This is a genomic window from Collimonas sp. PA-H2 (assembly GCF_002564105.1).
GTDB lineage: Bacteria > Pseudomonadota > Gammaproteobacteria > Burkholderiales > Burkholderiaceae_D > Collimonas.
Genome location: NZ_PDBX01000001.1, coordinates 3,440,483 through 3,498,153, shown reverse-complemented (window position 1 = coordinate 3,498,153; position 57,671 = coordinate 3,440,483). Strand labels below are relative to the sequence as shown.

Genomic DNA, 57,671 nt, shown 5'->3' with positions numbered 1-57,671 from the left:
CCACATATGTCATCTTGCGCCCGATGTAATCCGAGCAGCTAGCCCAGACGAAGCGGCCGCCGATATTGAACAGGCTGATCAGGCCGGTAAAGCCCGCGGCAATCGCGGCAATCGCCTTCACCTGGTCGCCCGACAACTCGGAAAACTTCGTGGTGACGCCGAGCAGATGGCCACCGAACATCTCCTGCAGCATCGGCGACGCCATGCCGATCACGCCGATACCTGCCGACACATTCAGGCACAGCACCAGCCATACCAGCCAGAACTGCGGAATGCCCCAGACTTTGCTGGCATGCACGTGATGCTGCGTGATCATGGCGTTGCTGCTGGCCACCGGCGGGGTCCAGCCGGCCGGCTTCCAGCCGCTGGGCGGGATCCGGTAGCCGAAAGCGCCAGCCATCATGAACACCAGGTAAATCAGTGCCATCACTACAAATGTCTGCCACACGCCGACCGAGGCATCCGTCGCGAAATGCTTCATCAGCTTGTCCGCCAGCGGGCTGCCGATCAGCGCACCGCCGCCGAAACCCATGATCGCCATGCCGGTCGCCATGCCGCGGCGGTCCGGAAACCATTTGATCAAGGTCGACACCGGCGAGATATATCCCAGGCCGAGACCAACGCCGCCAATCAGGCCGGAACCCAGCCAGATCAGCCAGATCTGATGCTCATAAACGCCTAGCGCCGAAATCAGCAGGCCGCCGCACCAGCACAGCGCGGCCACGAACCCAGCCTTGCGCGGACCAACGTGTTCCAGCCAGCCGCCCCAGATTGCCGCCGAGGTTCCCAGCAAGACGAAGAACATGGTGAAAATCCAGCCCAGCATCGAAATCTTCCAGTCGCAATTGCTAGCAAATATTTCAGCAAAGAAACTCATATCCTTAGAACAGGCCACCGATTCCTTGATCCCGATTGCCTTCGACAGCGGCAGCCAGAACACCGAAAAACCATAAGCCATGCCAATACACAGATGTATCGCCAACGCCGCCGGCGGCACAAGCCAGCGGTTGAAACCAGGACCTGCAATGGTCCGTTGTTTATCTAGAAACCCCATCTAATTCCCCCCGGAAATGAAAAAGTATTATATGTACCATAGGTAATTACTTACATATAGTTTTATGTGTGAAATATTTTCATTTCCCTTACACGATTGGAAAATATCACTAGCAGCGCGCATACTCAATAGGCTATATTTTGCATAATGTTTAAAGTCAAAATCAAACCGCACTGGGAAATCTCGCGCGACGCCGAGCAGCCGCTGGATACTGCCGTGCTGCTGGCATTGCTGACAGCGATCCAAGAAACCGGCTCGATCGCCAACGCCGCCAAGCAGATCGGCAGTTCCTACCGGCACGTCTGGGGCTTGCTGCGGGAAGCGGAAAAAATGTTCGGCCACCCATTAATACAAACCGGGCGCGGCCGCGGCAGCGAATTGCTGCCACTGGCGGAAAAACTGATCTGGGCCGATCGCCGCATTGCGGCGCGGCTATCGCCGACGCTGGAAAGCCTGGCGTCGGAACTGGAAGGCGAATTGAGCAAGGCGGTCAGCGTCCAGCCGCAGGTGATCCGGCTCAACGCCAGCCATGGCTTTGCCGTGGCGGCGCTGCTTAACCAGCTGAACGAACGGCATTTGCCGGTGGAGCTGCGCTATCGCAACAGCGCCGATGCGGTGGCGGCGCTGGCGCGCGAGGAATGCGACCTGGCAGGCTTTCACGTACCGCTGGGGGAGTTTGAAGAAGCTGCCGTGGCTAGCTACAGTCATTGGCTGGACAAGCACAAGCATTGTTTAATCCATCTAGCGGTACGCAACCAAGGCTTAATGGTCGCCCCCGGCAATCCGAAACATATAGTCAGCCTGGCCGACCTCAGTCGCGACGGCGTGCTGTTTGTCAATCGCCAGCCGGGTTCGGGCACCCGCATGCTGCTGGAACTGATGCTGTCGCGGCAAGGCTTATCGCCGACCGCCATCGATGGTTTCGAGACGGCGGAATTCACGCACTCGGCAATTGCCGCCTTCATCGCCAGCGGCATGGCCGATGTCGGCTTCGGGGTCCAGACCGCCGCCGAACGCTTCGGCCTGGACTTCATCCCCCTGATCCGCGAACGCTACTTCTTTGCGGTGCCGGTCAGCGCCATGAAAGATCCCTTGATGCAGCAGGTCATCGACATCCTGCAGTCAGCCTCGTTCCGCGCCATCGTCAACCAGCTGCACGGCTACGACGGCAATGCCACCGGCGAGATCCTGTCGCTTGCCAAGGCCTTCAAGAGCCTGCACTAAGTACGCCAAGGGGTTGCAACCGCCCAGGCCATGACCACGGCAGTCGACTGGCAGATAAGTCCAGCAATTCCTGGCTGACTCAGATGCCGGCCGACAGGCTGGGTTCCGGCGTCAGGGTCAAGCTGCGATACATGAATTTATTTCCGTGTGGCATGAACCGCCAGGGGCCTTTATGCGCAATGATCTATATAAATCATTGTGAAATACAAAGATGAATCTAAAATAGCGAATTATTTCCGACAATATTATCAAAACAATAATCTTATCCTGCGATAACATGGCCGGCAACGGCAGCCATTCCCGGGAAACCATTTCGTTGTTGATATGAATCGAACGAATCGAACACTTTACCGATATTTACAGGAGATATTCAATGAAACGAATTTTCAATCTGAGTCTGTGCGTACTGTCCGCGGCGCTGTTGCTGGCTGCCTGCGGCAAGCAAGAGCCGAAAACCACGGCAGCGGCCGAGCCTAAGGAATATCTGGTCGGCGCCGAAGCGACTTTTGCGCCGTTTGAGTACCAGAATGAACAAAAGGAAATCGTCGGCTTCGATGTCGACGTCATGAACGCCATCGCCGACAAGGGCGGTTTCAAGATCAAGTTCGTCAACACGCCGTTTGAAGGCATCTTCAACTTCCTGGCGCAGGGCGACCGCGATCTGCTGGCGTCGGCCATCACCATCACCGACGAACGCAAGCAGACGGTCGACTTTTCCGAGCCCTACTTCGAAGCGAATCAGCTGATCGTGGTGCCGAAGGATTCCAAGGTCACCAAATTCACCGACCTCAAGAGCATGAAGGTAGGCGTGCAAAGCGCCACCACCGGCGATGAAATCGTGCAAAAGGAACTGGGCAAGAGCAACCCGAACATCAAGCGTCTGGAATCGGCGACGCTGGTGATGAAGGAACTCGAAGGCGGCGGCGTCGAGGCTGTGGTTTCCGACAATGGCGTGATCAAGAACTACATCAAGAACAACCCGTCCGAAGGTTTCCGCTTTATCGCGGACCCGGCCTTTCCTAAAGAGTATTACGGCATCGCCGTCAAGAAAGGCAATGCGGAACTGTTAGCCAAGGTCAACAAGGGACTGGCGGCGATCAAGGCCGACGGTACCTACGACAAGATCTACGCCAAGTATTTCGCCGACACAGCCAAATAAGCCGGGAGCTAAAATGAAACAACGATATCTTCCCGCGCTGGCGCTGCTGTGTTCGCTGGCGGTGCTGACTGCCTGCGGCAAAAAAGAAGCTTCCTCAACAACAGCTGCGGCCACCACCGAATACGTGGTCGGCGCAGACGGCGCTTATGCCCCCTTCGCATCCGAGAATGAACAGAAGGAACTAGTCGGCTTCGATGTCGAGATCATGAAAGCCGTGGCTGACAAGGCCGGCATCAAGGTCAAGATCGTCAATACGCCGTTCGACGGCCTGTTCAATGCGCTGGCCCAGGGCGACCGCGACATCCTGATTTCCACCATCACGATCAACGACCAGCGCAAGCAAAGCATGGATTTCTCCGAGCCCTACTTCGTCGCCAAGCAGTTGATCGTGCTGCCAGCCAGTTCCAAGGTCGCCAAGTTCGAAGACCTGAAAGCCCAGAAAATCGGCGTCCAGAGCGGCACTACCGCGGATGAAGCGGCGCAGAACCTGGTCGGCAAGAACAGCCCGAGCGTCAAGCGCTTCGAATCGATGCCGCTGGCGTTCCAGGAACTGGAAGGCGGCGGCGTCGATGCCGTGGTCGGCGACAACGGCGTGGTCACTAATTTCGTGAAGAACAATCCGGGCAAGAACTTCCGCATCGTCAACGATCCGGCCTTCCCCAAGGAGTACTACGGCATCGCGGTCAAGAAGGGCAACAGCGAACTGCTTGCCAAGCTCAACCACGGCCTGGAACTGATCAAGGCAGACGGCACGGAAGACCGCATATACAAGAAGTATTTCGCAGAAGAGAAGCTATAAATCCGACGTCGATGCCGATGATGAAGCCGACCACCATCCGACTTATTTTTGCGAGAACACCATGAAAAAATTGTTAAGCCGCTATCTGCCGCTGTGCGCCCTGAGCATGAGCCTGCTCGCGCTCGGCGCCTGCAGTAAAAAAGAAGAAGCGCCGGCCGCGGCAGCCAAGCAGACCCTGTATGTAGTCGGGGTGGAATCGGCCTACGCACCGTTTTCCGCGGAAAACGAAAAGAAGGAAGTGGTCGGTTTCGATATCGATCTGATGAAGGCGATCGCGGCCAAAATCGGCATCGAGGTGAAATTCATTCCGACGCCGTTTGAAGGGATTTTTAATTTCCTGGCGCAAGGCGACCGCGACCTGCTGATTTCCGCCATCACCATTACCGATGAACGCAAGCAGACGGTGGACTTTTCAACACCTTATTTCGAAGCCAGCCAGCTGATCGCCGTCCCGCAAGGCAATACCTCGGTCAAGCAGTTCAGCGACCTGAAGAGCTTGAAGATCGGCGTGCAAAGCGCAACCACCGGCGACGAAGTGGTGCAGAACCTGGTCGGCAAGAACAACCCCAGCATCAAGCGTTTCGATTCCACCACGCTGGCCTTGAAGGAACTCGAAAGCGGCGGCGTCGACGCCGTGGTGGCCGACGATCCGGTGGTGCGGAATTACATTACCAACAATCCATCCGCCAGCTTCCGCGTGGTGACCGACGCCGGTTTCCCGAAAGAGTACTACGGCATTGCGGTACGCAAAGGCAATGCCGAACTGCTGGAGAAAATCAACAAAGGGCTGGCCGACGTCAAGGCGGATGGCAGTTTCGACAAGATCAACCAGAAGTATTTTGGCAACGCCAAGTAATTGTGCTACGAGTCCGCAGACTGCCGTTTTTTGGCGGTCTGCGGCAACTACGGTATAATTTTCCGCTAATTTTTTAATATCCTTATGCGCAGCATGGTGAATCCCTCATGCCGGCTTGCGTGTCCGTCTTCATCCTCGCATCATTTCTTCTCAATAATTTATGGATTTCCGCTGGAGCATCATACAAGGCTACGCGCCGCTATTCGTCAAAGGCTTCTTCATGACGCTGCAGGTCGCCGTGATCAGTATCATCATCGGCACCATCCTCGGATTATTTCTAGGCATGCTGCGCCTGGCTGAAGTCAAGCAGGGTCCCTGGAAATGGCCCTTCCGCGTAGTCAAGGGACTGGCTAGCTTCTATGTGGCCTTCTTCCGCGGCACGCCGCTGTTCGTGCAGATCCTGCTGATCCACTTCGCCGTCATGCCGGTGCTGATCCACCAGGACAACGGCTTGCTGATTTCCGGCGAACTGGCGCGCACCATCAAGCAAGACTACGGCGCTTTCATCTCCGGCGTGGTGGCCCTGTCGCTGAATGCCGGCGCCTATATTTCCGAGATTTTCCGTGCCGGCATCCAGTCCATCGACCGCGGCCAGAGTTATGCCGCCTCCAGCCTTGGCATGGGCTACAAGCTGACCATGCGCTACGTGGTGCTGCCGCAAGCCTTCCGCCGCATGCTGCCGCCGCTCGGCAATGAAGCCATTACCCTGCTCAAGGACTCTTCGCTGGTGTCCGCCATCGGCCTGGCCGAACTGGCTTACGCGGCTAGGACTGTGGCCGGTGCTTATTCGCGTTACTGGGAGCCGTACATCACCATTTCGGTGGTGTATTTCGCCATGACGATGATACTGGCGACGCTGGTGGGCCGGCTGGAAAAGAAATACGCGGCGCCGCATCATCGCTGATCGCCGCCTGTCCTGAATTGAAAAAGCCCTTATTTTCTGTCACGAAATAAGGGCTTTTTTGTCGCTAGTCGATTTCCGACAAGCGCCCGTCTACTGTCAGCAGCGCCGTGCGCAGGCGCTTATCGGCAAACACAGGCTGGGCCGCCTGCCGGTAACTGCGCAGCTGGGCGGTATAGGCCGCCCGTTCATTGTCGAGCAAATTGCGCTTGTAATCCAGGATCCAGACCTCGTTCTCGAACACCACCACGCGGTCGAAACGCAGCACTGCGTTATCGGCGATGATTTCCATTTCATTGCGCGCATGCAGATGCAGGGCCGGATTGAAAAAATGCTCCAGCTCGCTTTGCCCGAGAATGGTCTGCGCCTGCAGCCGGACCTGTTTTGCCATTGCCAGCGGACATGGCAGCCAGCGCGCGATCGTCTCGGCGGCCGGCAGCACGACCGGCCATTGCCCGTGCTGGGTGACTCTTTCCAGCAAGCCGTGCAAGGCGATGCCTTCGGCGATTGCCTGGCTGTCGAAAGTCGCGGCAACCACGCTTAGCGGCGGTGGCAACTGCGGCGGATCAAAGATCTCCTGCTGGAAGCGCTGCGCGTCGCTGGCAGCAGCTTCATGCTCTGCAATTGCATCGATGGCGGTTTCCGGCACTTGTTCAAGCCGCGCATACCAGCTGTCGTCGGTGACGCCGCCGCTTCTGCCGGCAACGCCGCTGACAATCAGCAGTTGCTTGGCGCGGGTGGTGGCGACGTACAGCAAATTCCAGTCTTCCTGCATCTTGAAGCCTTCCTCGGCCGCGAACAGAGGGTCGCGCGCGGCCCCACGCTCGGCGCTGTTGCCGAACGCCGAAAAGTGCTGTGGCGCTTCCGCATCCTGCGGCCAGTCGCACAGGATGCCGTAGTCGTCGCGCGCGGGCTTGCTGTGATTAGCGTCCAGCAGCGCCACCACCGGCGCTTCCAGACCCTTGGCGCTGTGCACGGTGAGGATGCGTACGGCGTCAGTGGCGGCGTCTATGCTGGCTTCATCGGGCGCATCGCCGCCGGCGGCATTTTGCAGGCCGCGCAAGGCGTCGATGAACTTTGGCAGGCTGGGATAGCGGCCGGCATCCATGTTCAGGGCCAGCTCGACAAAGGTTTCGATGTTGCCGATGGCCTGGCTGCGCGACAACGGCGCTGCCGCCTGGGCGTAGCGCGCCAGCAGCTGGCCCTGGTGCAGGATCTGGTCGAGCAGGTCATGCACCGGCAAACGCGGCGCCGCCAGCAGCCATTGCTCCAGCAAGGCGGCAGCGCGTTGCAGCGCCGGCGCCGCCGCTTCAGCCGCTACCGCGGCGCGCAGGCGCGCCCACCAGCCGCGCTCGCCGCGTTGCGCCAGGGCGATCAGGTCGTCGTCGCTGGCGCCGAAGATCGGCGATTTCAGCACATGGCCGAGTGCGCGTGCATCGTCCGGCGTGATCAGGAAAGTCAGCAAGGCGATCAGGTCGGAGATTTCCAGCGACTCCAGCAAGCCGCCGCGCTTGTCGGACATGAACGGGATGCCGGCTGCGCGCAAGGCGCTTTCGTAGGCGCCCAGATGGCTGCGCTTCTTCACCAGCAGCATCACATCCGACCAGCGCAAGCCGCGGCTGCCGTTTTCCTGGCGCACGCTCAGTGCTTGCCGGGCATGCCACAGGGCTTGCGCCAGCTGCGCTCCTTCGTCGCGGCGGCGCGCATCTTCCGACTCTTCGCGTGCAGTGGTCAGGGGATTGCGCAAGCCTGGCACGGCTTCATCGTCTGCCGCGTCGTCAGCGACTTGCCGGATCAGCGGCAAACGCCACACCGCGCCGCCGACTTCTCCCAGCGTGGTTTGCGCTGAAAACAAGGGATTGGCGCGGAAGCTGGCGTTCAGCACCTCGACGATGGCGCTGGCATTGCGGCGGGTCTGGTTGGCCTGCAATACCGTGGCGCCCTGCTGCTGCAACAGGGTGCGGGCAGCTTCAAACACGCGCGGCTCGGCGCGGCGGAAGCGGTAGATCGATTGCTTGGGGTCGCCCACCACAAACACGCTGGGCTGACCGGCGTCTTCGCCATAGGCGCTGAGCCAGGCGCGCACGATGCTCCATTGCAGCGGATTGGTGTCCTGGAATTCATCCAGCAGAATATGCTTGTAGCGTGTGTCAAGCCGGCTCTGCAGATACGCTGCGCTTTCCGGATTGGTCAGCAGGCGGTAGGCTTGCCATTCCAGGTCGGCGAAATCGAACACGCGCTGCTCGGCCTTGAGCGCCTGATAGCATTCCAGATAGGCATTGCCGACGCTGAACAAATGCTGGTTCATGCTCAGCACGGTGCGTTCGTGGCTGCGCTTGCGCAATAATTGGAGCGCCGCGCCGGTGGCGCCAAACTGCTCGTCGAAAGCATCCAGGGCATCGCCGCCCAGGCTGCTTTCCAGCGCCTTGAGGAAATCCTTGGCCTTGCCGTTGCTGCGGGGCTTGCCGTTATCGTCGAAAAACTGATGACACAAGGCGTCGAAATTCTCCACCGCGGCGCCGGCCGTCAGCGCCATCTCGATAGCAGTGGCGCGTTTCTGATTGGTGGCCGAGCCCTGCCCCAGCAGCCAGGCAATCTGCTTCACCTGCGACGACAACTTGTCGTCTGCCCACAATGACAAGCGGGCGTCGATTTCGGCATCGGCGCCGCACAGTTCGCGCAACCATTCCAGCGGCACATCGGCGCCCTGCCGGACCACCGCCCACCACTCTGCCCGCTTGTCGACGAAGGCATTGAGCAGCTTCCTGGTGCTAAAGTCGCCCGTCAGCTGGTACATGGCCAGCAAATCATCCTTGATTGCGCTGTTCTCTTCATCGTTCAGCGATTGCATGAAACGCAGATAGGCATCCGCCAGCAGCTCGCCGGTCTTTTCGGTCAGGGAATAACCGTGCGGCACGCCGGAGGCCAGCGGCGCGATCTGCAGCAGCCGCGCGAACCAGCTGTGGAAGGTATCGATCGACAGGCTTTGCGGACTGGCCAGCACGCGCTCATACAGATTACGCGCAGCGGGCATTACCTGCGTCAGCTCCTGCGGCGCAATGCCGCGTTCCAGCAGCAGGCTACGTACTTTGGCTTCCGGTTGCAGCGCCAGGTCCTGCAGCAGCTCCAGCAGGCGTTCGCGCATTTCCTGCGCCGCCTTGCGAGTAAAGGTAATCGCCAGCAATTCAGACGGCGCGGCGCCGGCCAGCAGCAGGCGCAGCATGCGCGCCACCAGCAGCCAGGTCTTGCCGCTGCCGGCGCAGGCTTCCACCACCACTGAATGCTGGGGATCGCAGGCGGCATTGGTGAAGTCCTGGGCTGCGACCACATTGCCATTCCGTCGATAAGCGCTCGGCAAAGTAATTGGCTCGCTCATCACCACGCTCCCTTGCGGCACAAGCCGCGCACATCGCAATACTGGCAGACCGAAGCGACGCCGTTGGCGGGCAGGCCGACGCCGCCGGCAATCGCCTCGACGTTGATTTTTATCTGCGCCGCCAGCGCGCCTTGCGCCTGCTCATAGTCTGGCGCGCTGACGTCGCCGACCTTGTCCTTGGTGGTCTCCAGCGCGACGTAATGCGCCGAGGCCACCGGCCGGTCGGACAGCAAGCCGTAGAACGCCAGTTGATGGTCTTCGTGGTCTTTCAGTTTCTTGTTCAGCACCAGCAGGTTGTTGGTCTTGTAGTCGAGCACGGCGCGTTCGCCGCCATCGTTTTCGTCGATGCGGTCGATGCGGCCGTGCAAGGTCAGGTCGCGATCCGCCAGCGGCAACAGCTTTTCATAAGCCTGTTCGCCAAACACAAAGCGCCATCCTGCGGCCTCGTGTTCATTGGCCCAAGCCACATACGGCGCGATCACCTTTTGCCAGCGCGCGTAATAGCCCAGCGCGGCTGCATTCTTGCTGATGACGGCATCGAACAGCTTTTTCGATATGGCCGTCAGCAAGGCTTCGCGCTGCTGCTGCGGCAGCGGCTGGTCCCTTAGGGCTTCGTGGTAGGTCTCCAAGATCTCATGCAGCCAGCCGCCGTAATCGCGCTTCTCCGGCAGGTCGGATAACTCATCGAGCGAGGCCAGGCCCAGCATGCGGCGTGCGAAGAACTGGTAAGGACAGGCGATGAAACTGTTGTAGGCGCTGGCGGTCAGCCGGCCTGGCGTCAGCTGCGCGGCGGCCGGCGCCGGCATGCGCGATGGCGCCGGCTGCAAACACTGCACGGCAATCGCCGCCCGCAGCTCTGGCAATGCGGGCGCAGCAGCGCGCGCCAGCGCCAACTGCAGGCGCTGGATCCAGGGACTGACCGGGTTCGGTTCGCCATCCTTGTGCGCCTGCCAGGACAGCACCACTTGCGGATTCATGGCCAGCAGTTCGACCACGTCGCGCAATTGCTGGCGCTGCCGGCTTTCACGTGTCGCCAGGCCCAGTTCGCGCCGTACGGTGTTGGCGAAGAACAGGGTTTCCTGCGGCTGCGACGGCAGGTGATCGGCATCCGCGCCGACCATCAGCACGGCATCGAAACTGCGCAAGCGGGCGCCGTTCAGCGGCAGCATCACTACCCGACGGTCGTTGATGGCGCTGATGAAGCTAGTGTCGTCCAGTTGCAGGTTGACCAGTGCGCGCCATTCGGGAAACGAAAACAGGGCAGAAAAATCATTGCCCGGCGGCGCGATATTCTGCAGCAGCTGCAGGATCTGCTGGCCGGCCGAATCGGCATTCAGCGCTGCGCTGATGCCCAGCGTGTCGAGCGCCGCGGTAGTGGTGGCGATCCAGTCGCGCAGATTCTTGCGGCCACTGAACAAGCCGGCCTGCTGCGCCAGCAAGGCCACCGCCTTCTGCTCGGCCGGCGCCGCGCTGAGCGCGCTGGTTACCGCGCGCCATTCACCGAGCACGTTGGCACGCCGCAGCAGCAGTTCTATCTTCATCACCAGCGCCGATTTGTTGGCAATGCTGTCCTGTGCATCGTGCAGCAGATCGCTGGACGCTTGGTTCAGGACGAACGGCGACTTCAACAAATCGAGCAAGGCAGTGGTTTCGCCACGCGCGGCAATCACATCGAACCAGGCCGAGATGGCTGAGGCGGCGCGGGTGGTCGACAGCTTCCAGCCGGTTTCATCCGCCACATGGATCTGTGCCCGCTCCAGCAAGGCGCGGATGCGCCGCGCCACTACCCGGTCCTGCGCCACGATCGCCAGATTGCTCTTGCCGGCCTGCAGCCAGTCGATCACCATTTGCGCGCCCTGCACTGCTTCATCTTCGACGCTCTGCGCTGCGCACAATGCCAGTTCAGTGGAGAGCGCATAATCATGCGCCGCATGTTCCGCCGGCCCGGCGGCGCTGGCGGCTTCCACCATCTCCGGCCAAGCCAGCGCATAAACCGGCAATAAGGCCGGAGCGCGCCAGTCGAGCGTGATCGTCAATACTTGCTGTTGCCGCGCATAGGCATCGAGGAAGGCTTGCTCCAATGGTTCCGGCGCCACCGAACTGATCCAGACCATGGGCTGGCTGGCGCTCCCGGCCAGCTGCAACATTTGACCAAAGCGGGCGGCGATCGCATCGTCGGCATCCAGCTGGCTTTTCCAGATCGACCACACCAGCTGGGTTTCATCCGACAGCAGCTTGCGTGCGTCTGGCGACAATTGTTCCAGCGCGTGCTGCCAGCGTTGCGCGATCTCGTCGCCATCGCTGCCATCGTCTCCATCGCCGCTCGTGTGCAGCGACGGCAGCATAGCTTGCGTCAATTCATCTGATAGCGCTAACAAGGTTTGAGCCAAGGGCAGCAGATCGGCATTGCGGCGCGCGGTGAACAATTTTTTCAGCCAGCCATGCTGGCGCAGTTCGGCATACAGCCGCATCAGCCGCTCGCTGGCCGGCAATACATTCGGCAACGGCGGCATGGTCATCAGCAAACCGGACAGCGTAAAGAATTGCGGCGGCAGGAAGGTCCCGCCCAGTTGCGCGCTGAGCGCCGCTTTCAGCTGCTGTGCATGAGCAAAGGTCGGCAGGATCACTCGCCAGTGCGAGAAATCGCGCATATCGTCATTGTCCCCACGGCAGGCCGCCAGCAAGGCGCTCGCGGCGGCAGGCCAGAAGTTGACAGAAGGCGCAATGTGTATGGACTTTAAGGACATGAGACTCACTGAGGTGTTGCGGATATGCGTACCGCCTCGCAAACAGATGCTTTGGCGAGGGGCTTTTTTTGCAACAATTACCTGTCATTTTATGCGAGCCCCTCAAAAAAACGCTGCAAAATAAGATCATGCACCACACTTTTTATCAAAATCGGTTATTATTTAGTGAATATCCCGCCGCAACACCTCTTACCACACCCACAGAAACTTGAATTCGCGCACGGCATCCCCACTTATTCACTAGAATAGGGAACGCCGCAGGCAGCCACCAAGCAGGAATGGTAAGTCGTCTTGGCACACATTGATTATTTTCCCCTCACACTGAGGAAACCATGAGCGAACATATTAAACACACATCCGACGCAGCTTTTGAAGCAGACGTACTCAAATCCGACAAACCGGTCCTGGTCGATTTCTGGGCTGAGTGGTGCGGCCCATGCAAGATGATCGCCCCTATCCTGGAAGAAGTCGCCAAGGAATACGGCGACAAGCTGCAGATCGTCAAGCTGGATGTGGATTCCAACCAGGCAGTACCGGCCAAGCACGGCATCCGCGGCATCCCGACACTGATCCTGTTCAAGAACGGCGTTCCTGCCGCTCAAAAAGTCGGCGCATTGGCCAAGGGCCAGCTGACTGCATTCATCGATCAAAACCTATAATAACAACCGCGGCGGTGCGCCCGCATCGCCGCTTGTGTTTTACTGACTACACCACGCAGTTCCCTCCCCCACCCAATATTTCCCATCCCGGGACACTCATACCTATGCATTTATCTGAATTGAAGGCGTTACACGTCTCCGCCCTGCTAGAAATGGCAATCGGCCTGGACATCGATAACGCGGCGCGTTTGCGCAAACAAGAGCTGATGTTCGCGATCCTGAAAAAGCGCGCGAAATCAGGAGAACAGATTTTTGGCGACGGCGCCCTCGAAGTCCTGCCTGACGGCTTTGGCTTCCTGCGCTCGCCCGACGCCAGCTACATGGCGTCCACCGACGACATTTATATTTCGCCTTCGCAGATCCGCCGCTTCAACCTGCACACCGGCGATTCGATCGAAGGTGAAGTGCGTACGCCGAAAGACGGCGAGCGCTATTTCGCACTGGTCAAGGTCGACAAGGTCAACGGCGAATCGCCGGAAGCGTCGAAGCACCGCATCCTGTTTGAAAACCTGACGCCGCTGCACCCGAACAAGCCGCTGCCGCTGGAACGCGACATGCGCGGCGAAGAAAACATCACCGGCCGCATCATCGACATGATCGCGCCTATCGGCAAGGGCCAGCGCGGCCTGCTGGTGGCGTCGCCGAAGTCCGGTAAATCGGTCATGCTGCAGCACATTGCGCATGCCATCACCACCAACCATCCCGACACCGTGATGATCGTCCTGCTGATCGACGAACGTCCGGAAGAAGTGACAGAAATGCAGCGCTCGGTGCGCGGCGAAGTGGTTGCATCCACTTTCGACGAACCGGCCACACGTCACGTACAAGTCGCCGAAATGGTGCTGGAAAAAGCCAAGCGCCTGGTTGAAATGAAAAAAGACGTGGTGATCCTGCTGGACTCGATCACCCGCCTGGCACGCGCCTACAACACCGTGATCCCGGCTTCCGGCAAGGTGCTGACCGGTGGTGTCGACGCCAACGCGCTGCAACGTCCGAAGCGTTTCTTCGGCGCCGCCCGCAACATCGAAGAAGGCGGTTCGCTGACCATCATCGCTACCGCCCTGATCGAAACCGGCAGCCGCATGGATGACGTGATCTACGAAGAATTCAAGGGTACCGGCAACATGGAAGTCCACCTGGAACGCCGCCTCGCCGAGAAGCGCGTGTACCCGTCTATCAACCTCAACAAGTCCGGCACCCGCCGCGAAGAATTGCTGATCAAGCCTGACCAGCTGCAAAAGATCTGGGTGCTGCGCAAGCTGCTGTACAGCATGGATGAAATCGAAGCGATGGAGTTCATCCTCGACAAGATGAAGTCAACCAAGAACAATGCCGAATTTTTCGACATGATGCGACGGGGCGGCTGATCAACGTTGGACGTTCCGGTTGCAGCCAGCTGTAACCGGAAGCCAAAAAAATCTGATCTGCGCAAGCACGTCGGATTTTTTTTCGCGTTGCGAAATGAGGGCAGCGCACTTCTCCCCTGAAGCGGCAGTCAAACGATGCAATTAATGATTTTAAGCAACGGATACGTACAGAATCATCCTACATAGTCAAAACAAGCCTTCCGGTTAAATGCTATCCTTGCGAACCTCCTTTTTCGCAAGCACATAATGGCGACTACACAATCCAGCCAATCGAAATTCGGCACAGTTCTGCGGGTTACCAGCGGTAACTTCATGGAGATGTTCGATTTCTTCCTGTTCGGTTTTTACGCGACCTACATCTCCAAGACATTTTTCCCGGTCGGCGACGAATTTGCCTCGCTGATGCTGACCTTCATGACCTTCGGCGCCGGCTTCCTGATGCGTCCGCTGGGCGCCATCATCCTCGGCGCCTATATCGACCGGGTGGGCCGCCGCAAAGGCTTGATCACGACGCTGGCGCTGATGGCGCTCGGCACCATGCTGATTGCTTTCGTGCCGGGCTACGCCACCATCGGCTATGCGGCGCCGTTCCTGGTCTTGATCGGGCGTCTGCTGCAAGGCTTTTCGGCTGGAGTGGAACTGGGCGGCGTCTCGGTCTATCTGTCGGAAATGGCGACGCCGGGCAACAAGGGTTTCTATGTCAGCTGGCAGTCCGCCAGCCAGCAAGTGGCGATCATCGTCGCCGCGGCGCTCGGCTTCGGCCTGCAAGTATGGCTGCAGCCGGCACAGATCGCCGACTGGGGCTGGCGCGTGCCGTTCTTCATCGGCTGCATGATCGTGCCGGTGCTGTTCGTGATTCGCCGCTCGCTGCAGGAGACCGAGGAATTCATGGCGCGCAAGCACAAGCCGCCGGTACGCGAAATCCTGCGCTCGATGGTGGATAACTGGGGCCTGGTGATTGCCGGCATGATGCTGGTCTCGATGACCACCGTATCGTTCTACCTGATCACGGTCTACACGCCGACCTTCGGCAAGAGCGTGCTGCACCTGAGCACCACCGATGCCCTGCTGGTGACCTTCTGCATCGGCATTTCAAACTTCATCTGGCTGCCGGTGATGGGCGCGCTGTCCGACCGCATCGGCCGCAAGCCGCTGCTGATAGCGTTTACCGTCCTCACCATCCTGACCGCCTATCCGGCCATGTCGTGGCTGGTGGCCGATCCGACTTTCCAGAAGATGCTGATGGTCGAGCTGTGGCTGTCCTTCCTGTACGCCAGCTATAACGGCGCAATGGTGGTGGCCCTGACCGAAATCATGCCGGTCGAAGTGCGCACCGTAGGCTTTTCACTGGCCTATAGCCTGGCGACGGCGATTTTCGGCGGTTTCACCCCGGCCATCGCTACCGGCCTGATCGAATACACCGGCGACAAGGGCGCGCCGGGCATGTGGATGACTGCCGCGGCAATATGTGGCTTGATTGCAACATTGTATTTATACCGTAAAAGCGGCAATCAAACCGCTGTAGTGTAACGCTCAAAAACCTAGGAATGCTGGGGGAGCGGCGCCGCTCGCCCGGCATTCCCGGCACGAAAGAAAACAGGGAAACACTGCCCTTTTACCCATCCAAGGCACTGATTTCATTGATTTTTCCCAATCCGAGCCGGGATTTATTGTATAATTTGCGGTTTTCCACCCCCGGCAAGTGATCGACAATCGGGTCAAGAAGCAAGACGACCGACGAAGTGATTGATTGGCTACCACTCAATTGAGGCAATTATGAAAGACGGCATTCACCCAAATTACCGCGAAGTTCTGTTCCACGACGTGTCGAACGATTTCAAGTTCATCACACGTTCGACCATCCAGACTCGCGAAAACATCACCCACGAAGGTAAAGAATACCCTCTGGTGAAGATTGAAGTTTCGTCGGAATCGCATCCGTTCTACACCGGTCAGCACAAGATCGTCGACACCGCCGGCCGCGTTGACAAGTTCCGCAAGAAATTCGGTACTGTCGGTTCCAAAACAGCGATCGCGAATCAATAATTCGACCGTTTGTTCAAAAAGGCAGCTGCGGCTGCCTTTTTTTATTTATCAGGATTCGCGACGGCAGCTCTCTGCATAGCTAACTCTTTGATAAATAGTAAATAATTGTATGTACGCTTGAGAACATCAAGAACAAAAATTACTCTCAGCAATAGCGTAGTACCCTGCTATCCGGCACAATACCCAGCAATTCAACATTGATCAAATACCATTGTGATGAAGCCCGTCCGTCTCCCTGCTTCCGCCACCAGCGCACTGCCACGCTGGGGGCTGTGGGCACTGGGATTGTTGTATATCCTGCCGGGCCTGATCGGGCGCGATCCCTGGAAAAATGAAGATGCCTCCAGTTTCGGCATTGCCTGGACCATGGCTCACGGCGGCCTGGCCGACTGGCTGGCGCCGAACATCGTCGGCTTGCCGATGCCGGCTGAAAGCCCGCTGACCTACTGGATAGGCGCGCTGTTCATCAAACTGTTCGGCTGGCTGCTCAGCGATCCGCTGGCGGCCCGCCTCTCTACCGTGACGTTTTTCCTGGTCGGCTCGCTCTCGGTCTGGTACGCCACCTATCTGCTGGGCCGGCGCACCGAAGCGCAACCGCTACGGCTGGCCTTTGGCGGCCAGCCTGAACCGCTAGACTTCGGCCGCACCCTGGCCGACGGCGCTTTCCTGATCTACCTGGGCTGCCTGGGCTTGCTGTCGCACAGCCACGAAGCCACTGCCAAGAGCCTGCAGATTTCGCTGGTAGCGTTTTCCATCTATGTCGCGGTGCGCCTGTTTGAAGCGCGCAATATCCGCAGCGCCGCCCTGCTCGGCCTGACCTTCGGCTTGCTGATCCTGACCCGCGGCTGGGTGCTGCCGCTTGCCCTGCTGTGCGGGCTGCTGACGCTGGCCCTGATGCGGGAAAAAGCGATCGTCAAAGACTTGCTGTTGGTGACCTTGCCGGTGACGCTGCTCGTCGGCGGCGTCTGGCTGGCGGCAAGCTGCGCCCTGCTGCCGCACGGCGTCGACCGCAGCGTCGCCTGGGAAACATTCAATCTGCAGCAACTGAGCTGGCCAACCTGGACCGCCCTATCGTATTACTTTAAATATGGCATCTGGTTTGCTTGGCCGGCCTGGCCGTTCGCCGGCTGGGCCGTATACGCCTGGCGTGAACAGCGCTCGACGCTGCATATCGCCTTGCCGCTGGCATTTTTCATCAGCCTGACGCTAGTACTGCTACTGAATCCGCATCCGGAAGAAGGCATCTTGCTGCCCTTGCTGCCGGCACTGGTGATCCTGGCCGCATTCGGCCTGCCAACCATGAAGCGCGGCGCCATCAATGCCGTCGACTGGTTCTCGGTGATGACCCTGACCGCCTGCGCCGCCTTCATCTGGCTGGCCTGGATCGCCAAGGAAAGCGGCTGGCCGGCGCAGCTCGCCAAGAACGTCTACAAGCTGGCGCCCGGCTTCAAGCCTGAGTTCAACCTGATGGCGCTGGCGATCGCCATCCTCGGTTCGGTATTCTGGATTTTACTGGTGAACTGGCGCCTGTCGCGCCGGCCCTCGGTACTGTGGCGCGCCGTGGTGCTGTCGTCCGGCGGCGTGATCCTGTGCTGGCTGCTGCTCACTACATTGTGGCTGCCGTGGATCAATTACAGCAAGAGCTATGCCGGCGTCGCCGCGCAGATCGACCAACATCTGCCGACCGTCAAGCAATGCGTGGACACCAACGTCGGCCCGGCGCAGCGCGCATCGTTCGCCTATTTCGGCGACATCCCGTTCGGCGAATACGGTCAACAGCATTGCGATTTCCTGCTCTACCAGGACAATATCTCGGTCAAGTCCGACGATGCGATCTGGCGCGAGTTCAAAGGTAACTGGAAGCTGCTGTGGACCGGCCGCCGGCCCTCCGACAGGGATGAACGCTTCCGCCTGTACCAGCGCGCGGCCAATTAAGGCCTGTTGCCAAGGAAATATCGGCGCTAGGCGGGATATTCCGGGCAACAGGTTCATATACAAAGGCTATTGATCGCACCGCAGAATTAAGTCATAATAGCGGACGCGTTGCCGAGATGGCGGAATAGGTAGACGCACGGGACTCAAAATCCCGCGCTGGAGACAGCGTGCCGGTTCGATTCCGGCTCTCGGCACCAATGAATATAAGGCTCTCAGACTTGAGGGCCTTTTTTCATTGTTCCGGCAATCTGGTATTTTTCCCGCAAAAAATTAATTTCCCAATTCCCTGATAGCTCAGTTGGTAGAGCGACGGACTGTTAATCCGCAGGTCCCTGGTTCGAGTCCAGGTCGGGGAGCCAGAATACATAAGGGTCAGCTACATGCTGGCCCTTTTCTATTTACGCCCTTGTCCCGTTTTTGTCCCATTGGATCTGCTCAAAATCGGGCTCGACGGCCGTACTTGCATCGTCATGATTTTGTCACGTGTTTAGGCTACTATCGCTTGATAGCCGCTCCCTACCATCTTGAAGGACGATACATGTACACTCGCCTAGCTCCGCCCCTTGCCACAAAATCCCTTACCCGTTTTATCATTCTCGGAGGCGGCTTGCTAGTGAGCGCTTGCAACAGCATGAACGGGAATTTGCCTGGCGCTGGGTCAACCGCATCTGCTTCGTTCAAAACCCTTGACGGTGCGCGCCCCTTGGTTATCGGGCATCGCGGCCTGCCGGGACTGTATCCGGAAGAAACCCGGTCTTCTTACGAAAATGCAGCCGATGCCGGCGCAGATTCGCTCGAACTGGATCTGCACATGACCAAAGACTGTGTATTGGTGGCACGCCACAATCCCTGGTTGAGCGACAACACCAACATCAGCGAAGTCGCAAAGACGAATGCCAGCGTTGCAAGCCGTAAGCGCACTGTTCCAGGCGTAATGATCAATGTCAGATATCCCGCCACAACAGAAAATGGTCCAACACAGTACCTGAGCGACTTGACCGACCCCAACGATCCAAAATCAGTATTGAAATCATTAATCGTTGATGGCGAAGACCATACCAACGACTGGTCCATCAGTGATTTCACGATGGCCGAACTGAGGCAATGGATAGGCGGCACCACTTACGATGCCCGCGACCAGCGCCCAACCGACCTGAACGGCAAGTTGCCGATTTTGAGTTTTCAGGAAGTGATCGACATTGCAAAAGCGAAAAGCGCAGCTACGGGCCGCGTCATTACAACCTATCCAGAAAGCAAAAATCCAATCTGGAACAATGCCCAGGCCATTGCCAATGGTTGCGGCGCACCGGGCAGCCATCCGTTTGAGAACGCATTCCTCAAAGCCCTCAAAGACAACGATCTCAATCGCAAAGACGCCCCGGTCTTTGTGCAAAGCTTTGACCCGGCCAGCTTGAAATACCTGCGCTCTATCGGCCTGAAATCCAAAGCGGTTCAGTTAGTCGATGGAAACGGCATGAACTTCAAGACCGGCGAAACCATTTTCATCACTGACAAACCCAATACTTTCGTCAGCGGCCGCCCATATAGCTGGACCGTCGCGGGCGACCCACGCTCCTTCGGTGCGATGCTTACGCCGGCAGGATTGGCGGAGGTCAAAACCTACGCCGACGGCATCGGTCCGTGGAAGCCGCAGGCAATGTCGCTCACCGTCGCTCCAGCCCAAGATTCGTCGTCCAAAGCTGGCTTGGCCGAGGTCGACGCCATCAAGCCAACCAGCCTGATTAGCGACGCGCATAAGGCTGGTTTGTTCGTTCATATATTCACCTTCCGCAACGAAGCGAAATACCTGGCAGGTGCTTACAAGGGGGATCCAACGGCAGAATACCTGGCATTTTACCGAGCCGGTGTTGACGGTGTATTTACAGATTTCACGCCTACCGCATTTGCTGCCCGCAATACCTATCTTAAGGAAGTCGCGCGCTAAGCGACTGAATCTATACGCATTTACTTCGTTGTTTAGCGCAAGGGTTTTCGTTGCCGGGTAGGGGCGGCGCCTGATACTGTATCCGTCGTGGGATGTTATATGCCAGCGCCGAAGGTACTGAAGTACCAGAATGCAGAAGTAAGCCACAAGCCCAGGAGAATCGAGAACAGCACGCTCCCCGCGAGTGGCAGCGCCCAGCCTCGAAAGCCGTTTGAGCGGACGATGAGAACCTTGGCGAGAACGGTCCCATAGAGAAGTGACCCCAGCATTGAGTGAATGTAGGCGCGGGTATCGTATGTCCCGAAGCCTAGCAGGAAGACGCAATGATAGGCCACTGGCAGCGTCAGCAGGATGGCTGTGCGCCCAGACCAGCGATGCACCACATGGTAGAAGCGTCCCTTCGGTGGGAAGCGCAGCACTTCGTAGATGCGCGACGCTGTCAGCAACTGGCCCAATGCCAGCAGCAACGCAGCGGTTATCAGCCATGCCTTCATATGCACGGTGTCGCTGAAGAATAGGTGAAAAAACGGAGTTTCGTAGGGCTGCCTGACGGTTTTGCTTGCCACAAAACCGACGGTGATTGCGACGAATGCTACGAGCACCAGTGGAAGCACAATGAGCACTCGACTGAGAACGGTCTGCCTGGCGGGAGAGGTATTGTCGCCCAGTGATCTATTAAACATGATGTCGACTCAGTTCTTGTCGCTGAACCCGATCGACGCATGCGTGCCGTCGCAGAAGGGCTTGTTCTGCGACGCACCGCAGCGGCATAAGGTCACGCGATTGCGCACTTCGTATTCGAAACCATCGCCCCCGATCAGCTGCACTCCACCGCGCAACCATAGCGGCCCGGAGCACCCCTTGGCGGGATCTTCGATCAGGCATATGGATGGCTCATACATCGGCTCGACCGGTTTGCCAGTGTTGTTGTCCCAAGCCACCAGCCGCCCCGAAGGGCAATCGCAGACCTGGCTGACGAACTGCTTGCTCGCTGCAGGCTTGTCCGTTGCGCTGACGAGATTCCACACCCCTCCATGCGGATCGCAAAAGCGCGCGAACGCGCACAAGCTCTCGACGTCTGTCAATGACATCGCAGGGCCTTGTATTACTTTGGCCTGATCGAGATACGGCTGGCGGCTCGCGGTTTCGGTGCCGTCAAATCCGGCCTTCGTATGCGAGCCATCGCAAAATGGCTTGTTCGCGCTGCGGCCGCAGCGGCACAAGGCGTATTGCCCTTGAGACGGATATTCCTGTTTCTGCTCCCACTTTACCGACTCGCCATCTTCGTTTGCGCCAATGATCTCCTTACTGAGAGGTACATCGCCCGAGACGATATACGGGCCGTTCGTCGAAATTTCGACTTTCGCGCCTACGAGTTTCTGCTGGTTCATCTGAGGCCTCCGATCAAGACAGAAAATGTATCAGCCTGTTACGGTTATTTTGCCACTCATTTCCTCATGGCCGCTGCCACAGAAATTGTCGCATAAAAAATCGTATTCACCGGCCTTGTCAGGTGTCAGCCTGACTTGAGTGACCCTGCCTGGCGGCAGGTCGGCACGGATATTCATGTCAGGTATCTTGAATCCATGCACGAAATCCACGGAGGTGAACTCCAGCACGACTGGCTCGCCCTTTTTCAGGACAATTTGGTTCGGTGTATAGACGAATTTTTTGGCTTGGATTTTTATCACCCTTTCTTTTGCAACAGCCTTTGCCTGCCCCTGGGCGCTGATGACCGCCCCCGATAGAAGCGCCCCGATGCCGTAGGCGGCGCCTAGACATATCTGTCTTCTTGAATGATCCATGGCTTATGTCCTTGTCACAGGAAATTCTGTGAACTTGTATTCGCTATCCTTGCGTTCTGCTTCCACCTCGCGAAAACCGAGTCCTTTATTCGGTGCAGCAGCATCCCATGGTAAGGGGGTGCGCTTATCTTGCGAGCCTGGCGCCGGCAATGGGAAAATGAGTGACTTGGCTGCGTGGTGCGCGATCTGCCCCGTCATGTGGTGATGTTCCTGGTGAATGTGGCCATAGAACACCGTTACATTGCTGTATGGCGTTAACAACGCAATCACTTTGTCGCCATCGCGGGTGGACCAATCCCACTTGGGCACCAGATCGAACAGGGGCCGATGTGTGAAGACAACAATCCGTGCATCTTTCGCTTGTTTGCCAAGATCGTTTTTAAGCCAATCCAGTTGGGCATCACCAATACTCGCACCGGGATCGGAGACGTTGTCCAAAGCAATGAAATGCACTCCCTTATGATCAAACACGTAATTCGTTGGGCCAAAGTTTTCCTTGAATGCCGCGCCGTTATCGAGCGAAGCGTCGTGCTCTCCCGGGATAAAACGTACCGTTTTAACTTTTAATCCGGCAGCAATCTCTTTGAACCCGGCCATACGTTGCCGACGTTCCTTCGGATCATCCGTCGTGTGGGTCAGATCGCCGGTAAAGATAATAAAGTCCGGTTGCACTTCAAGTGCATTAACAGTTGCAACCGTCTTCTTGAATGTATTGAGTGCATCCGGATTGGCCGCACCGCTATACCCCCAATGAACGTCGGACAACTGAACGAAATAGAAGTCGTCGTAAGCGGATGCCGCCGCCGTCTTGTCGGTCGTTGCAGCTTGCGTCTGGCCATATAGCCCGGAAATGAATACCGCGCCGCCGCCGACAGCGGTCAGTTTCATAAAACTTCTACGATCAATCATGATTTTTCTCCTTTAAATGGTTGCAGTGGCTGTAGGGCAGACTGTTACAGAACAAATGTTTAAGAGGTCGATCGAGTGGGCCGAGTAGTTAGGGCTTCTCTTCTCGTCCCGCCTCCTTCTTCAAATAGGCAATCAAGTCAGCGCGATCTTTTTCGGCAGGCACCATGAAACCCATTTTTTGCCCCGGAATCAGTTTCTCGGGATTCGACAACCATTTATCCAGCGTTTTGTCGGTCCAGACAATGCTGGATGACTTCACAGCTGGTGAATAAAGGTAGTCAGCGTGACTGCCAGCCTTCCGGCCAAACAGACCCTTGTGCGCCGGCCCAACGCCGTTGTAGTCAATCGAGTGACAGGACATGCACATGGTGTGGTAGAGCTCCTGGCCGCGTATCGTATCGCCGGCGGCGGTTGCGGCGCCGCTGAAGCCCGTCAGCATGGCCAAGCCCAGGCCAAGGAATAAGCGATTTTGTTTCACGTTGAAGTCCTTTCGATTTGCAAGTTTGCTGGCATCCGATCGATGCAATCCATTCTTGTAAACGGTATAACTCGGAACGAGAGGGAAATATTCCCGTCAATCTCGATTTATTCTTTTGGGTGACGATGCGCCAGTTTTTCGCCACCGTTTAAAACCAGAACCCTGGCCGCCTTATTCCCGCAACGGATTTTCTTCATGATCTTCCTCTGCCCGTGCCGCTTGCTCGAACGCATGCAGGTGGATAGATTGGGCATCGGTGATGGCCCAGTAAGTCATGCCGTTGCGCTGCCAGTGAGCCATCGCATAGCCATCCGAGGCGCGTGCGATGGAAACCGGCGTACCGCTGGCATCGGGAAATACATACAGGTCGATGGGATGCTTTTGGTAGCGATAGATCAGTACCGCGACGGTGCGGTGACCCACGTAGTCGATGCGTCCGCCGACCAGCGGAAAACCTTGCGCGGCGAGATCGACGACTGGCGGCGTATAGTCGAGTTTGCCGTTAAACCACGGCTTGACAGTGTGCTGATCGGTCGAGACGACGTCGATCGGGTGCTGCGACAACAACGCGCGCACGTGGCTAGACACAATCTCCTGGTCGATTGAGCCGGTTGGCGTCGGCCGCTGGATCAAGGTGGCCGCGCTCAATGCCAGCGCACAGACCGCGATCCCCGTAACACCTCCGTTAAGCCATGTCCGTACGCCATCCGTGGTGAAACCGCTCCATGCGAAGACGGTCCGGCGGGGCGACTCGCGCGGCAACTCGGCGAGCACGCGCGCGCGCAGATGTGGTGGCGCGTGATGATATAGTGATCCATCACGCAGCACACTGCCCAGCGAGCTTAAGGTTTCTTTCTTGTCCATTATTTAACTCCTTTTTGTGAACCCGGCGCAGGCATCCTGACCAAGTTGCCTTCTGCCTTACCGTGCACCGGCGCAAGCTCCGAAGGCATCCCCCCCTGCGCCTTGCGCACCGCCGCACAAAGCAGGCGGCGGCCACGCGCCAGCCGCGACATCACGGTGCCGATCGGAACGCCGGCAACGGTCGCAATGTCGCGGTAGCTCATGTCTTCCAACTCGCGCAGGACCAGCACCTCGCGATATTCGACCGGCAAAAGGCCGAGTGCGCGATGAATCAAGTCCACATCGTCGCGCCGCACAGCGAGCGTTTCGGGATCGCTGCCGATGTCGTCGACCCATCCTGGGAGCCGCTCGTCGTCGTGCAGCGCCTCGTCATAGGGGGTGTCGTCAGCGGCGTCGCTCCGCCTGCGCCATTCGGTAAACCAGGTGTTCCGAACGATCGCGAGTAGCCATGCGCGCGCGTTGTCGCCATGGAAGCCGTCGAAGAACCGGAAGGCGCGCATATACGCATCCTGCACCACATCGTCGGCATCGCTCGCGCTGCCGGTCAGCCAGCGTGCCAGGTTGTAGGCAGCGTCCAGATGCGGCAACGCCAGCTCTCCGAACCGGCGTGACTTGTCGGCCGCGGTCACGATGATCTCCCGCTTTCCCTGTTTTGTGCCTTGTCTGTTTGGCGACTACTTCGCCAACCATATGGGGGTGTCTTGTGATCGTTTCTCATGAGTTCCTCCATTGCCTGTTCGGTCGGGAGATGCTCGCGGCATCCGAGCGCTGCAAATGCCGACGCTCATATCCCCATAACCGTCAGCGGCCGGGATTTATTCCTGCGATATTTTTTGATTGCCGTGACAAATCCGGGAATAAAACGAAGAGCGCGGCGGTATACGCGGGGATCCTCACGCCACTTGGCTTGCGGCAACGCAGCAAGACCGCAGCGGCGCCGCCTTACCCCGCTGGCTCGGTCTGGGCGGGACAGTCCGGTTCACGATCATTTTCAATTCTGCCCATCTTCCGGATCCGGGCCAGCTTGGGTGAGGCGCAATACGCCATCCGGATCGAAATAAAAATGCATCATCGAGTACCACACGCCGTCTTGCAGGAAGCGATAACTCCAGACATGGCGCCGCATGAGCGGGAAATAGGCGGTTTCGACCGGTCGGCCAAAATGCACCTGCACATCCTGCGTGGTCCACTGGCCGATCCTGGCCCGACCGAATTCCTCGATGGTCAATACTTGTTTGACGCTGATAACTCGCCCATGCGCGTCGATATCGGCTGCCCACGTGTACTCGCCGACAGGTTGCGTGGGATAAAGCCAGCGTGTGGCGCCATCCGGCAGGTGATAGACCTCGCGCGGAGCGCCGAACCGAGCCTGAACGTCGTTCTGACTGGCGCCCGGCTGAATGGAAGCCGGCGTGGCACAAGCGGCTAGCAACAAGGCGGCGGCGATGGGCGCGTAGCGGGCGCTCAAGCACTGACCGTACTTCATGGAGTGGATGGGACTCATGATTTTCCTCCAACGAATAATCATATGAATGGGACATATGAATGGAATCGCGGCTGCCAGGAAAAATAACCGGGCAGCCGTCGTCAGACCGTGCCGGCGGCACTGTTGCAGTCCGTGTCACTGTCCAGAGTAAATATTGCCCTGATCTGCCGCCATGCCCGAGGCCGTATTCATAGGATCCATCTGTGCGCATCCGGCAGCGGCAAGAGTGAGGAGTGTGACGCCAATGGCGAGAATGGTTTTTGCGAATTTCATGATGATCTCCAATAAGGTCGCAATACATGACAAACCGGGAAAAGCCTTGGTTTGCCAATCAAATGAACACCAGGTTTTATCTGGTGCGAACTGGGGGCGGCACTGCACCGTTGCACCTCTTTTGCGCTGCGGGAGCTATCCAGGTTTCCCGTTCTGGAAACACTGCTGCGTGTCGTCACTTGTATAACTGCTTGCGGCCAGAAGTTATTCTCACTATATTTTTCTCTCTGCTCCCCATGGCAGGGAATAAAATGAAGCGCGCGCACGTATACTGGCGAAACAGGGAAACAAGCCGAGATGCCTATATTGATGACACTGTTTGTCGTGTTGTCTGGGCTATCGCCGAGGAGCCGTTACGCGATGAACCGGGAGACAGAACAAAATGGATATATTGCCGCTGGCGACAGAACGGCTTCTGCTAAGAAGCTTCAGCCGCGACGATCTGCCGGTGTTTACCAGCTATCGCAACCAGCCGGACGTGGCGCGTTATCAAAGCTGGGCCAGCTATTCTGCGGCGGATGCCGAAGCCTTCTTCGAACAGCAGCACAAGCTGGCGTTCAATTCCGACGACACATGGTTTCAGATTGCTGCCGAACGCAAGGAAGATGCGGCGCTGGCGGGCGACGTAGCGGTGCATTTCTTCGACGATGGATTGCAAGCCGAGATAGGCGTGACCTTCGATCCTCGCTATCAAAAGCAAGGCTACGCCATGGAAGCTCTTTCCAGAGTCATTGCTACCCTGTTCGACGATCTCAGGAAGCACCGCATCACCGCCACCGTGGATGCCTCCAACCTGCGCGTGCAGCGGTTGCTTGAAAAACTGGGATTCCGGCGCGAGGCGCACTTTCGGGAAAATATCTTTTTCAAGGGCGCCTGGTCCGACGAATATGGCTACGCCTTACTGGCGCGCGAATGGCGTCAGCCAAAGTCTCAGCTGCAATCGCCTTGACAAGCCACTGACAGAAATACAGCTTGCGGAAACGGAAGTCGTATTTTGTTGATTAAAGGTTTGCTGCACTGGCTGTTCAACATTCCACATCTGCGCGCAAGTACCAGTCGGCGCGCGGCTCACCTTCCTGAGCGATGCCCTTCATCACCGGCGGCTGGCGCACCGCAAGCAAGCCAAACTGCCAGCAATGCATGGCTGCATCCCGGAACTTGACGTCCTTGCCTGGCGTCACGGAGATTTCGATTTTCAAACCAGTGATCTTGACGCCCCCGGTAGTTCCTCGCAGACGAATGCCTGGCAGCAGTCCCCAGTTCAATCCACCGTTGGCCACCAGCGTCAGCCATGGCTCCTTGCCTCCCGCTGTACGCAACAGCAGCGACTGAACCGGACCGGCCGGGTGCGCGGTTTGCCTGAGCGTGACGTACTGCGCCCGCAGCTGTCCAGGCAGGGCGCTCGGCCAGGGCGAGATGGTCACCTGCCCTTGCGGGCCGAGGTCGAGCTTCAGCTGGCCGGCCGGATTCACCTCGACATGCTCCACCAGTATTTCCGCACTCTCCAGCGGCACGCCATCGAACCGCAGGCGATCGCTGGCCACGCTCTGGCAGGCGCAAGCCGCCAGAGCCGCGGCCGATAGCAGCAAACCGAAATGATGCATAGCGATCGTCCTTGTCATGCCACCTATTGAGAATTTCATAAAACAGGACAAACCAACATTCTGAAAATCGATATCGTAGGGTGGGCACTCCGTGCCCACGCTGTGCCGTGGAGATTCACGTCCCTAGGCATTCGTGCCCGCCATATCCGCGTGGGCACGGAGTGCCCACCCTACCGGTGATTTGTCATGACTTAAGGAAGCATCAATATTTCAGGCTGGTGAGTTCTTTCAGCAAATGCACGGATGGCGGCTGCTCCAGGGCGATCATGCCACGTTTCCTGAGCTCGCCCAGGCGCACGCCAGCCTTGGCTTCCAAGCCTGCCGTGGCGACTTGATGAGGGTTGGCTGCCAGGATCAGCTTGCTCCAGTCGTCATTGTCCTGCATCACGGTCTGGCCGTTGATATAGTCATAAGCGTAGCTCGCCGGATCCTGCACGCCGTTCAGGTTCCAGTCCAGATAGGCGCCATTCACACTGCCACGGCCAATGTTATCGGCTTCCAGCAAGTTGGCTTCGTCCAGGCTCTTGCCCGAACCGTTGGAATAATCAATCTTGAAAACCGCATTGCAGGGTCCTTCAGGAAGATCGCAGAGCCTGTAGGAGCCCGCCGTGGCATGGCCCGGGACCGGCGAATTGAAATCGTTGTTGAAGGTGTAGTAGTAGCGTTGCAGCGGACTGCTGCCGCTCGCATTGGCCGGCAGGCCGTTGAGCTGGTACATATAGTTCATGATGCTGAAGTAGTTCGGCTTGTAGTTCTGATCCTCGAAACCGCCGTGATGCAATCCCAGGGTATGGCCGAATTCATGCATGATGGTGCCGCCCTGGAAGTTGACCAGGATGGTTTGAAGCCTGGCGTTATTCGGCGTAAAGCCGGAGCCGCCCAGCGTCACCAGGAATTTGTTACCAGGCAGCTCGGCGATGCCGGACGAGCCGCCGGCGCCGCTGGCGAGCTGCGAGCTGGCCATCTGCATGAAGCGGTACACCGGCTTGCGGCGGACGTCGAACGATCCGCTCGAATACTTGTAGATGCTGGAACAGCCGTCATCGGGCGTGAAGTCGGAATTGGAAGTGGCGGTCGATGAAAGGATCTGCGTGCACTTCTCAAAAGCGACTTTATGGCTGACGTCTCCCGACAGATTAAAGCTGGCCGGGGAAACCGAGCTGCTGAACAGATTGCCGACATCGAAGTGAATCTTGACGTTATGCGTACTGAACGCGTCGACCACCATTTGCAGGGCATTCTTCTGCGGCGTCACCGCCGTGTCGGTGGCGCTGCTCATGTAGTTGACGTGAATGAAAATATCGCGCTGGCCCTTGCGCGCGCCGAGGCTGTATAAATCCATGCCGCCGAATGTCCCGCCCTGGACTTTGGCGGAATCCGGGATGCCGTCCTTGTCGCTGTCGATCGCATTGGCCGGCACATCATTCGGTCCGCCCGGCGTCGAAAACGCCACTCGGCTCCAGTCGCTCTTGCTGCCGCTGGCCGTGAAACTGCGGCTCAGCCGTACGATCGAACCGTCGTAGCTGTCCAGCGGATCGGGCGTGGCTACCGTCACGTAATTGGGCTTGGCGGGAAACGCCGCTACATTGTCGCCGCTCCATGCCGATGGGGTCTGCGGCGTTACCGCCGATGTGCCAAAGCGGATGAAATCTGCTGTCTTGTTGTCGCTCGCCGTCAGCAGTTCGACAAAACCTTCCGTGTCGCTCCAGTAAGGCAGATAGGTCTTGCTGCTGCCGTTGGCGACGGCAGTCTTGGAGACATAGGCTGACTTATCCGTATTCGCCAGGAACGGCATGAATTTTCCGGCGATGACGAAATAGCCGCCGGCGGGAATATCCACTTTCGGCAGATCGAAATTCATCGGCGTCGTACTGATATCTTGGGTGGCAATATTCCAGCCGGTGGCGCGCAGGCGATAGTCGCTCAGATGGATTGCTTGCGGTGAATTATTGAAAACCTCCACCCAGCTGACGCCATCCGTGCGGCGGTAGTTGGCCGCTACTTCACTGATATACAGGCCGGGTTTCGCGACGGCGGGAGCCACGGTAACTGCGGGTGTCGTAGCTGTCGGAGTTGTGCTTGCTGGAGTCGTAGCGATTGGCGTTGTAACTGCCGGGATCGTGGCTATCGGCGTTGCAGTTGCGGGGGTTGTAGTTGCCGGCGTCGTAGCTGGCTGTGCAGCGACCGTGCTTGAAGGCGTAATGGTCGCCGGCCTGGCTTGCGGCTGCTGTGCCGCAGCCGAAGAAACCGCGCCCTGCAGGCCCGAACCGCCGTCGCTGCAAGCAGCCAGCAGCGTGCCGGAAATGACGATCGCCAAATTCGATGCGGCTTTCTTTAGCCGCAGTGTTCGTAACGCATTCTTATCAAGCACAGGCGCCTCCAGGTAAAGGTAGTAAAACGCGTCGAACAACGCCTTGCCTGATGCGTCGTTTTCAACACGGTCTTACCTAGATGCCCGTCCAAACGAAAAAAGGGGCCATTTTTAATTAACTCTGGGGCGCGCTGCAACACCGGCGCCATCAAGCTGTGAATTTCTACAGTTGACGCGAGCGGCACGATGAATGTAAAGTAAACCTACCTCTTGAAAGGTAACAGTCGGAATGGGTTATGTCCAAAACAGGGCATAGCCCATTTCTTTTTTGGGGTCTTGCATATAAAACATCCCAGGCTTGCCGTGCATATGCTGCAGAATGGCTGCCAAGCGCCACCTCGCGCCATGCGCACCTTATTTCCACCCGCTCGCACCAGGGCGGCTGGCGAGATTTCATTTCACAATTCGGCAGGAAATTGGGCAATCGAACGCTGCTCGATCGGCGTCGACATGACAATCGAAGTCCGCGTTTCACCGTAATGGTTGATGCTGCCAACGAAACGCTCAAGATGACGGATATCCTTGGCGGCCACGCGCAGCAGAAACGAATCCTGCCCCGTCACATGCAGGCATTCGAGGACTTCCGGCATGGCCTGCAGCTGGGCGATCAGGCGTGCCTTGTCAGGCTGCGCGGTGGTGATGCCGATCACCGCCATGACACCGTAGCCGACTGCTTCCGCATTGACCACGGCGCGATAGCCGCTGACGATTCCTGCCTCCTCTAGCCGTTTGAGCCGCTCCGACGTGGCCGGCAGCGACAGGCCGCAATGGTCGGCGAGTGCTTTCAGCGAAATGCGGCCGTCGCGCTGGATCGCGGCCAGGATTTTCCAGCCTTTGGCGTCAATTTCCATAATTAAGGAGAGAGGTAGATTTGACGAGAATAATAAAGGCAATATAGCAGCTCCGCCTGATTTTGCTTATTCAGCGTCCATGACGATCTTGAGATAATTTGCCTTAGGGAGTATCTCTTGTAAAGGATCGAAAGTGGATGTTGCGTTATTTTTGAAGGCGGCCCTGATCGGCCTGTCGATTGCAGCCCCGGTAGGACCGGTCGGCTTGCTGTGCATCCAGCGCACCATCGCGCACGGACCCCGCATCGGTTTCGCCAGCGGATTGGGGGCGGCCACTGCGGACGCCACCTATGGCGCTATCGGCGCCTTTGGACTGGCCACGGTGACCAATTATTTCGTCACGCTGACGACACCGCTAGCACTTTTCGGCGCCTTGTTTCTCGGTTGGATGGGAATCAAGCTTCTGCGCGCCGCACCGCCTGCCGGCGCCGCCAGCGCCGCCAACGGCGTCTTCGCCGGCAAAGCATTCGTTTCAGTGTTCATACTGACCTTGGCCAACCCCATGACCATCCTCTCCTTCATCGCGGTATTCGCCGCCATCGCCGGTCCTGCGGCAAACGCGCCAAGCGCGGCCAGGATCATGGTGCTCGGGGTATTTTGCGGATCGGCATTCTGGTGGCTGCTGCTGGCCTGCGGCGTGGCCACGGTGCGTCACAAGATAGGACCAGGCACCATGACCCTGATCAACCGGATTGGCGGCTGCATCCTGCTCGGCTTTGCCGGATGGCAGCTGGTACGCATCGCCGGATGAGCCGCAGCGGGACACTTGGCATCGCCAATCGTTACGACGGCTTACCGCGGCTGTATCAGAATTGACGGCGTATGCCATTTCCCTTCCCTGTGTATACGGAGCCGCACATCTGTGACGGCTTCGGCCAAAGTATCGTGGGATCGGAGATAAGGCGCCGATTGCGGTCAAGCGCCGATAAATACAAGACATGCAACAGGCAAAAAAATCGGGATGCGTAAGCACGCATCCCGATTCGTTGGCAAGCCGGCGCCAGGAACAATCGCCTGGCGCGAAATTCAGCCATCACGTCTTACTTGTTGCTGGCCTTGTCGCTGCTGAAGCCGCTGTTGTCCATGATGGTCTGCTGCGATTCCAGCGTACGGATACGGTTTTGCAAAGCCCGCAATTCGCTGCGCGCGGCCTGCTGTTTGCTGCTCAGGACTTGCGTTTGCTGGCGTGCCTGTTCCTGCTGTACATTCACATTCTGCTCTTGCTGCTGCTGCACGACCAGATCGTTCTGCAGCGCGCTGAGGCGCGTTTCCTGGCTGGCGATCTGTTGCTCGGTGTATTGCTTCTCTGCTTCCAGCTGGATCCGGCGGATGTCTATCGCCGCCAGCTTTTCGGTCTGGCCAACGAAGCTCTTGTAGATCTGTTCAGCTTGGCTATCGGAGGTGGTCTTGACCACGCGCCAGAAATTTTTCTGCTGGAACAAGGCGACGTAATAAGTACGATTATCAGGCTTGAACAGCAAGCTGGAACCGTAATTACCGTTGTAGGTGGTACGCAATTCGCTCACGCCCTGACTTTGCATCAACTGCTGCAGTTCGGTGATGGTGCTGTTGCCGCTTGGCGCCGCTTTAACGCTGGCGGCCGGAGTAGGAGCAACAGTTGCCGGCGCCGGGCTGACGGTAGCAGAGGGTTGCGCCAGTGCGTTAAGCGACAAGCCGGCAAAGAACAATCCCAGTCCTAAACCGCGAACCGCATTGCGTACAGTTACTTTCATCCCCTGATTCCTTCGCTAACATTAAGTTTTATTGTCGACATGAGCATGCGCCATGCAGTCAATTTTATCTGCAATTTTATTGTTTCTGGGCATTGTTTTTACTTAAAACGCTATTGTTGCCTATTTTACCATCGGCATCGGGCAGATTGCCCTATGGACAAAGCTTAAAATAGCGTCAAAAAGAAGAAAATCCGGCGCCGGAGACGCCGTCACAGCCGGTCTGCCGCCCGCTCCCCTACTCAGCCTCGCCAATCGCCTCGGTATCGGCGATCTGGAACTTGCGCATTTTTTCCCACAGCACCTTGCGGCTGATGCCGAGCGCGTGCGCGGTGTCTTGGCGGCGCCAGCCGTTGGCGTCCAGCACCGACAGAATACGGCTGCGTTCCGCCATATCCCATTTTTTGCGGACCGCCGTCAGGTCATTGCCCTCCACCAGGCGCTCCATCGTGCCCAGCGTATCGAACACGCGGTCGATGCGGGCCCGGTCCCAGACGCCCAGCTGGCGATAGATGATGCCGACCCGCTCGGCGACATTGCGCAACTCGCGTACATTGCCGGCGAATTTTGCAGCAGCGACCAGTTCCAGCAGCCATTCAGGCGGCGGCGGGATGTCGTCATAGGTCTGCGCCAGCAAGCTGCTGAAAATCGCGATCTTGTCGGCGCTGCCACGCTCTTCCAGATTCGGCACGCGCAGCTCGATCACCGCAAGCCGGTAGTACAGGTCGGCGCGGAACATGTCCTGCTGCACCTGCTCGCGCAGGTTGCGGTTGGTCGCCGCCACCAGCCGGAAATCCAGCTTGACCTCGGTTTGCGAGCCCAGCCGGGTCACGGTGCTCTGCTCCAGCACGCGCAGCAGCTTGACCTGCTGATACAGGGGCAGGTCGCCGATTTCATCGAGGAACAGAGTGCCGCCGTCGGCTTGCTCAAAATAGCCTTTGTGGGCCAGCAAGGCGCCGGTAAACGCGCCTTTGGCATGGCCGAAAAACAGCGACTCGAACAAGCCGTCCGGGATAGCCCCGCAGTTGACCGCGACAAACGGCCCATGCCGGTAGCGGCCATGGCGCTGGTGCAGCAGCTGAGCGATGCGCTCCTTGCCGACGCCGGTCTCGCCCATGATCAGCACGCTCGATTCGCAATCGGCAAACGCTTCAGCTTCCGCTACCAGTGTCTTCATCGATTCCGATTGCGCAATCAGCGGCTGCGGCATGCGGTCGGCGCTGGCGCTGGCATGCAGCTCGGAAGCCAGGCGGAACACCAGCTTGCGCAATTCGGCGCAGGTAAAATCCAGCATCAGGATATGCGAATACTCGACTGGATAGACGCGCGGATTGGCAGTCCGGCCCACCTCCGCCACCCAGATCACCGGCATGCCATGCGATTTCTGCCAGGCGTCGGCGGAAAACTCGGAGTGTTCGATCACGGTCACCGAAATCACCGCGATCGACGGCCGCGAAGACACCTGGTCGCGCGTTACCGGCTGGCCGTCGGCGCGGATCACCTCGATATCGAAACTCGCCAGGCACAGCGAGATGCGGTCGGCAATATCCGAATTGCCTTCCCATATGTAGATATCGAGACTTTCTTGCAAAGGCTTGTTTTGCATGGTCATATCTTTCAGTCATCGTCGCGCAGTGCCGGCTGGATCGCTGCCGGCGTTTGTGTCTGGCGCGCCATCAGGTCGCGGATTTCAACCAGTCGTTCATAAATATTGAATGCCAGGATCCAGAGTTCGCTGACCAGGCGCCAGATCAGCAAGACCAATAGCGTACCTCCAAGTGCTATCAGGGCATGGACAACACTCCCATAAGAGCCACCATTATTGATACAGCTCAGTACGCCTGCGACCACGATCACAGGTATCCCCAGCCAGTAGATCATTTTGATCAGATACGGAGCGATAAGATGATCAAAGTCCAGCAAGGCGGTCAGTTTGGTATAATTTTTTTTCGTTATCACTGCATTCCCATCATTTGATATCCCATTCTTAATAAACCAGTTTTATATTGCCGCAACCGACTGAAGACACTTTCAGCGTGCTTTGCCCAACGCCAATCCCCAACAGCGATAGCGCCGAATCAAGAACACCCCCGACAGCAGACAAAATTGGATTCAGCAGCCCTCCCAGGGCGCTTAGGACAGGATTCAGCAAGCTCAGGAGTCCTCCGAAAACAAAGTTTTTTGACGTGATAATGTTCCCTAATATGCTGCTCAAGGAAGAACCTACGGTCACGCTATTTGGAAACGGCCCGTTCATGGTCAGCGTTGTGGCGGGATTCGTCAGCGACGCGTTGATCCCGAGGCTCACCGTAGGAATTCCAAGAACACTAATGACATTTACTTGATTCGCTGGGTTTGACACGTCGGGGCAGAAAAGTGGGGTCCCGTTATCAGTCTGCCCATTTGCCAAACAAACCTCAGCCAGACCTGGCTGTATAGAAAATGTCGCGCTTTGTGGCGCATTACATTGCAAGCTGTTCAGTGTGGCTTTGCCAGGAGCAAGATCAATGTATAGCGGAAGGCTCAGCAACCCAGGTATATTGGCGTTGAGGCTCAGCCGCAACTGGGCCGAAGTTGCTGTCGCACCTACACCGACGGCAATCTGCGGCGGTTCAATCAATTTCAATCTCAGCCCGCCAACCCCAGGTATTGCTATGGCAGTGTCAATAAAATTATTCTTGTTCGCGACCTGCAAGGTCCCGACGTTCAACAAATCCAGCACGTTAATTTGCGTATTCAGCGCAGCAACGCCATTCGCTGCATTCAGATTCAAAATATCGCCGATTTTTAAAATAGTCCCCCCCAATGCTCCGCTTGTCAGCTTCGCCAGGTCAGCGACATTTATGCTTGCCACCTGCGCCGGAGATAATGCGTTAACGCTTGCATTGACTAGTTGCGCCAAGGATATTTGAGTATTGGCGACTTGAGTGACGGTGCCTACACTAATATTTAAATTAGCAAGCACTTGCAGCAATGAGACCTGTGCCCCAGCCAAGCCGTTATACGTAACGAGCGACAAACAAACATTACTTCCTAGTAGGCCATTGACCAAAAGTGCCGATAACGAACCACTAGCACTACATAGGGAAAGTAATCCTGTCCCAAGAGAAAATGCCGCTGTCGGGCTACTCTCCGTCGCAATTGCATGCGCAAATATCAGTTGCGATCCCAAGCCATAAAATGTCGACACAGTCTGTGAAACATTGACCTGCACTGCGTTCAGGCTGGTTCCCGTGGCGGGCGCGGCAAAATAACTTGGCGCCATCGTTGCATTGGCAACCGGATCCCATAAGCCGCAGGTTACCGTAATCGCATTCAACATTGAATTCGGCGCAGCAGTCGAAAAGCCGTTCGACTGCGCATTGCCAATCGCCGCCAGCACTGCTTTATCGGTCGCCAGGCAAGAAGTCGGAAGAGGACTGCCAGTCGGGTTCGTGGGTGGCGTACTGCTCAGTTGCTGAGCACCGGCCAGCGCCGCCAGATCCGCGGTCTTTTGCAAATTCCGTTTCATATAAAACACGTAACCGATGTCAATCGACGACAGCAGGATTATTGCAATCGACAAAAAAATAGCTGCCATGATGGCCACCGAACCGTGCTGCAAGCACATCCTGTCCCACCGCGGACGCGGGGAAATCGGTAGCGCTGCAGTGTCGCTCAACGGTGAATGCATGATGGATCCGCGCCAGTTAGGTGTAGCTGTCCGTATTAATTTGACGAACTCTTCGATACCGTATTTTCAAAATGGTCTGGCAACGGATGCTTGAAACTATCCAGATAGCGCTGCCAGCTGGCGTCGGCGGTTGCACCCAGTATGGGCAAACGAGGACCGGCGACACGGCCGTCGGCTTGCGCCTGCAATAAAGTGCGCGTGACATCGCCGACACGTATCCTTGACTCGCGCTCCACGGGCGCTTGATGGGCCGGTGGCTGCGCCGCAGCCTGGGTATTCGCTGCCGCCACTTGAGCGGCTGCCGATGTGCCGGCGCCAGCAGGCGTCGCCGACGACGCGGATGGGTTCGGCGTCACAGCCACAGGCTCTTGCAGCAACTTGCCGGTAAGCGGTGTCATGCTCTGCGCAGACGCCTCGGAAATGCTACTTGCCATCAGCAGCAATGCGCCAATAAGCAAGGTATGCTGCCGGAAAATTGCTCGCACTTCCATGATCTGCCTCGTCAACGATGATTAAACTGCAGGGAAAAACTGTCTTGCGCCTAGCCGCCATTGCCGAACCGGTCAAGCATCGACTGGAATGGCGTCGCCGGCAGCGACACCTGACTTTTGTTTTTGCCGGTGGGGCCGACTGCGCTATTCATTCCCGGCTTAGCTGCCTCGCCGGCTTGTAGCGCAACTACCGCTGGCTGCCGCTGGCCGATTTCCGCAGCCAGGCTATACACCTTGGCCCGAATGTCTGCCGACAAGGCGCCCTTGTCCATGACAGCACGCGCTTTCTCTGGATCTCCCGAGACCAGCAGGAACAGCGCCAGGTTGCCTATCATCTTGCGATTGTCCGGCGCCAGTTCCGCCGCCTGCGCCAAGGGCACCCGAGCGCCGTCGATATCGCCGCTGCGCAGCAAGGCGTAGCCAAGATCGCCCAGCATCACAGGGTTGGTCGGCTCGCGCTTCGCTGCTTCCCGCATTGCGGTGACGGCAGCCGGATAATCCCCGCTTTGGGCCGCCAGCAAACCCAGGCCGTGCCAGGCCGCAGCCGCCTCCGCGGATCCCAGCAGCTTGCGGTAGCTTGCATCCGCGGCTGCAGTCTGCCGGGTTTCACGCAATGCATCGGCGCGCAGGCGCTGCACCTCGGGGCTGCTGCCATTTTGCTGTTCATAGGCATCGATATGGGCCAGCGACGCAAAGTACATACCCTGCTCCTGCATTTGCCGGATCAAACCCAGGTACATGCCTTTGTTGTCAGGCGTCGGCGCCTTTTCCTCGGCTTGCTGGCGCAACTGCGCCGCTTCGTTTTGCTGCGCATAGACCTTTGCCGAATTGCTGGCGCAACCGGCCAACAGGATCGAAGCAAGGATCAACGCCAGCGGGAAAAGCTTGCCCAGGCGCCCATCTTGCCTTTGTCTATTTTCGCCGGCGTCGGATCGCATCTCAAAAACACTCATGTCCCAGCTCCCATTCTTGACAAGGCGCGAATCACCGCCAGGAAACCCACGCCGCCGGTAATCACCAGCAGGCCAGGCAGCAAAGTCAGCACCATCACCCCTGTCATCTTCACCGTCAATTTCCCTATCTTTTCCCGCATGTCCAATTTTCGCTGCTCGCGAATCCGTTCGCTGAACTGCTTGAGCGGTTCCTGCACCGCGCCGCCGTGATGTTCGACCTGCACCAGCAGGCGTGAAACGGCATGCAAATCCTCGTTATCGAACACCGTGGAAAATCGCTTCATCGATTGCTCCCGGCTGCGTCCGGTGCTGTATTGGCGGCCGGCTATGGCCAGCTCTTCGCCCAGCACCTGCAAGACGCTTCTGAATTCGTTTTCAATCACATGCAGACTCTGATCGACCGACAAGCCGACACCTTGCAGCAAACGCAGCAAATCGATCAGCAACGGCAGTTCCTCAGCGGCCTGGAGTTGGCGCTTGCGAGCCGTCCTCTGCATCACCCATTTAGGCAGCATATAGCCCAAGGCGATGCCACAAAACAGTATCCCCGACAGCCGCAGCATTCCTCCCCGGTCGAAAAGCAGTACGCCGAGCAAGGGCAAACTGATCGCCAGCGCCACGCGCGCCGCAAAAAACAGGGACTTCCCGCGGACATCATTGACATTGCACTGATCCAGCAAATGGCGGTCTTCCTCAGCCACCAGTTGCCGCCCTATCGGCGTGTCCAGCCAGTTGGCGCTGACCGCAACCAGGCGGTCGCGCCAGGTCGGCGGCGCGGCTCGGACATTTGATGCAGCAGCCGGCCGCTCATGCGACGCAATTTTCTCATCGACCGTATCCTGGTTCCGTTGCAAGCGCCACGCCCTCGCCAGCAGCGCTACGCCAACCAGCAGCAAGGCGGACGCGAGCAATATAACCGCCAGGATAATCAACATGTGTTGAGTGGTATTCACTGTATCTCTGCCTCAGTCGCATCCGCCAATTGTTCCGCTACACCGTTTTAGCCAGCCGATACAAGCTATAGCCGCCGCCTATTTCAAGCATGACCGCACCGATCAGCATTTTTTTTCCAACAGGATCGCTCCACATGCCCACAAACATATTGTTATTGAAAATAATCAGAAAAATGCCGATCGCTATTGGCAAGATCCCCATGATCCATGCCGACAGGCGAATTTCGGCAGACAACGAAACCAACTCGTTCTGTGCATGCTCCAGGTCTCGCATGAAAGCGGCCATGCGCTCCAGAACCTGATCGGAGCGGCCGCCAAAGCGCGCAGAAACACCGATTACCGCTCCCACCAGGTCCAGCTCCTTGAAGCGATAAATCGCCGCCTGCTGACGCAACGCGTGTTCCAGCTCGACGCCGGCTTGCACCTGCCGATTGGCTCGATCCAGGATTACCCGCAACGGTCCTTCCGTGCTGAGTATGCCGGTTTGAAAAGCGGCGCCAATACTGTTGCCTATCGTGACCAGGCGCACCAGGGTATCCAGAAATCCCGGTAACTGCCGCAGCATGACGCGTTGCAGCTTCGAGGTCTTCAGCCAAAAATAGAAAACCACCAGCATGGCGTACAGCAGCAGCGTCCCCAGCGCCGACATCCAGCCGCCCAATATCAACGCCAGCACGGTCAGAGCGATGCCAGGCACGACTAACTGGATGTAGAGTTTGCCGCTGGGGTGCTGGATTCCCGCGCGCAGGAAGAAATTGCGCATGGCTTCTATCGGCAGCTGCAGCTGCGGCGCGGCTTCGTCTTGCTTGTGCTCCGGCTGCTGGACCTGCTGCATGCCCAGAATCTGCCGATTCACGAACGCGGCGCTGACATCCTGCTGGCTGCGTTGCTGCGCACGCTGCCACAGCCATAGCCCGCTGCCAGTCAGCAGCAGGGCGGCAGCAAGCAGCCAGAGCACGATATGCATGGCTAGCGCCTCCCTGTAGGGCCGCCGCTGCTATTGCCGGGGCCGCCGGTATTCGGACTACCGCTACTTTGCTGCCCGAGCTGGCGTTGCCGCTGCAGCTTGGGCGCGTGCGGGAAGATTCCCAGCGATACCCAGCGATCGGCTTCTTCGCCATCCGGACCGATAAAGCTCTCGTGCCGATACAGTTCTTGCAGGGTGATGATGTTGTCGCCCATGCCGGTCACTTCGGTAATCGAGACGATGCGGCGGCGGCCGTTGGAGAGCCGGCCGATTTGCACGATGAAATCAAGCGCGCCGGCAATCTGCCGCCTGAGGCTGCTTTCGCTCCCTTGAAAGCCGGCAAAGCCGGCCAACATCTCAATCCGGTACAGGCACTCGCGTGGCGTGTTGGCGTGAATCGTGCCCATCGAACCGTCGTGGCCGGTATTCATCGCCTGCAGCATTTCCAGCACTTCGGCGCCGCGCACTTCGCCCACGATGATCCTGTCAGGACGCATGCGCAGGCTGTTGCGGATCAAATCGCGGATGCTGACCGCTCCGGCGCCTTCAAAACCGCCAAGACGCGACTCCAGTCGCACCACATGCGGATGGTTGAGCGACAGTTCGGCGGTATCCTCGACCGTCACGACACGTTCTTTTTCCGGAATAAAAAAAGCCAGTGCGTTAAGCAGAGAGGTTTTTCCTGAGCTGGTACCGCCCGACACCAGGATATTGCAGCGGGCCTTGACGGCGTTATCCAGCAGCGTATAGATCTCGTCATTCATGGTGCCGAGATTGAGCAGATCGGTAGGCTTCAGCGGCTCCTTGCGGAATTTGCGGATCGACACCATCGGACCGTCCACCGACAGTGGTTCGATCACCACGTTCAGGCGACCGCCGTCCGGCAGGCGCGCATCAACCATCGGATTCGATTCATCCAGGCGGCGACCCAGCGGCGCCAGGATCCGCCTGACGATGCGCAGCAAGTGCGCATTATCGGTAAAACGCAAGGTTTCGCGCTGCAAGATGCCGTGGCGCGATACAAACACGTCGTTGTAGCCGTTGATCAGGATATCTTCGACCGTCATATCCGCCAGCAAGTCTTCCAGTGGCCCCAATCCCGCCAATTCCTTGGTCAGGGCATCGGCGATCTGCCGCACTTCCGATTCATTCAGAGGGATGCGCTGCAGGCGCACGAAGCCGTCGACATCCAGATTGACGAATTGCTGGATCGCGCTGCGCGACCAGCGGCCGAACTCCGCTCCCAGTTCCTCGATCCGCGTCAGCAGATGATCGTAAGCCGCCGTCTTGATATCCTGGAATTCCTGGGTATTCGAGAAGGTCTGGTCGTCGTCCGCAAATTCAATCTGGTTACTCACGTTTATATCTCCCGTCTTTCATCAGGGGCCGCTGCTTCCCTATCCTGTTGCCTTAACAGGTTTTCAAACAGCGGCGCAGATCGGTCTAAATCACGCTTGAATCAATTCAAATTACTTGTCTATTTCCGCAAAAGGATTTTCGGCAGCCAGCGCCCGACTCCCAGCTTGTGCGGCACGGTCTCGGCATGGTTAAGCAGGCCGTCTATCAAGCCGTCAACCGCGCGCACATAAGAATCGTGAGGGGCGACTTCATGCAACAGCTTGCCGCGATTGGCGCTGGCGGTCAGCTTCAGCGTGCGCTCCGGTAAAGTGGCTAGCAAGGGCAGCTTGAAGCGTTCCGCAATCTGGCTGGCGCCCATGCCGAAGCGGTCGTCGTAGCGGTTCACCACCAGATGCCGCTTGCCGTCATCGGGATGGCGGCCATTCAACTCTTGCAAGGTGCCGGCCAGCGACACCAGCGCGCCGACGCTCTGATCGGTCACCAGCCAGACCTGATCGGCGGCGCCGGTCAGGTTGGCGATGAATTCGTGGTTGGTGAAACCGCCCAGGTCGGCGATCAGCACATCGAAATACAGGCGCAGGCGATCCAGCAAGGCCAACGCATCGTGATGCGATACGGTGCGCATCTCACTCAGGCTATGCGGTAGTGAAATCACGGTAACGCCGCCGGGACTGCGCGGCAGTGCGGTATGCACCAGCGTCTCGTCAAAGCGCCGCAGATTGCGTACGGCTTCGGCAAAATCGAAATTACCGTTGGCGCTCAGGTACAGCTTGCCGTCGCCGGCAGGCAAGCCGAGATCAAGCAGCGCCACCCGGCTATCGGCGGCGGCCCGCTTACCGCCATGAATGCCATTGCGTTGCTGGATCATGTCCGCCAGGTGCGCCGCCAAGGTGCTGGTGCCTATACCGGATCGAACGCCGAGCAAAGTCACCAGCTGGCCGCGCTTGACCGGCGCCGGATTGCGAGCTGCCGCCTTTGCCAGCACGCGCTGCACCACTTCCCGGGCTTCGTCCTCGGAAGCGCTGACGTCAATGAAATCGCTGACGCCGGCGCGCAATGCCGCCACCGTACCTTCAGGAAAAGCCATGGAACCGACAGCAACCAGCGGCAAGGCCGGAAGTGTCTTGTTCAACGCCCGCGCCAGTTCAATCGCGTGCGCAATGCCGCCCAGCGAATCGAGCGAAAGCACTCCGGCATGTTCGTGCACATGCTCAACGCCGGAAAAATCCAGCAGGACCAGCAAAGGATTGAGCTCGGCTATACGCGACAACAACTCAGCCACATCGGCCTTTTCCTGCAGCAAGGTGCCCCATTTCCCAAGGGCTCCACTTAACCATTCCGCCTGCGCGCTGTTGCGCGAGCAGAAGACAAAACGGCTCAGCGACGTCAGTTCATTCAATGCTTTGTTACGAGCGTTCATCATGTAGTCCAAAAATGGCTGTCGTCTATTTCGAAAACCCCGGCAACTCGTCTCGGCTCGCTCCCCCTAGTAAATAGCTTCCCCATGCGGTCCCGGCCGTATTGCGGCGTTCGTTTTCGCCCGGCAACGGCAGCGGTACATTTTTTGCAATAGGCTGAACCACGTGCGGCGTGACGATGATCACCAGCTCCTTGTCGGCCTGGGAGTAGCTCATGTTGCGAAAGAAACTGCCGATAATCGGCAAGTCTCCCAGCAGCGGTATCTTGTTGACGTTGGACTGAGTGGTGCGCGACACCAGGCCGCCAATAATGAAACTTTCGCCATCGCCCAGCTCGACAGTAGTATCTGCGCGTCGCGTGGTAATGGCAGGCACCGATATGCCGTCGGCCGTGACTGCCTTGCTGTAATCGACGTCGCTGGCTTCCGGTGCGACTTTCAAGGCGATCCTGCCCTTTTCCAGTATGGTCGGAGACACGGTCAGGCCGATGCCGAAAGGCTTGTAGACAATGGTGGTGGTGCCGAGCCCCCCGGACTGTGGAATCGGCAATTCCCCACCCGCCAGGAAACTCGCGCTCTGGCCGGACAGTGCAGTCAACGATGGCTCGGCCAGCACGCGCGCCATGCCGTTGCCTTCGATCAGGCGCAGATTGTTGGTCAGACTATAGCTGCCGCGGCTAAACGAGGTGAGCAGGCTGAATGCCGACGATGCCGTCGACAATCCGCCGTTTTTGGCGAGATTGCTGCTCAGGTTGAAACTGAAATTTCCGCGATTAACCAGGAGCCCGAAGTCAAAACCGATTTCCTTCAATACAGTCTTGCTGAATTCGACAATCTTGACATCGATCTGCACCACATTGCCGCTGTCGATGGTGGAAATATCCAACACCTTGCCTTTTCCTGCAGCATCTGCAGCGACAGCGCTGCTATTGGCATGCGCCAGCAACGACGGCGCCTGGCCACTGATTACGCCCGCAGCACCTCGCACCTGGACATCGGCGCCGGGCTGGCCTGCCAGCGCTGCCTGCAGGTCGCCCTGCACCAGCACTCTCCAGGTCTTGGGGGGCAATCCTTTGGCCCACGCAGTCACAGTAGTGCTGCCTGCTCTTTTTCCTATCAGGATCACGCTGCCGTTCCTGCCGCCGGAACCTCGCACCATCATCACGTCAGCCACTTCTGGATCGGCAACGGCGATGCGCTCCAGCGTGCCGGCAAGCGGCAGGCTTTGCTGTTCATGCATGCCCAGCGAAATATCCGTAGCAGCGCTCATCGCCATGACCGGCACGGCAGTCGCACTCAGGAACAACGATAGCAGTAAGTCGTGAATTTTCATGAATTGCAGCTCATCCAGTTATTGACACATCAATCAGAAAGCCACCGATTCCCGCTGGGTGCCGCGGATCACCTCAACTGTGCCGGCGCCGCGCGCTGGCTCTCCACCCGGCTGCCTGGCCGCCGCGACATTATTTGCCGGTGGCTTGCGGCTTGGCGATTTCGCATCGCCGGCCAATCCGTTCATCTCCATCCCGGCAAAAGCCAGATTGTCAGGCTGCTTCAGCGCTTCCTGCTGATCGCGCGTCAGGTCTCTTTTCCCCGCCAGCACGGCAGGAGGTTGCGGGAACAAGGCCACATCGGAAATTGTTTCATCGCTGGGATTGCGCAAGGCCAGTGTCAGCTTGCCATTCTGGTTCGCCAGCAACAGCCGGTTGACATCCGCAACCGGGGTCGCCAGCACCGCGGTATGCGCAGCTTGCTGCGTCTGCTGCTGGGCGGGCGCAGCCTGTGCTGCCTGAGGCGCCTGCTGGGCCGGCGCCGCTCCCGCGCTGCCGCCGCCTGTAGCTGTGCCAATCACGGCGGCGCCGTAAGACAGTACATGCACACGTGACAGCAACAGGCGCGACTGCGTCGAAGCTATGTCTTGCGCCTGCTTGAGGCTAAAAAAAACATCTACGTAGTCGCCTGCCTGAACCCGGTTTCCAGCCCCGACGATTTCATCTACAGGAATCGCCACCGCCCGCTCGCCATCCGCCAGTTTTATAGACAGGCCGCTCGCCAGGCCGCTCTCCGTGATGGGCGTGCCGATTCCGATGTCGATCAGCGGCACCTTGCCGACAACTGAACTGGCCTGGTCGTATGCACCGGCCGGATTAATCGGCAAGCTCACCAGGCTGATGTCGTTAGTGGTAATTGCCTTGCCGGCTTCCAGTCCGCGCGCGGCGACTATCACCTCGTACTGTTTCGATGACTTGGCGGCTACCGCCGGCGCAGCGGCAATCGTCGGCGGCGGCCGGCTGCCCAGCCACCACGCCACAAACGCCAGCCCGAGCGCCGCCACAACCAATATCGCTGCAACAATTTTTGTCAGGTTATTCATAGCGTGTACTCGATGCCTATCCGAACGAAGAGATTGTTCAAAGTGGTTTCCATCTCAAATCACGTCGACCGAGCTCAAGTCATTGGCGCACTGAATCGTCACCGGCAAAAACGACGGTGTCCTCAACAGGTTTCAGACTTGCTCACTGGTCCTATTCAATCAATCTGCACCGTCGCCGAACTAGCCAGCGTGGTGGGCACGGCAACGCTCATCATGCTTCCTAGCAGTAGCGGCACCAGGGGCTTGCTGCCATATGGATACGAGACATTGACGGTGATGCAACGAGCTGTGCTGCCGACAGGGAGTGTGCAGGTGGCAGGACCAACCGTGCTGCACGTGGCAATTGACACACCGCCGGTGCCGCTTCCCAGCCAACTAACCAGCTGGGTGGCAGTGCTGCAGGCGTTGGTGAGGCGAAGGCTATCGGTCGTCGCATATCGCAACGCGGCGCGAGCGCCTTCTTCCGCAGCCAATGCAAGAGATTGCTGAGCGAGGAAAATCAAGACATAAGTAATGATTCCATACAGCAGTATAAAAAATGCCGGAAACACCAAGGCAAACTCTATGGCCGCAATCCCGCGCTGTGTGAAGTTTCTGGCTCCTCTATCCTTATCCGGATGAGGCGCATATTTATATTTTTCAGACATCCCAGCTCCCGATCTTCACAACCGAAACGATCAGTGCATTACCGACCCGCGCCGTACCGACATGCATGATGCAAACAAGAACTTAGGTAAAACCTGGCATCGCACCGGCGCCGTGGCCTCCCACCCAGGCCCCGGCCAGCGCCAGGTATGCCGCATAAGGAATTCCAACGCGATTGCCGCGCTTTTCCAGTATTCGCTGATACCACGAACAGCGCGCTGCGTGCGTCGTCACCAGTTGCAGACCCGGAACAATGCCCGATCGCGACACATAGAGAATTGCAGCATGTACGACTGCTATCAGCGAAGCAATCAGGAATACCGGCAATAACGCAGTTGGTCCTAGCAGCAAGCCAAGCACGGCAAAAAACTTGACATCGCCTGCTGCCATCGCTCGTAACACATACAGTGGTAAGAAAAATGCCAGCCCGATGGCAAATCCGGCTGTCGCATTCCACCAGCTACTTCCGTTTACCCCTTTACCTTGCAGCAGCAGACATCCCAGCTGCAAAGCTATCGCGATCAGCAGAACTTTGTTGGGTACGCGCCGGAACAAATAGTCATACAGGAATATCACAGCACAAAATGCCAGAAGTAACGACCACAGGAAATAATCGATATCCGGCATTTCTGTTCCATTCAACTAGTCGTTGAAAACAAATGGACAACACCAGTTTCGCCTGATGCGCCGCTTAGGTGCCAACGTTTTTCAGTCGGGTAGCGATACCATTGAACAAACCTGATAGGTCAGTGCCTATCAAACCAACTGCGGTCACGATGGCAATCGCCACCAGGCCGGCAATCAGGCCATATTCAATAGCAGTAACACCATCTTCATCGCGAAGAAATTTCATTAATTTGACGTTCATTGTGATCTCCCAAGGAAACACTCATCGCATTAAAGAAGTAGCCTGCGGCATTGCCATCGGCAGAAAAATAGACTCGCGTTCTACCCTGAATTACCGCGCCTGATTTCGGACTACGCGGTATCAGCATAGCCCCGATTAAAAATTACCTCAAGATAAATTTTTCCCTTAAGAAACATATTAATAGAGTAATGTCTCTAGTAAGATTTTCATAGGTAAAACGCGATTTTGTTTTGAAATATTGTTTTACATTATGAAAAAAATGCTTACATCTATACAAGTAAGATTTTCCAATAAGAAACTCTGAAAACAACTATCAACGTGTATTTTCCATAGTTTTATTTGAGATAAAAATGCGGTCGACTTCCCACGCTTCAATCCATTGAAAGGGGCGCCAAAAACGCTCGGGGGCCGCAATTTTGCTGGTGTCTGCGTAACAGTCGCTGGACATTCATGCACACGGAAAGGGAGTCATTCAATGGCTCATGGCAACTAAAAATCCGTATCAGTAGGCACTGATCAAGGGGCGGTCATGCCCCATGTGTCGGCCTTTAATCCATCTGATACGAATAAGCCGCATTTACACGCGGCGACCGTGAACTGGAGTTGACAGGAATATCGGCCACCGGCTTGGCTATCGACAGGTCCAGAGTGTAGTAATGGCCATCTGAAAAGCGTACCCCCAGCGCAACAGAGCCCAAAGTGTCATGACTCAAAGGACCCGCATTGGAATACACTCGAGAATGGTCCACCAGAAAGTATGGTTGCACCGTTTTCAGATAGGTGTAGCCTATGGGAAACAGGCGGTTGATTTCCGCCGATACGCCCCAGCCTTTATCGCCGGCCAGCTCACCCGCCGGATAAGCCAGGCCGAATAATTTGCCGCCGAAACCTATCTGCTCCGATGTCGGCAGGATGTTGCTGCTGTATTGGGTGCCGGCGGCTACCGCGACACCGAAACCGCCGGGCAGCTGGTTTGACTGTGCAGCCTGTAGGGTGACTTTGGTAAAGCCCAGGTCGACATTGCTCTTCTCACTTCTAGTGCCAAGCGAGCTTAAGGCCTTATAGACGCCGACATTCAACTGGCGCGTCTGCTGTAACTTGTCCGGTCCTGTCTTCACGTCGGTCCACGCTGCTTCCGCGCTCAACACCCGCACCTGCGAACTCAGTTCCAAGGTCATCGGCGTCGCCGGCACCGAACGGGTAAACACCTGGCTGTTTTCGGCCGAGTAAGCGCCGCCGGTAACGGTCAGACTATGCGTGTTATCCAGGATCACCGGATAGCTGAGGGACGCGCCAACGCGCGCGGTCTTGGTTTGGTATTGGCTCAGGTAATCGACTGAGGTCAAGGCGGCATTTTGCGGCTGTGCGCGATAATCGGACCAGTTCACCCTGGCCAGCAAGCCGTCAGTGCCGATCGGCTGGACATAATTCAACGCATAGTATTTCTCATGCTGTTCGCCGCTCGGCTGCAGTGTGCTCACTGTCACTTGCTCGCCCAGCGGCGTCAGGCCGTTGCTGCTGGCGGTCAGCAGGCCGCGTATTCCGGGTTGCCGGTAATCGGCGCCGACCCCCACGGTTACCGGATTCCGCTTCACCGTCAGTACCATGTCGGCAGCGCCGTCGGTGGTGGTCGGCGGCGCCACGTTGGCGACAATCTTGACCCCTGGCTGCAGACTGAGAATGCCGGCAACGCGCTCGAAAGTGGCGCGCCGCAAGGGCCGGTCCTGCTGCAACTGCTCGGCGATCAGTTTCAGGCGCTCTTCGCTGCCGCCCGGATTGCCTTCGACCTTGACGTTGCTGACGTAGCCTTCCACCACCGTGACCACGACCACATTATTTTCGAAAGTCTGGGCCGGGATGAAGGCAAAGGAAAGCGGATAGCCGCGGTCCTGATACATCTGCGTGACCTTGTTGGCAGCCGCCAGCAATTCCGCCACGGTGGTGTCGCGATTGGCCATTGGCGCGAACAGCGCTGCGATTTCTTCGAACGGCAAGGTCTTGATCCCGGCGATCTGGAAACGCGCTGGCGTCAGATGACTTGCCAGCAATTTCTGCATGGCCGGATCAACCGGCTGGGTCTGCACATTGATGGTCACTGTCGGGCTGGGCGGCGCTTCGGCCTTGGGCAAGGTGTCGGTCGGATTCCCTTGCAGCGGACTGCGCGAGTCGGCGTGTACAGGCAAAGCAGTGATCGTCATCAGCCAATAGGCGCTGCCGGTCAAGATCAGTCCGGCGCGGCGGGTGCACTTCGATTTAAATAGTTGCATGCGGCTACGGCTCTCGTTCGTTATCGAAGGCAAAACCTGTCTATTCATCGCGGTCGGTAAGGCACGACCTGAAGTCACTGTTAAAGTACGGCAATAATTCACTCAGTGCAACTATTTTATTCAGCAGTGCATGGCCGCTTCATTCCAACGGGACTTGGCGATTTGGCCTCTCCAGCAAACAAAAAGCCTTGGTAAAAACCAAGGCTTTTTGCATACCGCTACCAGCATTTATTTTTTTCCTGTGGCGCCCAGCAAGCCACCCAGTACACCGCCGGCCTGGGTGCCGCCGCCAGTGCCGCCGGAGCCTGCTGCCACCCCGCCGATCAAGCCGGCAACCAGATTAAGCACCGGAGCCAATGGGCCAGCTGCGCTGCCGCCCGCACCGCCACCGGTGCCAGCCGCAACCGTACCACCCAGGCTACCCACCAAGGCAGTGACAGGAGCAAGAGGACCACTACCCCCACCGCTACCAGCTGCACCACTCACGCCGCCCAACAAACTTGTAACCGGAGCCAGAGGACCACTACCGCCGGAGCCGCCGGCTGCACCGGTCAAACCACCCAGCAAGCCGGTTACAGGAGCCAGAGGGCCACTGCCGCCAGAGCTGCCGGCTGCGCCAGTCAAACCACCCAGCAAGCCGGTTACAGGAGCCAGAGGGCCACTGCCGCCGGAGCTGCCGACTGCGCCGGTCAAACCACCCAGCAAGCCAGTTACAGGAGCCAGAGGGCCGCCGGCGCCGGCTGCGCCGCTAAGACTGCCGGTCAAGCTGTTCACAACGCCGACAACAGGCGCCAGCGGACCGGTGAGCGCACCCAGCAGTGCGTTGTCAGCCGGTTGCAGGATGCCGCCGGTTTTGTTCCCCAGCAGCGGCTGGCCGGTGCCGGTAATGCCATTGGTCGACAGGCCGCCCACCAGATTGCCGGTATTAGTCACCACCGGACCGAGGTTGCTGACCACCGGGACGCCGGAACCGGTCAGACCGCCGCCGACGCTGGCGACGGTATTGCCGACCACGCCCAGCAACAGATTAGCCGGCTGGTTTAGCGCCGTCGCGTTGCCGGCTGTTTGCAGCAAGGTGGCCGCGGTGCTGGTCAGGGGCACAATCGCAGTGCTGACCGTCTGCGTCAATTGCTGCACCGGACCGGTAGTCAATGCGTTGGTGACGATAGGCGCTACGGTGTCGGAAACGGTATTGCCGATGGTGCTGACCAGACCACCCACCGGCGTAGTGACCGGCGCCAGGGCGCTAAGCGGTCCGCTGCTGCCGAGACTGGATACGGCTTGGCCGGCGCTGTTCACGGTAGCGCCGACCTGAGCCACTACGCCGCCGGTGCTGCCGACAGTGATGCCAACCGGATCTTGCGCCGTACCGATCTGACCCACGCCGTTGGTCAAACCACCGCCCAGCACGGTGACGATGCCGCTGGCGTTATCGATCACGCCGCCTAGCGCGGACTTGGTGGCTGGCGGCAGCGGCAGCTGGCTGACTATGGTATTGCCGGCGCCATCAACCGCTGTACCTACGGATGATACGGTGGTGCCGAGATTCGAAACCAGGTTGGACGAGCTGGCAGTCGGTGTAACTGGCGTGACCGGCGTCACTGGCGTCACTGGCGTGGTTGGCGTGGTTGGCGTAGTCGGCGTAGTTGGCGTGACGCCGCCGGTGCCGGTGCCGGCGCCTGCAGTAGTACCTTTACCGCCGCCTAGCTGTAGACCGCCGCTGCCGCCGCATGCCGTGAGCAGTATTGTCAGTAACAAGGATGCCGTTAGCAATCCGGTTTTTTTCGACGCTTTCATGATCTATCTCCCTTTTTTGATGACTCAGATAACAGCTATGCCTACTGTCTTTCCGCAAAGAACGTGCCAGCCGGAAAGTCGCTCAATCAGGCTAGTTCCGCAGATCATCAAAAACCTTTGAAAAATAGAAAAATCCTTAAAAATCAATGACTCACAGAAACATCAAAACCTTCCCCGATCTTAATCCCGGGAAACACCCCGTCCCCCGCGATACGTAACATGTAACGTAACGCCCGGGAACATCGGCTGCTCCGCCAAAGGAAAAAATTGCAAAACCAGCATCTGCAGGCTGGCTGCGGGAACGCTATCGGCGTAGCCGCGTCAGCCTATAATGAGCGCTGTCGATATTCACCTGAAGACCACCATCCATGCCTCAGTCCCTGGAAAATTTACTGGTAGTGGGAATTTCATCCCGCGCACTGTTCGACCTGGAAATCGAGGAAGCCATCTTCCGCCAGGAAGGACTGGCGGCCTATCGCCGCCACCAGTTGCTGAATGAAAACCAGGTTCTCAAGCCGGGAGCCGGTTTTGCCCTGGTAAAAGCCTTGCTGAAACTGAACCAGCTGACCGGCCAGCGTTTCGTCGAAGTGGTCGTAATGTCGCGCAATTCCAGCGAAACCTCGATGCGCATCTTCAATTCGATCAAGCATTACCAGCTCGACATCACGCGCGCGGTGCTGTCCGGCGGCGCTTCGCTAGCGCCCTATCTGCAGGCCTTCAATGTCAGCCTGTTCCTGTCGCTGCATGAGGACGACGTGCAAGCCGCAGTCAACGCCGGCACGGCCGCGGCGCTGCTATACCAGATGCCCGAGAATGCCATGGAAGAGCTGGACCAGATCCGCATCGCCTTCGATGGCGACGCCGTGATTTTTTCAGATGAATCGGAAAGGATTTACCAAAGCGAAGGGATCGAGGCATTTGAAAGGCATGAGCGGGAAAACGCCTTGCTGCCCTTGCCGCAAGGTCCGTTTGCGCGGCTGCTGCTGGCGCTGTCCTATATCCAGAACAACTTCAAGAATCCGGATGGCCACGCGGCGCCGATCCGCACCGCGCTGGTCACGGCGCGTTCCTCACCGGCCCACGAACGGGTGATCCGCACCCTGCGCGCCTGGGACGTGGCGATCGATGAAACCTTCTTCATGGGCGGCATCGTCAAATCGGATGTGCTGGCGGCCTTCAAGCCTCATATGTTTTTCGACGACCATCCGGATCATTGCGGCCGCGCGGCCATAAAGGTACAGACCGGACGCGTGCCATGGAAGCAGCCCAACGAGTTTGAATAAGCGCGCCTGAACGGCAGGCTCCCGCAGCTCAGGCGGTCGGCAAGGTATAAGCCTTGAACTGCTCGCGCAGCTTGTTTTTCAACAGCTTGCCGGTGGCCCCGATCGGCAAGGCGTCGACAAAGGCGACGTCATCCGGGGTCCACCATTTGGCGATCTTGCCTTCGAAAAATTCGAGCAGCTCGGCGCCGCTGACTTCCATGCCGGGCTTGCGCATCACCACCAGCAAGGGCCGCTCATCCCACTTCGGATGAAAAATCCCGATACAGGCCGCCATCTGCACCGCCGGATGCGCCATCACGATGTTTTCCAGGGCTATGCTGCTGATCCATTCGCCGCCGGACTTGATCACGTCCTTGCTGCGGTCGGTGATCTGCATGTAGCCGTCGCCATCAATGGTGGCGACGTCGCCGGTAGGAAACCAGCCGTCCCGCAACACCTCGCCACCCTCGTTCTTGAAATAGCCGGCGACAATCCACGGACCTTTGACCAGCAGATTGCCGTAAGTGACGCCATCCCAGGGCAGTTCCTTGCCGAGGTCGTCGACAATCTTCATGTCGACGCCGTAGATGGCATGGCCCTGCTTTTGCAGCAGCAGTTCCTGCTGCTCCAGCGGTAAGGAAAGATGTTTTGTTTGCAGGTTGCCGGTGGTGCCTAGCGGCGACATCTCGGTCATGCCCCAGGCATGCACCACCTCCACGCCGTAGCGATGGCGCAAGCTTTGCATCATCGCCGGCGGACAGGCCGAGCCGCCGATGATGGTGCGCTTGAAGCTGGAGAAGCGCAGCTGGTTCTGCTCCATATGATTGAGCAGGCCGAGCCAGACCGTCGGCACGCCGGCGGAAATGGTGACCTGCTCCTGTTCGAACAATTCGTACAGAGATTTGCCGTCCAGCCCCGGTCCGGGAAACACCATCTTGGCGCCGGTCAGCGGCACCGCATACGGCAAGCCCCAGGCGTTGACATGGAACATCGGCACGATCGGCAGCACAGCATCGCGGCCGGAAATGTTCATGGTGTCCGGCATGACCGATGCAAGGGAATGCAGCACCGTCGAACGATGCGAATACAGGGCGCCCTTGGGGTTGCCGGTGGTGCCGGATGTATAGCACAGGCTGGAAGCGGAATTCTCATCGAACATGGGCCACTGGAAATCGTCCCGGCTGGCCGCCAGCAACTCTTCGTAGCACAGCAGGTTGGACAGCTTGCTGTCCTGCGGCATGTGTTCACGGGCGCACAGCGCAACATAGCCCTTGATGGTCTTGCTGAGCGGCGCCACCGCTTCCACCAACGGCAGGAAGCAGGTATCGAAGAACAGGTACTGGTCTTCCGCATGGTTGGCGATATAGCCGATCAGGTCCGGATGCAGGCGCGGATTGATCGTATGCAGCACAGCGCCGGCGCCGGAGACGGCGTAATAGGTTTCCATGTGGCGGTAGCCGTTCCAGGCCAGCGTGGCGACCCGCTCGCCCATCCTGACGCCAAGGCTGGCGAGGGCATTGGCGAGCCGGCGCGCGCGGCCGTGGCATTCGCTGTAGGTATAGCGATGCAGATCGCCTTCCACCCGCCGCGAGACGATTTCATTGGCGCCGAAATGGCGGTCGGCGTGCTGGATAATGCTGGAGATGAGCAAGGGCTGGCTCATCATCTGCCCCATCAGCGGGCTTTGCGGAAAGTCGGTCATCGCGTCTCCTGATAATTATCGTGCAGCCGTTTTCGCTACGTTACACGCTTTTCTCCGCGCTGTGACCAACTAAAAAAAGCACGCCATGGCAGCTAATGTTGTTCAGCTAGGACAGAACGACATGGCGTAGGATGGGCACTCCGTGCCCATCCAGTATCGTGGATATTCCTGTCCCTGACATTCGTGCCCCGGCTACGCGTCCCGGCCCGTCCGCGTGGGCACGGAGTGCCCACCCTACGAGTTCCGCAAATAAAAATGTCGTTCAGTCTTAACTGAACGGCATTACGCCATGGCAACCGCAATAAAAAAGGCCCGGCTTTGCCGCCGGTGATCTGGCGGTAAAGTCGGGCCCTTCCAATCTTGCTTGCTGCTTACGTCAGATCTTAGCGTGCCGAGATAGCATCCACCACGCACAAGGCGGTCATGTTGACGATGCGGCGTACGGTCGCCGACGGCGTCAGGATGTGCACCGGCTTGGCGCAGCCCAACAGGATCGGGCCAACCGCGACGCCGTTGCCGCAAGTGTTCTTGAGCAGGTTGTAAGCGATATTGGCGGCATCGATATTCGGCATCACCAGCAGGTTGGCGTCACCGGTCAAGGTCGAGTCCGGCATCAATTGACGCCGCAGCTCGATGTTAAGCGCGGTGTCGCCATGCATTTCGCCGTCGACTTCCAGCTCTGGCGCCAGTTCCTTGATGATCGCCAGCGCATTGCGCATCTTCTGCGCCGAAGCACTGTTGCTGGAACCGAAGTTGGAATGGGACAGCAGCGCTGCGCGCGGCTTGATGCCGAAACGCAGCATCTCTTCTGCAGCCAGGATCGTGATCTCCGCCAGTTGTTCGGCAGTCGGCTCTTCATTGACGTGGGTATCGACCAGCACCAATTGGCGGTCCGTCAGGATCAGGGCATTCATCGCCGCGTAAACATTGACGCCTTCGCGCCGGCCCAGGACCTTGTCGATGTAATTCAGATGCAGATTGGTGGTGCCATAGGTACCGCAGATCATGCCGTCGGCGTGACCCTTGTGGATCGCCATCGAACCAATCAGCGTATGGCGGCGGCGCATTTCCAGCTTGGCGTACTGCTCGGTGACGCCCTGGCGCTTGGTCATGGCCAGGAATGTCTGCCAGTAATCGCGATAGCGTTCGTCAAAATCCGGGTTAATGACTTCAAAATCGACATCCGCTTTCAGGCGCAGGCCGAAACGTTCGATGCGCTGCTGCAGCACCGCCGGACGGCCGACCAGGATCGGACGCGCCAGGTTTTCATCAACCACCACCTGCACCGCGCGCAGGACACGCTCTTCTTCGCCTTCGGCGTAGACGATGCGCTTCTTCTCGGCCGGGGTCTTCTTGGCGATCTGGAACAATGGCCGCATGAAGGTGCCGCTGCGATAAACAAACTGCTGCAGCTTGTCGATGTAGGCTTCCATGTCCTGGATCGGGCGGCTGGCGACGCCGGAGGCAACCGCGGCCTTGGCCACTGCCGGCGCGATCTTGATCATCAGGCGCGGATCGAACGGTTTTGGAATGATGTATTCAGGGCCGAACGACAGGTTGGTGATGCCGTAAGTAGTGGCGACGATGTCCGACTGCTCGGCTTGCGCCAGTTCGGCAATCGCATGCACCACGGCGATTTCCATCTCACGCGTGATGGTGGTGGCGCCGCAATCGAGGGCGCCGCGGAAAATGTAAGGGAAGCACAGCACATTGTTGACCTGGTTCGGATAATCCGAACGGCCGGTCGCCATGACGGCGTCGTCGCGCACTGCCTTCACTTCTTCCGGCAGGATTTCCGGGGTCGGATTGGCCAGCGCCAGCACCAGCGGCCGCGGACCCATCGCCTTCACCATGTCTTGCTTGAGCACGCCGCCGGCCGACAGGCCGAGGAAAATATCAGCGCCTGGAATCAGCTCGGCCAGGGTGCGGGCATCGGTCTCGCGCGCAAAGCGTTCCTTGTCCGGATCCATCAGCTCGACGCGGCCCTTGTAGACCACGCCGGCCAGGTCGGTGACGAAAATATTTTCAATCGGGAAGCCGAGATCGACGATCAGGTCCAGGCAGGCCAGTGCGGCAGCGCCGGCGCCGGAGACCACCAGCTTGCAGCTCTTGATGTCCTTGCCGACCACTTTCAGGCCGTTCAGGATCGCCGCGCCGACGATGATAGCGGTACCGTGCTGGTCGTCGTGAAAGACCGGGATCTTCATGCGGTCGCGCAGCTTGCGCTCGATCTCGAAGCACTCAGGGGCCTTGATGTCTTCCAGGTTAATGCCGCCGAAAGTCGGTTCCAGCGAGGCGATGATGTCGCACAGCTTTTCCGGATCGTGTTCGTTGATCTCGATATCGAAGACGTCGATGCCGGCGAATTTCTTGAACAGCACGCCCTTGCCTTCCATCACCGGCTTGGATGCCAGCGGCCCGATATTGCCCAGGCCCAGCACGGCAGTACCGTTGGTGATGACCGCCACCAGGTTGCCGCGCGCTGTGTAGCGGAAGGCATTGGCCGGATCGGCAACGATTTCTTCACAGGCCGCGGCCACGCCCGGCGAGTAGGCCAGCGCCAGATCGCGCTGGTTGGTAAGCAGTTTGGTAGGAGTTACGCTAATTTTCCCGGGGGTCGGAAACTCGTGATATTCAAGCGCCGCTTGGCGTAATTGTTGGCGGAGCTCTTCTTTTTTATCGATCATCGAATCCATATGCCTCTGTCCCCAAGTGTAACAAGTGAAAGTCCTTGATTTTATCAGACTGCCCGCAACCGGCTATGCGAATTTCGCATGGTGAATAGCGATTTCACATAGTTGTATGCATGCAAAAACCATTCGATATCAAAAATGACACGAACTATCATAGCAATTAAGATATTCAATTTCCAATTTCAATAAATAAAATCTATCATATGCCTTACGGTAATAGATAAAACACCCTTCCCCGGATTAACTGAGAGAGAGCACACCATGGCAAACCAAGACAGCAGCAACAAATCAGTCACCATCGAAAACCTGGAAGCCGCGTTTGCCGGTGAGTCCATGGCCCATATAAAATACCGCTATTTCGCCAAGCTGGCGCGTGAAGCCGGCGCCGACGATGTCGCCAAGATTTTTGAAGACACCGCCGACCAGGAAGTCATGCACGCCTTCGGCCATCTCGACCTGCTGTATCCGAAAGCGCAGCTGACGCCGGCCAAATCGCTGGAAATCGCAATTGAAGGCGAGACTTACGAATACACCGAGATGTATCCGAAATTCCGTCATCTGGCGATTGAAGAAGGCAACCAGGCCGCGGTCGCCGAATACGATGAGCAGATCGCCGAATCGAAAGAGCATGCAGATAATTTCAAGCGCACCCTGGAAAAGGCAGCCAAGCGCTTCGCCGCCCTGGCCAAGGTGGAAGAGCGCCATGCCAATCATTACCAGCAGGCGCTGGATGCATTGAACGCTGCGTAACTATAAAGAACGGCCTGGCGGCGGGGCAAAGCGCCGCCGGGCCAACACAACATCACAACACACACATAGGAACAAAATGAAAACTTACCAATGCATCGTTTGCGGCCTGATCTATGACGAAGCGGCCGGCTGGCCGGAAGACGGCATCGCTGCCGGCACCAAGTGGGAAGACGTGCCTGCCAGCTGGGAATGCCCGGACTGTGGGGTCGCCAAGGCAGACTTTGAAATGGTCGAGATCTAAGCAATTGTTGTAAAATCAGCGGTCGCAGCGCCAGGCGCAAGAGCCTGCTGCGGCCGGCAAGACCTCCCTCAACCACATTCAACCGCTTTATCCTCACCGCCATCATTCCCAGGACATCCATGAAACCCATTATCATCATCGGCGCCGGCATGGCTGCTTATTCTCTGGCACGTGAAGTGCGCAAGCTGAACAAGACTGCCGCCCTGCTCATCATCACTGCCGACGATGGCGGTTTCTATTCCAAGCCGATGCTGTCGAATGCGTTCGCGCAAAAGAAGCTGGCGGCCCAGCTGATCTCGCAAAGTGCAGTACAGATGGCGGAGCAGGTCGGCGCGAATATCATGACCAAGACCCGGGTCAAGCATATCGACACCGTGGCCAAGGTGGTGGACACCAGCAGCGGCGCTTTCGAATACGAGCAGCTGGTGATCGCGGTCGGCGCGCAAGCGATACGGCTGGGCATCGCCGGCGACGCCGCCGAGCGCGTGCTGTCGGTCAACCATATCGACGATTACGCCACCTTCCGCGAGAAGCTGTTGCCGGACGTGCAGGCATCGGCGCGCGTGGTCATCCTCGGCGCCGGCCTGATCGGCTGTGAATTTGCCGACGACCTCGCGGCCCACGGCCACCAGGTCATGCTGGTCGATCCCAACAGCCTGCCTTTGGCAGCCCTGGCTGCGCCGCCGTTGTCGCAAGGCTTGCACGCCGCGCTCAGCGCGCGCGGCATCGACCTGCGCCTGGGCACCACCGCCAGCAGCGTCGATCATGCCGGCGACGCGCTCAAAGTCACGCTGGCCAATGGCGACAGCGTAGTTGCCGA

Annotated in this window: 51 protein-coding genes and 2 tRNA genes (2 of these 53 running past the window's edge); 19 read left to right on the top strand and 34 right to left on the bottom strand. The window is 58.0% G+C overall.

The genetic code is table 11. From position 1 onward, the window contains the following. Nucleotides 1-1,054, bottom strand: the 5' portion of a protein-coding gene (locus BCF11_RS16005) for an OFA family MFS transporter (RefSeq protein ID WP_098495610.1). The gene continues 584 nt to the left of window position 1, outside the view; only the first 1,054 of its 1,638 coding nucleotides appear in the window; its start codon is at nucleotides 1,052-1,054; the stop codon falls past the left edge of the window. A gap of 147 nt (nucleotides 1,055-1,201) precedes the next feature. Between BCF11_RS16005 and BCF11_RS16000 the strand changes: the two genes are divergently transcribed. From BCF11_RS16000 to BCF11_RS15980, 5 genes are all read left to right on the top strand, one after another. After that, nucleotides 1,202-2,278, top strand: a complete 1,077-nt coding sequence (locus tag BCF11_RS16000) for a substrate-binding domain-containing protein (protein WP_098495609.1) — start codon at nucleotides 1,202-1,204, stop codon at nucleotides 2,276-2,278. 373 nt (nucleotides 2,279-2,651) lie between these two features. After that, nucleotides 2,652-3,437, top strand: a complete 786-nt coding sequence (locus tag BCF11_RS15995; RefSeq protein WP_098495608.1) for a basic amino acid ABC transporter substrate-binding protein — start codon at nucleotides 2,652-2,654, stop codon at nucleotides 3,435-3,437. A gap of 13 nt (nucleotides 3,438-3,450) precedes the next feature. Then, complete coding sequence (locus BCF11_RS15990; RefSeq protein WP_098495607.1) at nucleotides 3,451-4,236, top strand: basic amino acid ABC transporter substrate-binding protein; 786 nt, start codon at nucleotides 3,451-3,453, stop codon at nucleotides 4,234-4,236. Between the two features lie 61 nt (nucleotides 4,237-4,297). Continuing rightward, the gene (locus BCF11_RS15985) at nucleotides 4,298-5,092 is read left to right on the top strand and encodes a basic amino acid ABC transporter substrate-binding protein (RefSeq protein WP_098495606.1); all 795 of its coding nucleotides are present in this window, start codon (nucleotides 4,298-4,300) and stop codon (nucleotides 5,090-5,092) included. A gap of 160 nt (nucleotides 5,093-5,252) precedes the next feature. Continuing rightward, complete coding sequence (locus BCF11_RS15980) at nucleotides 5,253-5,996, top strand: amino acid ABC transporter permease (RefSeq protein WP_098495605.1); 744 nt, start codon at nucleotides 5,253-5,255, stop codon at nucleotides 5,994-5,996. 64 nt (nucleotides 5,997-6,060) lie between these two features. Here the strand turns inward: BCF11_RS15980 and BCF11_RS15975 are convergent, their stop codons facing one another. Then, on the bottom strand, nucleotides 6,061-9,369 hold the full coding sequence (locus BCF11_RS15975) for an exodeoxyribonuclease V subunit beta (protein ID WP_199110881.1): 3,309 nt from the start codon (nucleotides 9,367-9,369) through the stop codon (nucleotides 6,061-6,063). Continuing rightward, a complete protein-coding gene (locus BCF11_RS15970) occupies nucleotides 9,369-12,116 on the bottom strand; it encodes a PD-(D/E)XK nuclease family protein (protein ID WP_098495603.1) in 2,748 nt (915 codons plus the stop codon). Before BCF11_RS15970 ends, BCF11_RS15975 begins: the two co-directional genes overlap by 1 nt. Nucleotides 12,117-12,448: 332 nt before the next feature. On the opposite strand from BCF11_RS15970, the gene trxA reads away from it, so the two are divergent. The 8 genes from trxA to BCF11_RS15930 all read left to right on the top strand — a co-directional run bounded on the left by trxA (nucleotide 12,449) and on the right by BCF11_RS15930 (nucleotide 20,068). Beyond that, entirely contained in the window at nucleotides 12,449-12,775 is a 327-nt protein-coding gene (gene trxA, locus BCF11_RS15965) for a thioredoxin TrxA (RefSeq protein WP_098495602.1), read from the top strand. A gap of 104 nt (nucleotides 12,776-12,879) precedes the next feature. Beyond that, on the top strand, nucleotides 12,880-14,142 hold the full coding sequence (rho, locus tag BCF11_RS15960) for a transcription termination factor Rho (RefSeq protein WP_014004861.1): 1,263 nt from the start codon (nucleotides 12,880-12,882) through the stop codon (nucleotides 14,140-14,142). A 246-nt stretch (nucleotides 14,143-14,388) separates the two neighbouring features. Beyond that, nucleotides 14,389-15,672: an MFS transporter gene (locus tag BCF11_RS15955; RefSeq protein ID WP_098495601.1), complete on the top strand. Its 1,284-nt coding sequence runs from the start codon at nucleotides 14,389-14,391 to the stop codon at nucleotides 15,670-15,672. Nucleotides 15,673-15,918: 246 nt separating this feature from the next. Further along, on the top strand, nucleotides 15,919-16,188 hold the full coding sequence (locus BCF11_RS15950; RefSeq protein WP_038486217.1) for a type B 50S ribosomal protein L31: 270 nt from the start codon (nucleotides 15,919-15,921) through the stop codon (nucleotides 16,186-16,188). Between the two features lie 216 nt (nucleotides 16,189-16,404). Further along, nucleotides 16,405-18,123: a glycosyltransferase family 39 protein gene (locus BCF11_RS15945; RefSeq protein WP_098495600.1), complete on the top strand. Its 1,719-nt coding sequence runs from the start codon at nucleotides 16,405-16,407 to the stop codon at nucleotides 18,121-18,123. Between the two features lie 110 nt (nucleotides 18,124-18,233). Then, nucleotides 18,234-18,320, top strand: a tRNA-Leu gene (locus BCF11_RS15940). An 86-nt stretch (nucleotides 18,321-18,406) separates the two neighbouring features. Next, nucleotides 18,407-18,482: transfer RNA gene (locus tag BCF11_RS15935), tRNA-Asn, on the top strand. Between the two features lie 179 nt (nucleotides 18,483-18,661). Continuing rightward, nucleotides 18,662-20,068, top strand: coding sequence for a glycerophosphodiester phosphodiesterase family protein (locus BCF11_RS15930; protein ID WP_098495599.1), 1,407 nt, complete (start codon nucleotides 18,662-18,664; stop codon nucleotides 20,066-20,068). Between the two features lie 95 nt (nucleotides 20,069-20,163). Here the strand turns inward: BCF11_RS15930 and BCF11_RS15925 are convergent, their stop codons facing one another. The 9 genes from BCF11_RS15925 to BCF11_RS28015 form a co-directional block, all read right to left on the bottom strand. Beyond that, a complete protein-coding gene (locus BCF11_RS15925) occupies nucleotides 20,164-20,751 on the bottom strand; it encodes a DUF6529 family protein (RefSeq protein ID WP_098495598.1) in 588 nt (195 codons plus the stop codon). A 9-nt stretch (nucleotides 20,752-20,760) separates the two neighbouring features. Beyond that, complete coding sequence (locus BCF11_RS28335) at nucleotides 20,761-21,459, bottom strand: CDGSH iron-sulfur domain-containing protein (RefSeq protein ID WP_098495597.1); 699 nt, start codon at nucleotides 21,457-21,459, stop codon at nucleotides 20,761-20,763. A 30-nt stretch (nucleotides 21,460-21,489) separates the two neighbouring features. Then, nucleotides 21,490-21,873: a cupredoxin domain-containing protein gene (locus BCF11_RS15915; protein WP_098495596.1), complete on the bottom strand. Its 384-nt coding sequence runs from the start codon at nucleotides 21,871-21,873 to the stop codon at nucleotides 21,490-21,492. A gap of 3 nt (nucleotides 21,874-21,876) precedes the next feature. Continuing rightward, nucleotides 21,877-22,782 (bottom strand): metallophosphoesterase, encoded by a 906-nt coding sequence (locus tag BCF11_RS15910; RefSeq protein WP_098495595.1) that lies wholly within the window; start codon nucleotides 22,780-22,782, stop codon nucleotides 21,877-21,879. 88 nt (nucleotides 22,783-22,870) lie between these two features. Beyond that, the gene (locus BCF11_RS15905; RefSeq protein ID WP_233212502.1) at nucleotides 22,871-23,260 is read right to left on the bottom strand and encodes a cytochrome c family protein; all 390 of its coding nucleotides are present in this window, start codon (nucleotides 23,258-23,260) and stop codon (nucleotides 22,871-22,873) included. 171 nt (nucleotides 23,261-23,431) lie between these two features. Beyond that, entirely contained in the window at nucleotides 23,432-24,124 is a 693-nt protein-coding gene (locus BCF11_RS15900; RefSeq protein ID WP_098495594.1) for an anti-sigma factor, read from the bottom strand. Beyond that, complete coding sequence (locus tag BCF11_RS15895) at nucleotides 24,124-24,753, bottom strand: RNA polymerase sigma factor (protein WP_143751340.1); 630 nt, start codon at nucleotides 24,751-24,753, stop codon at nucleotides 24,124-24,126. Before BCF11_RS15895 ends, BCF11_RS15900 begins: the two co-directional genes overlap by 1 nt. Before the next feature lie 362 nt (nucleotides 24,754-25,115). Further along, complete coding sequence (locus BCF11_RS15890; RefSeq protein ID WP_199110878.1) at nucleotides 25,116-25,628, bottom strand: dethiobiotin synthetase; 513 nt, start codon at nucleotides 25,626-25,628, stop codon at nucleotides 25,116-25,118. Between the two features lie 117 nt (nucleotides 25,629-25,745). Then, nucleotides 25,746-25,883: a hypothetical protein gene (locus BCF11_RS28015; protein ID WP_158229208.1), complete on the bottom strand. Its 138-nt coding sequence runs from the start codon at nucleotides 25,881-25,883 to the stop codon at nucleotides 25,746-25,748. 382 nt (nucleotides 25,884-26,265) lie between these two features. Here BCF11_RS28015 and BCF11_RS15885 point away from each other — a divergent pair, with 382 nt between their 5' ends. Continuing rightward, on the top strand, nucleotides 26,266-26,832 hold the full coding sequence (locus tag BCF11_RS15885; protein WP_098495592.1) for a GNAT family N-acetyltransferase: 567 nt from the start codon (nucleotides 26,266-26,268) through the stop codon (nucleotides 26,830-26,832). A gap of 76 nt (nucleotides 26,833-26,908) precedes the next feature. Here BCF11_RS15885 and BCF11_RS15880 read toward each other — a convergent pair whose 3' ends face one another. The 3 genes from BCF11_RS15880 to BCF11_RS15865 form a co-directional block, all read right to left on the bottom strand. Further along, nucleotides 26,909-27,487 (bottom strand): hypothetical protein, encoded by a 579-nt coding sequence (locus BCF11_RS15880; protein WP_098495591.1) that lies wholly within the window; start codon nucleotides 27,485-27,487, stop codon nucleotides 26,909-26,911. A gap of 202 nt (nucleotides 27,488-27,689) precedes the next feature. Beyond that, nucleotides 27,690-29,858, bottom strand: a complete 2,169-nt coding sequence (locus tag BCF11_RS15875) for a hypothetical protein (protein ID WP_143751339.1) — start codon at nucleotides 29,856-29,858, stop codon at nucleotides 27,690-27,692. A 398-nt stretch (nucleotides 29,859-30,256) separates the two neighbouring features. Next, complete coding sequence (locus BCF11_RS15865; protein ID WP_098495588.1) at nucleotides 30,257-30,709, bottom strand: Lrp/AsnC family transcriptional regulator; 453 nt, start codon at nucleotides 30,707-30,709, stop codon at nucleotides 30,257-30,259. A gap of 133 nt (nucleotides 30,710-30,842) precedes the next feature. Between BCF11_RS15865 and BCF11_RS15860 the strand changes: the two genes are divergently transcribed. Further along, nucleotides 30,843-31,460 (top strand): LysE family translocator, encoded by a 618-nt coding sequence (locus BCF11_RS15860; RefSeq protein WP_098495587.1) that lies wholly within the window; start codon nucleotides 30,843-30,845, stop codon nucleotides 31,458-31,460. A gap of 289 nt (nucleotides 31,461-31,749) precedes the next feature. Here BCF11_RS15860 and BCF11_RS15855 read toward each other — a convergent pair whose 3' ends face one another. The 17 genes from BCF11_RS15855 to BCF11_RS15775 form a co-directional block, all read right to left on the bottom strand. Continuing rightward, the gene (locus BCF11_RS15855; protein ID WP_098495586.1) at nucleotides 31,750-32,442 is read right to left on the bottom strand and encodes a DUF2968 domain-containing protein; all 693 of its coding nucleotides are present in this window, start codon (nucleotides 32,440-32,442) and stop codon (nucleotides 31,750-31,752) included. A 235-nt stretch (nucleotides 32,443-32,677) separates the two neighbouring features. Next, complete coding sequence (locus BCF11_RS15850; RefSeq protein WP_098497528.1) at nucleotides 32,678-34,045, bottom strand: sigma 54-interacting transcriptional regulator; 1,368 nt, start codon at nucleotides 34,043-34,045, stop codon at nucleotides 32,678-32,680. Between the two features lie 11 nt (nucleotides 34,046-34,056). Continuing rightward, nucleotides 34,057-34,398 carry a DUF4282 domain-containing protein gene (locus BCF11_RS15845; protein ID WP_098495585.1) on the bottom strand — a complete coding sequence of 114 codons (342 nt, stop codon included), beginning with the start codon at nucleotides 34,396-34,398 and terminating at the stop codon, nucleotides 34,057-34,059. Nucleotides 34,399-34,426: 28 nt separating this feature from the next. Beyond that, the gene (locus tag BCF11_RS15840; protein ID WP_255407843.1) at nucleotides 34,427-36,049 is read right to left on the bottom strand and encodes a pilus assembly protein TadG-related protein; all 1,623 of its coding nucleotides are present in this window, start codon (nucleotides 36,047-36,049) and stop codon (nucleotides 34,427-34,429) included. A 98-nt stretch (nucleotides 36,050-36,147) separates the two neighbouring features. Further along, nucleotides 36,148-36,603 (bottom strand): DUF3613 domain-containing protein, encoded by a 456-nt coding sequence (locus BCF11_RS15835; protein ID WP_098495583.1) that lies wholly within the window; start codon nucleotides 36,601-36,603, stop codon nucleotides 36,148-36,150. 50 nt (nucleotides 36,604-36,653) lie between these two features. Beyond that, nucleotides 36,654-37,556 (bottom strand): tetratricopeptide repeat protein, encoded by a 903-nt coding sequence (locus BCF11_RS15830; protein ID WP_098495582.1) that lies wholly within the window; start codon nucleotides 37,554-37,556, stop codon nucleotides 36,654-36,656. Continuing rightward, nucleotides 37,553-38,509, bottom strand: coding sequence for a type II secretion system F family protein (locus BCF11_RS15825; protein WP_233212501.1), 957 nt, complete (start codon nucleotides 38,507-38,509; stop codon nucleotides 37,553-37,555). Before BCF11_RS15825 ends, BCF11_RS15830 begins: the two co-directional genes overlap by 4 nt. A gap of 37 nt (nucleotides 38,510-38,546) precedes the next feature. After that, a complete protein-coding gene (locus BCF11_RS15820; RefSeq protein ID WP_098495580.1) occupies nucleotides 38,547-39,476 on the bottom strand; it encodes a type II secretion system F family protein in 930 nt (309 codons plus the stop codon). 2 nt (nucleotides 39,477-39,478) lie between these two features. Beyond that, nucleotides 39,479-40,834: a CpaF family protein gene (locus BCF11_RS15815; protein WP_098495579.1), complete on the bottom strand. Its 1,356-nt coding sequence runs from the start codon at nucleotides 40,832-40,834 to the stop codon at nucleotides 39,479-39,481. A 119-nt stretch (nucleotides 40,835-40,953) separates the two neighbouring features. Next, nucleotides 40,954-42,258, bottom strand: a complete 1,305-nt coding sequence (locus BCF11_RS15810) for a MinD/ParA family protein (RefSeq protein ID WP_098495578.1) — start codon at nucleotides 42,256-42,258, stop codon at nucleotides 40,954-40,956. A 22-nt stretch (nucleotides 42,259-42,280) separates the two neighbouring features. Then, nucleotides 42,281-43,585 (bottom strand): type II and III secretion system protein family protein, encoded by a 1,305-nt coding sequence (locus BCF11_RS15805; protein WP_098495577.1) that lies wholly within the window; start codon nucleotides 43,583-43,585, stop codon nucleotides 42,281-42,283. Between the two features lie 33 nt (nucleotides 43,586-43,618). Next, the gene (cpaB, locus tag BCF11_RS15800; protein WP_098495576.1) at nucleotides 43,619-44,626 is read right to left on the bottom strand and encodes a Flp pilus assembly protein CpaB; all 1,008 of its coding nucleotides are present in this window, start codon (nucleotides 44,624-44,626) and stop codon (nucleotides 43,619-43,621) included. A 155-nt stretch (nucleotides 44,627-44,781) separates the two neighbouring features. After that, nucleotides 44,782-45,273, bottom strand: coding sequence for a TadE/TadG family type IV pilus assembly protein (locus BCF11_RS15795; protein ID WP_098495575.1), 492 nt, complete (start codon nucleotides 45,271-45,273; stop codon nucleotides 44,782-44,784). 82 nt (nucleotides 45,274-45,355) lie between these two features. Then, the gene (locus BCF11_RS15790; RefSeq protein WP_098495574.1) at nucleotides 45,356-45,898 is read right to left on the bottom strand and encodes a prepilin peptidase; all 543 of its coding nucleotides are present in this window, start codon (nucleotides 45,896-45,898) and stop codon (nucleotides 45,356-45,358) included. Nucleotides 45,899-45,962: 64 nt separating this feature from the next. Beyond that, nucleotides 45,963-46,139, bottom strand: a complete 177-nt coding sequence (locus BCF11_RS15785) for a Flp family type IVb pilin (protein ID WP_098495573.1) — start codon at nucleotides 46,137-46,139, stop codon at nucleotides 45,963-45,965. A 548-nt stretch (nucleotides 46,140-46,687) separates the two neighbouring features. Further along, nucleotides 46,688-48,406, bottom strand: coding sequence for a ShlB/FhaC/HecB family hemolysin secretion/activation protein (locus BCF11_RS15780; RefSeq protein ID WP_233212500.1), 1,719 nt, complete (start codon nucleotides 48,404-48,406; stop codon nucleotides 46,688-46,690). 228 nt (nucleotides 48,407-48,634) lie between these two features. Beyond that, nucleotides 48,635-50,203 (bottom strand): collagen-like triple helix repeat-containing protein, encoded by a 1,569-nt coding sequence (locus BCF11_RS15775; RefSeq protein ID WP_098495572.1) that lies wholly within the window; start codon nucleotides 50,201-50,203, stop codon nucleotides 48,635-48,637. 368 nt (nucleotides 50,204-50,571) lie between these two features. On the opposite strand from BCF11_RS15775, the gene BCF11_RS15770 reads away from it, so the two are divergent. After that, complete coding sequence (locus tag BCF11_RS15770) at nucleotides 50,572-51,486, top strand: 5'-nucleotidase (RefSeq protein ID WP_098495571.1); 915 nt, start codon at nucleotides 50,572-50,574, stop codon at nucleotides 51,484-51,486. 28 nt (nucleotides 51,487-51,514) lie between these two features. Here BCF11_RS15770 and BCF11_RS15765 read toward each other — a convergent pair whose 3' ends face one another. Further along, complete coding sequence (locus BCF11_RS15765) at nucleotides 51,515-53,167, bottom strand: 3-(methylthio)propionyl-CoA ligase (protein ID WP_098495570.1); 1,653 nt, start codon at nucleotides 53,165-53,167, stop codon at nucleotides 51,515-51,517. Nucleotides 53,168-53,550: 383 nt separating this feature from the next. Beyond that, nucleotides 53,551-55,863: an NADP-dependent malic enzyme gene (locus tag BCF11_RS15760; RefSeq protein WP_098495569.1), complete on the bottom strand. Its 2,313-nt coding sequence runs from the start codon at nucleotides 55,861-55,863 to the stop codon at nucleotides 53,551-53,553. Between the two features lie 258 nt (nucleotides 55,864-56,121). On the opposite strand from BCF11_RS15760, the gene BCF11_RS15755 reads away from it, so the two are divergent. From BCF11_RS15755 to BCF11_RS15745, 3 genes are all read left to right on the top strand, one after another. Next, a complete protein-coding gene (locus BCF11_RS15755) occupies nucleotides 56,122-56,610 on the top strand; it encodes a rubrerythrin family protein (RefSeq protein WP_098495568.1) in 489 nt (162 codons plus the stop codon). A gap of 76 nt (nucleotides 56,611-56,686) precedes the next feature. Next, complete coding sequence (locus tag BCF11_RS15750; protein ID WP_098495567.1) at nucleotides 56,687-56,851, top strand: rubredoxin; 165 nt, start codon at nucleotides 56,687-56,689, stop codon at nucleotides 56,849-56,851. 119 nt (nucleotides 56,852-56,970) lie between these two features. Beyond that, a protein-coding gene (locus tag BCF11_RS15745; RefSeq protein WP_098495566.1) for an FAD-dependent oxidoreductase crosses the window boundary here: on the top strand, nucleotides 56,971-57,671 show its 5' portion. The gene runs 478 nt beyond the window's last position; 701 of the gene's 1,179 nt are visible here — the first part of the coding sequence; its start codon is at nucleotides 56,971-56,973; its stop codon lies beyond the right edge, outside the window.

Bases quoted from the DNA above. Each gene is read 5' to 3' on its own strand.
- BCF11_RS16000 (WP_098495609.1), top strand. From the start codon at position 1,202: ATGTTTAAAGTCAAAATCAAACCGCACTGGGAAATCTCGCGCGACGCC.
- BCF11_RS15995 (WP_098495608.1), top strand. From the start codon at position 2,652: ATGAAACGAATTTTCAATCTGAGTCTGTGCGTACTGTCCGCGGCGCTG.
- BCF11_RS15990 (WP_098495607.1), top strand. From the start codon at position 3,451: ATGAAACAACGATATCTTCCCGCGCTGGCGCTGCTGTGTTCGCTGGCG.
- BCF11_RS15985 (WP_098495606.1), top strand. From the start codon at position 4,298: ATGAAAAAATTGTTAAGCCGCTATCTGCCGCTGTGCGCCCTGAGCATG.
- BCF11_RS15980 (WP_098495605.1), top strand. From the start codon at position 5,253: ATGGATTTCCGCTGGAGCATCATACAAGGCTACGCGCCGCTATTCGTC.
- BCF11_RS15975 (WP_199110881.1), bottom strand. From the start codon at position 9,369: ATGAGCGAGCCAATTACTTTGCCGAGCGCTTATCGACGGAATGGCAAT.
- BCF11_RS15970 (WP_098495603.1), bottom strand. From the start codon at position 12,116: ATGTCCTTAAAGTCCATACACATTGCGCCTTCTGTCAACTTCTGGCCT.
- trxA (WP_098495602.1), top strand. From the start codon at position 12,449: ATGAGCGAACATATTAAACACACATCCGACGCAGCTTTTGAAGCAGAC.
- rho (WP_014004861.1), top strand. From the start codon at position 12,880: ATGCATTTATCTGAATTGAAGGCGTTACACGTCTCCGCCCTGCTAGAA.
- BCF11_RS15955 (WP_098495601.1), top strand. From the start codon at position 14,389: ATGGCGACTACACAATCCAGCCAATCGAAATTCGGCACAGTTCTGCGG.
- BCF11_RS15950 (WP_038486217.1), top strand. From the start codon at position 15,919: ATGAAAGACGGCATTCACCCAAATTACCGCGAAGTTCTGTTCCACGAC.
- BCF11_RS15945 (WP_098495600.1), top strand. From the start codon at position 16,405: ATGAAGCCCGTCCGTCTCCCTGCTTCCGCCACCAGCGCACTGCCACGC.
- BCF11_RS15930 (WP_098495599.1), top strand. From the start codon at position 18,662: ATGTACACTCGCCTAGCTCCGCCCCTTGCCACAAAATCCCTTACCCGT.
- BCF11_RS15925 (WP_098495598.1), bottom strand. From the start codon at position 20,751: ATGTTTAATAGATCACTGGGCGACAATACCTCTCCCGCCAGGCAGACC.
- BCF11_RS28335 (WP_098495597.1), bottom strand. From the start codon at position 21,459: ATGAACCAGCAGAAACTCGTAGGCGCGAAAGTCGAAATTTCGACGAAC.
- BCF11_RS15915 (WP_098495596.1), bottom strand. From the start codon at position 21,873: ATGGATCATTCAAGAAGACAGATATGTCTAGGCGCCGCCTACGGCATC.
- BCF11_RS15910 (WP_098495595.1), bottom strand. From the start codon at position 22,782: ATGATTGATCGTAGAAGTTTTATGAAACTGACCGCTGTCGGCGGCGGC.
- BCF11_RS15900 (WP_098495594.1), bottom strand. From the start codon at position 24,124: ATGGACAAGAAAGAAACCTTAAGCTCGCTGGGCAGTGTGCTGCGTGAT.
- BCF11_RS15890 (WP_199110878.1), bottom strand. From the start codon at position 25,628: ATGAGTCCCATCCACTCCATGAAGTACGGTCAGTGCTTGAGCGCCCGC.
- BCF11_RS28015 (WP_158229208.1), bottom strand. From the start codon at position 25,883: ATGAAATTCGCAAAAACCATTCTCGCCATTGGCGTCACACTCCTCACT.
- BCF11_RS15885 (WP_098495592.1), top strand. From the start codon at position 26,266: ATGGATATATTGCCGCTGGCGACAGAACGGCTTCTGCTAAGAAGCTTC.
- BCF11_RS15880 (WP_098495591.1), bottom strand. From the start codon at position 27,487: ATGCATCATTTCGGTTTGCTGCTATCGGCCGCGGCTCTGGCGGCTTGC.
- BCF11_RS15865 (WP_098495588.1), bottom strand. From the start codon at position 30,709: ATGGAAATTGACGCCAAAGGCTGGAAAATCCTGGCCGCGATCCAGCGC.
- BCF11_RS15855 (WP_098495586.1), bottom strand. From the start codon at position 32,442: ATGAAAGTAACTGTACGCAATGCGGTTCGCGGTTTAGGACTGGGATTG.
- BCF11_RS15850 (WP_098497528.1), bottom strand. From the start codon at position 34,045: ATGCAAAACAAGCCTTTGCAAGAAAGTCTCGATATCTACATATGGGAA.
- BCF11_RS15840 (WP_255407843.1), bottom strand. From the start codon at position 36,049: ATGTGCTTGCAGCACGGTTCGGTGGCCATCATGGCAGCTATTTTTTTG.
- BCF11_RS15835 (WP_098495583.1), bottom strand. From the start codon at position 36,603: ATGGAAGTGCGAGCAATTTTCCGGCAGCATACCTTGCTTATTGGCGCA.
- BCF11_RS15830 (WP_098495582.1), bottom strand. From the start codon at position 37,556: ATGAGTGTTTTTGAGATGCGATCCGACGCCGGCGAAAATAGACAAAGG.
- BCF11_RS15820 (WP_098495580.1), bottom strand. From the start codon at position 39,476: ATGCATATCGTGCTCTGGCTGCTTGCTGCCGCCCTGCTGCTGACTGGC.
- BCF11_RS15810 (WP_098495578.1), bottom strand. From the start codon at position 42,258: ATGATGAACGCTCGTAACAAAGCATTGAATGAACTGACGTCGCTGAGC.
- BCF11_RS15805 (WP_098495577.1), bottom strand. From the start codon at position 43,585: ATGAAAATTCACGACTTACTGCTATCGTTGTTCCTGAGTGCGACTGCC.
- cpaB (WP_098495576.1), bottom strand. From the start codon at position 44,626: ATGAATAACCTGACAAAAATTGTTGCAGCGATATTGGTTGTGGCGGCG.
- BCF11_RS15795 (WP_098495575.1), bottom strand. From the start codon at position 45,273: ATGTCTGAAAAATATAAATATGCGCCTCATCCGGATAAGGATAGAGGA.
- BCF11_RS15790 (WP_098495574.1), bottom strand. From the start codon at position 45,898: ATGCCGGATATCGATTATTTCCTGTGGTCGTTACTTCTGGCATTTTGT.
- BCF11_RS15785 (WP_098495573.1), bottom strand. From the start codon at position 46,139: ATGAACGTCAAATTAATGAAATTTCTTCGCGATGAAGATGGTGTTACT.
- BCF11_RS15780 (WP_233212500.1), bottom strand. From the start codon at position 48,406: ATGCAACTATTTAAATCGAAGTGCACCCGCCGCGCCGGACTGATCTTG.
- BCF11_RS15775 (WP_098495572.1), bottom strand. From the start codon at position 50,203: ATGAAAGCGTCGAAAAAAACCGGATTGCTAACGGCATCCTTGTTACTG.
- BCF11_RS15770 (WP_098495571.1), top strand. From the start codon at position 50,572: ATGCCTCAGTCCCTGGAAAATTTACTGGTAGTGGGAATTTCATCCCGC.
- BCF11_RS15765 (WP_098495570.1), bottom strand. From the start codon at position 53,167: ATGACCGACTTTCCGCAAAGCCCGCTGATGGGGCAGATGATGAGCCAG.
- BCF11_RS15760 (WP_098495569.1), bottom strand. From the start codon at position 55,863: ATGGATTCGATGATCGATAAAAAAGAAGAGCTCCGCCAACAATTACGC.
- BCF11_RS15755 (WP_098495568.1), top strand. From the start codon at position 56,122: ATGGCAAACCAAGACAGCAGCAACAAATCAGTCACCATCGAAAACCTG.
- BCF11_RS15750 (WP_098495567.1), top strand. From the start codon at position 56,687: ATGAAAACTTACCAATGCATCGTTTGCGGCCTGATCTATGACGAAGCG.